Raw genomic sequence first — 55,770 nt, 5'->3', positions numbered from 1 at the left:
TCATTTCCGTTTCGCAGTGCATCAGCGCGTTTTTGACGAGCATCACAACGGAAAACGGGTGATCGGGAGCTTTCACTTCATACAGCCAGCGCAAAAATTTCACCTGCTCCCGGGCGGCCGCCAGCCGATCGCGGATGGCATCCTCCACCTGTTCTGCGTCCGCCAGATGGCCGTTCATCAGCGCCGGGTACAGGGGATGGTACATGCGGGCCTTGTTACGAAACGCCTGATGCAGCAATTTTTTCAATTGCTTGCGCCCGTCCGGGGTAATGCGATAGATCCGCTTTTCCGGACGCCGATCTTCCTGGATCACCTGCTTGACCTCGATCCAGCCTTTTTTCTCCATCTGGTCAAAAGCGTAGTACAGAGTGCCGTAATTGACCTTGATATACTCATGCACCTGACGCTGCTTCAAAATCTGCAGCACTTCATACGGATGCAGGTCCTGTTCGTACAGGAGCCCCAAAATCAACAGCCGCAGTTCCATCCGACCGCCGCCTTACAGGTTGCCCTCGGTCACCGGCTGCCGCGGCATTCCCCGCTCGCCGATTTCCAGCTTCGATTTCCCCATGAAACATGCGGTCACAAGCCCGACCACCGCCGCAGCCAAAGCAAACAGGAACACATAGGAGATCGCTTCCGCCAGTGTACCTTGTAGCACGGTCAAAATGGCAGGCGGAATCTTCGCCCGCAGTTCAGGCTGCAAGAGCGCCTGGGGATTCTGCAGGAATGTGCCGGCCATAGGCGAACGGCCGAGTTTATCGGCCAGTTGGTTGGTCATATGATGGGTCACGATCGTGCCCATCACCGCCACACCGACCGTGCCGCCGATCGAGCGGAAAAACGCGACACTCGAGGTGGCAACGCCGCGTTGCTTCATATCGACAGCTCCCTGCACAGCAGTTGTCGAAGCGGGCATCAACGGACCTACCCCCAGCCCAAGCAGAATCATGCATAGAGTCACTTGCATTTGGGTCGCGTTAACGTCAAGCCGGGACAGCAGGAACGCACCGAGCGCCATCACCGCCATCGCCGCGACCGTAATCGTCCGGTAACTGAATTTGCGCATCATAAAGCCGCCGGTCATTGAGCCGGCCACCACCGCCAACATCATCGGCGTAAGGATGTTGCCCGCGTTGGTAGCGGTTCCGCCAAGCACTCCCTGAACGAACAGCGGAATGTAAGACGCGCTTCCCATCATCGCGATCCCCTGTATAAATACGACGGCGCTCATTACCGCAATGACCCGCTTTCGGAACAGTGCAAGCGGCAGCATCGGTTCTTCGGCCCGTTTCTCGATCAGCAAAAACAGGATCAAAAACAGGGTCGACGTGCCAAACAGTCCGAGCACTTGCCAGGACGACCAGGCATACTCTTTGCCGCCAAACACCAGCGCAAGCAGCAGCGTGACGATCGAAACAGCCATGGCAGCCGCCCCGAGGAAATCGATTTTCGGCCTGGCTCCCGCCGCCTTTGTTTCCACCAGCGAGAAGAGCAGGATCACAAACGACAAAATACCAAGCGGCAAGTTGATGTAAAAAATCCAGTTCCACGATACGTATTCGGTAATATAGGCACCGATCGTCGGCCCGAAGACGGATGACAGGCCGAATACCGAGCCCAACAGCCCCTGCATTTTCCCCCGTTGTTCCGGCGGGAAAACTTCAAAAAAGATCGTGAACGCAATCGGCATCAGCGCACCGCCGCCGAGTCCCTGCAAGCCGCGGTAGATGACCAGTTGCATCATTGTGTCGGCCGTTCCGCACAGCGCCGAACCGGCCATAAAAACCGCCAGTCCGAGCAAAAAGAACCGCTTCCTGCCATACAAGTCGGAAAGCTTTCCGACAATCGGCATCACCGTAGTGGCTGTCAGCATGTACGCCGTGAAAACCCATGAGTAGATGTCCATACCCTTCAATTCGGCGACGATCGTGGGCATCGCGGTCGAAACGATCGTCTGATCGAGCGAAGCCAGCAGCAACGCTAACATGATGGCCGCCACCGTCCATTTAACACGCACTTGCTTCATACAATCCGCCTCCAAGTCTGGTTGGACAAAAAATGATCAATTACTCTAATTAGAGTACTCCAATTGGAGCTTGTTTGACAACTGCCTTTCACCAGATTATGGCCAAAAAATTTGCCAAAAAATTTGTTTGATTTTCCCGATTTTTTCTGCTAGACTCAAGGCAAGACCTTTGGAAAAGGTCCGTTTTCAAGGGTCTTAAGAAGCTTTGGGAGGTATTTTGTAACATGCAAGGAATTGTCAAATGGTTTAGCGCAGAAAAAGGGTATGGCTTCATCCAGCGCGAAGACGGTGACGACGTGTTCGTCCACTACTCCGCCATTCAGGCTGAAGGCTTCAAGACCCTTGAAGAGGGCCAACATGTGGAGTTTGATATTGTGGAGGGCGCGCGCGGGCCGCAGGCTGCAAACGTGGTGAAACTTCCCTAATAAAACAATAAGTCCCCGTCCGATACCGCGTTTTCCCGGACGGGGTTTTGTATTTTTTTTATGGTTCTTGGAAATCGCCGAGCGGGATCTCGAACAGCTTGATCACCAGCTTGTTGTTTTCCTGGGCTCCCATGGCAAACAGAAACAGCTGTCCGTCATCGCCCATCGCATGATCCAGGTATTTCACGTTGTAGCCAGATGGCAGATCCAGAAAAATCGGGTACGAGCCGCCTTTTGCCGTCTTGTCCCCTTTTGCCCTGACCGCTTTCAGGTTGACCGCCTGGTCAAGCCGCGGCTGGATTTCGAACAGATAACTGCCGTAACCGACATCCGCATACTCGTAGAACTTCTGCTTTTGAGTGCCGCTCCGCAAATATTCGTGGTTCTTCACGTCAAAAATGAACCCTTCCTGCGTGTAGATAAACCCTTCGTTCATATGTATGGCTTTCTCCTTGCCGGGCAGCTTGTAAATATCCAGCTCGCCGCGAAGCTGGTCCATCTCCGACTTGTCCACTTCCGAGTAATTGAAACTGTCTACGTTATATTTTACAGCCAGTTTGTCCTTCCCAGCAATGTAGAGAATCTTGCCGTTGAGAAGCGCCTTCTGCAGCTTGTATCCGGGGAAGACGTCCCGCTTGACCGTTCCGTCTTTCGCCTCGACCGCCAGCCGTACCGTCCCGTCCGTCTCCTGATAGACAAAAACCGGTCTCCCGTCCGTTGTCACAAACGCGTAACGCGGCAAACCGGGATCAAACGGGCCGTTCATTTCGGCCAAGACCTTGCCTTTCAGCGGATTTGCCTGCGTATGATCGATCACGTCCTGAAATGTTGCTTTCGCAGCCGGTTGCTGTGCCGCCGTCTGCTTCCAAAAATTCGGCATAGACGCGTTCAACGGTTGGCATCCGGCGGTCACGATCGCAATCGCGGCCAGCAGCAGGTAGTGCCTCGCCTTCACAGAATCACCTCAAAGTCTAGCATGCTACCTCTACTCTAGCACAAGATTCGCTGCGGAACCACCGAAAAAACCGAATTTTCGACACGGTTCGCCAGATTTTCACCCGCTGTGCCGGGGAGTCACCACGCTCCCATGTGCCTGTCTCCGGAAAAAGAACCCGGCCACCGTGAATCCGCCAAGCATCACCGCGAACGGAACCGCGACAAATACCGCCGCGCCGACCGCCGCACATGCATCATCACCTTTTACCTGCCGATCCGGTTTCCACCTTGCAGATCTCCATACGCTCTTGGCAGTGGGGGTGGAATGCACAGCCCATTACACAACCTTCAACCCCTCTTTTACCACAAACGACACACAGGGAATGCGCTCCGATTGCACGGTATCTTCCGCCCGATTCCCGGCTTCTGTGAACCATCAGAATGTCAGGCTGCCGGGTCTCCGTATCTGACAGGATCACGTCGACAGGCGTATCCATAATAATATACTCCTGTTCGCAAGAGTCCGATAGCGTACGCTCCAACCGGTGGCTGATCCGCTGATGGGTGGTGGGAGGGGAACGGTTTTAGTTCCAGTCTGCCGCCGAGAAATATCGCACATATGTTCGCGTGTGCCAACGCTTCACACATAGCCAGAAGCTTCAAACTGTCTGATTCGCGAAAACTCCCCTGCGAGCGGTTCGCAGGGGAGTGGATCGTTTACCCAAACTTGTACGTGATTCCATATCCGCCTTTCGGATACACCCATTCAATATTGTAGGTGGGACAGCCGAGCCGGCACGTCCCGCATTCGATGCAGTTTTCAAACGCGACCGATGTGTACGTTCCTTCCCATGCGTACACATCCGCCGGGCAAAAATGGGTGCATTCCTTGGTCGGGCAATTCAGGCACACTTCCTGATCCTTGATGATCAGGTGCGACTTCTCATCGACCTTGTAGCGGATGGTAAACAGCTTCTCTTCAATCGTGGCGCTCATCCGTTAATCGCCCTCCATCCCTTGTAGCCGAGTTTCAGCAGATCCCAGGTGCCGCCTGTCGCTTCCTTCAGGCGCTTGATCGCATAGCGCTGCTTTTCCGCTTTCGACACGCCGTTTACCAGCAGCATCTCGTAGGCCGCGTCGTTCACAGCACGGGGCAGGTTCTCGAACAGGACTTTCGGATCGATTTCGTTCAACAGAGCATGCAGACCCTGGTATTTCTTGAGGTCCTTGTGAATGAACGACTCTTTCACCTTCGCGTCGTACAGGCTTAGGGTTTGCCGCGAGTAGTCGCCCCGTTTTTTCGCCTCGATGATCGCTTCCCCGGCAAACCGGCCGGACGTCATCGCCAGGTTGGTGCCTTCCCGGTGCACAAAATTCACCAACTGCGCCGCGTCGCCGCAGATCACCCAGCCGTTGCCCGAGAGGGGCGGCACCGATTTCAACCCGCCTTCCGGAATCAGGTGCCCTGCGTATTCTTTTGTCTCTCCGCCCTGAATCAGCTTGCGGATCATCGGGTGCTGCTTGACGCCTTCCAGCAACTCGTACGGCTTGATCTTGTGTTTTTTCAGGTCGGACACCATCACTCCGATCCCGAGCGAAAGCGATTCCTTATTTGTATACAGGAACCCGAGGCCGGTCATGCCGCGCGATGTCTCCCCGACAAACTCGATCGTCACCCCTTCGTCCCCTTCCAGGTTGAAGCGGTCCATGATTTTCTCTTTCGGCAGGAAAATTTGCTCCTTTACTGCCAACGACACTTCGTGCGGCAACCATTCCTTGTGGATGCCAAGCGATTTTCCGAGCAGCGAATTGACACCGTCCGCAATCACCACCACATCCGCGTACAGATCGCCCTGGTCGCGGTCGGTGCGGACACCGATCACCCTGTCGCCTTCCCGGATCAAATCGGTGGCAACGGTTTCATACACCGGAATCGCACCCGCCTGTTCCGCCTTGGAGGCGAACCACTGATCGAACTTCACCCGCATGCCGGTCCAGCAGTTGTACGGCTCCTTGAACGCTTCGTTGCGATGACCGAACGTAACCACCGACTCCGGTCCGAGAATCCACAGCCGTTGTTCGACAATGTGCCGCTCGAGCGGTGCTTCCGTCCAAAACTCGGGGATGATGTCCTCCAACTGTTTCCGGTATAACACGCCGCCGAATACGTTTTTCGCTCCCGGAAATTCCCCCCGTTCCAGCAACACCACGGACAGCCCGGCTCTCGCCATCGTCAGCGCTGCCGCCGTTCCGGCCGGACCCGCTCCGACGACAACCGCGTCAAATTTGTTCGTCATACCCGCACTCCTCCTTCCTCGGCCGCTTGCGAACGGTTGGCTGCATCGGTCAGAAATGAGGCGCTCTTCCGCCGCCGGACCTCTTCGGTAATCGCCGGCACGATCTGGAACAAGTCTCCCACGATCCCATAGTGCGCCACCTTAAAAATCGGGGCGTTCGGATCACGGTTAATCGCCACGATCACGCCGGAATTCTGCATGCCGACGAGATGTTGCACCGCACCGGAGATGCCAATCGCAAAATACAATTTCGGCCGAACCGTATATCCGGTTTGTCCAACTTGGTGCTCATGCTTGATCCACCCGGCGTCAACCGCAGCGCGCGATGCGCCGACGACGCCGCCCAATTCGTCAGCCAGTTCCTTCAGCATTTTGAACGGTTCCGGTCCGCCTAAGCCCCGGCCGCCGGATACGATAATCTCCGCTTCCTCGATGTTGACTTTCGATTGATCCTGGATGAAATCGAGCACTTTAGCGGCGATTTCCTCCTCTCGAATGGAAAAATCGACGCGGATGATCTCGCCTTTGCGCGAGGGATCCCTCGGCAGCGCCTCGAACACGCCGGCCCGGGCGGTCGCCATCTGCGGCCGGTATTGCTTGCAGAGGATCGTCGCCATCATTTTTTCCGAAAAAGCGGGCCGGGAGGCGAGCAGCAATCGGCTCGGATGCGGCTCCACATCCAACTCCGTCGTGTCGGCCGTCAGACCGGTCGGCAAGTGGGTGGCAATCGCTCCCGCCAGGTCGCGGCCGGTGGCGGTCGCTCCGAACAGCACGATCTCCGGCTTCACCTCCTGGATCACTTTCATCGATGCACGCGAGTAAGGATAAGTCCGGTAATACCTCAATTCCGGCGCATCGCACAGGTACACGCGGTCGGCGCCATAGGCGATCGCCTCTTCCGCCAGATGTTGCACATCATGGCCGATCACCAACGCCATCAGATCGACTTCCAGTTTGTCTGCCAGCTTTTTGCCTTGCCCCAACAGTTGCCAGCCGACGCTCTTCGCTTTGCCGTCCCGATGCTCGATATAGACCAGTACGCCGCGGTATGCCGACCAATCGGGCATATCGTCGGCCGTCCGCTGTTTCGTTTCTTCCGCCATCGATTTCCTCCCCCTTAAACCAGGATGTTTGATCCCGTGATGCCCGCAAGGAAGCGGATGCGCTTCACGGGTGTCCCTATTCGATGATCCATTCTGCGGCGTCCAGACGGATACGGACGCTTTTAGCGGAGTTTCCCCTTAGGCTTGCTGTCCCCAGCCAAAACGCGCCGGGAGATCGGTCTGCCACAGCTTCTCAACGAAAGCGGCCGCTTTCACGCGGGCGTCGTCACCTTCGATCATCACCGTGTCGACCGTGCGCTGCTCAGGCACCCACGATTTGGCGACGATTGTCGGGGAGCCTTTCAGGCCGATTTTGCTGCGGTCGAGGTTAGGAAAATCCTGGGTCGTCCAGATGACCGGTTTGTACTGCGCCGCCCGCAGCATGCCGGGCATCGAAGCGCGCCGGACTTTATTCAGTTCTTTCAGGGCGGTCATCAGCACCGGCAGTTTGGTTTGCACCACTTCCACCCCGTCTTCCAGGTGGCGGTGCACCGTGATGCGCCGGGTGTCCAGATCGATGCCGACCACCTTTTCGACATACGTCAATTGTTCAAGATCCAGCCGGCAGGCGATGCCCGGACCGACCTGCCCCGTATCGCCGTCCAGCGTCTGTTTTCCGGTAAACACAATGTCGACAGGCCCCCAGGTGTCCGCCACTTTTTTGATCGTTTCCGCCAACACGTACGACGTGGCCAGCGTATCGGCACCCGCGAATCCTCTGTCGGTCACCAGCACCGCCTCGTCCGCACCGAGCGAAATGCACTGCTTCAAAGCTTTCTCCGCGGGCGGCGGCCCCATGCAGACAACCGTCACGCGTCCGCCGTATTTCTCCCTGAGCACCAATGCTTCCTCCAACCCGTGCAGGTCGTAAAAATTGACGATCGCAGGCACCCCGGTGCGGATCAGCGTGTTGGTTTTGGGATCGATGCGAATTTCCCGGCTGTCCGGCACCTGCTTGACGCATACCACAATGTGCAGCATCCGTTTCGACCTCCTCTTCTTCACCTGAGGCAGAAATAAACAGCTTCCTACCTCTATTGTATTGTGAAAATATGAACTATTGTCAACAGATTATTTTATCAATTTTTAATTATAAGAAGATATCATCTACTACATCGAAATGATTCCAATCTGCTTCCACCATATGCCTGGACGATGCTTTCATGACCGCGATCAATCCGCTCATGTTCCTGCAGGGATCATGGCATGATAAGAGAGTGTGGGATGAATGGCAGAAGGAGGCAGATACGGTTTGCTGCGAAATCGTTGGAAATGGGCGTTGCTTATCGGCATTCTGGCCGTCGGATCGGCCGTTCTATTGTTCAGGCCCTACCTGGCAGATTGGCTGTCGCTGCGAAAAAAGGAAACGGTGCAGCCGATCACGGTTGGCGCCCGCACTCTGATCGTCGCTCCCCATCCGGACGACGAAACGCTGGGTGGGGCGGAAGTCATCCAAAAAGCGCTCGCCGCCGGCAAGCAAGTAAAGGTGGTGATCGTGACAAGCGGCGACGGATATAAGCGGGCCGTCGAGGAAAATTACGGGATTGCGTCACCCTCTCCGGCTGACTACAGACGGTTGGGGGAAGCGCGCCATTTAGAATCGTTGAAAGCGATGAAGCATTTTGGCCTGGCGGAAAAAGACGTGATGTTTCTGGGATATCCAGACGGCGGAGTGAACGGGCTGTGGGAATCGGACTGGGACTATGACCATCTGCACAGAGGACTAAACGGCAGCACCCATTCTCCCTACGCGTTCAGCTATGAAAAAAATGCGCCCTACTGCGGCGCCAATCTGGCGAAAAACTTGTGGGACATTATCCGAGAGTTTCAGCCGACCGACATCGTCTATCCCGATCCGAACGATCAACATCACGATCATTGGGGAACCAACGCGTTTGTTAAATATGTCCTGACCCTGCACAAGTACCGCGCCAACGAATGGACCTACCTGGTGCACCGGGGAGATTTTCCGGCGCCGTGGCGGTATGAGCCGAACCTGCCTTTGCATCCGCCGCATGTGCTGAGCGGATTGGACACGAAGTGGATTTATATTCCGGTGAGCGAACAGGAAAAGCGGAAAAAGCACGAAGCGATCCGGCAATACGCGACGCAAACGAAAGTGATGGATCCGTTTCTGGAAGCGTTTGTTCGCACCAACGAACTGCTCGGGACGTACACGGACCCGACGCTTCCGGTCGCGCCGGAAACGCCTGATTTTGCCGGTTCTCCCGCCTTTCCGCATCCTTTGTTTCTCGATGCGCACGGCGATACGGTCCGCAGAGAGGTGGAGGCGGCGGCGGATATCGCGACGGTTGGCGGGGTTCTGGCAGATGGAAAATTGTACATCGGATTGGAGACCCGGGCTCCGATCAGTCCGCGCGTGGCATACAATGTGCGCATTCGCCTGTTCCGACCGAATGAAGTGAAACGGCTCGACCTGACCGTGCACGGAACGCAAGTGACAGCCGCCAGGTATGCGAGCAACAGTTTGGATTTGCCGCCCGATACGGCCGTTCAGTCAAAAGACAACCGGCTGTGGCTGACCTTGCCGGGCAACCTGCTGGATGGCACCACCAGCATCTTGCTGTCAGCCGACAGCGTTGTCGATCGGGAGCGGATCGACAAAACGGCCTGGCGATTGGTCAAAATCGCCGGCCGCTGAGCCGCAGCCCGCAGGCCTCCCGCAAAAGATTGTCCGCTGGCCGGCACAATGTCATATAATACAAACAGAGCCGTTTGCCAGAACCCTTTTGCGGAACCATTCAGGGACATGGGGAACGGGTGAAAGCGGTCGATCAGTCGGCGGAGGGGAAACCATTGAATCAGGAGTTCGTATTCCATTGGATTGCACATTACGGATATATCGGACTGTTTACCGCGCAGGTGCTCGGCATCGTGGGAATTCCCCTGCCGGATGAGCTCTTGATGACGTTCGCCGGATTTTTGGTGTCGAAGGGCGAACTTCGCTATTGGGTGACGCTACTGGTGGCGTTTCTCGGCAGCATCGTCGGCATGTCGTTCAGCTATCTGGTCGGCCACCGGTTCGGGCTGCCCCTGCTCGAAAAACACGGCCGAAAAATTTCGATCACGCCGGAAAAACTGGAAAAAGCGGAACAGTGGTTCCGGCGTTTCGGCAAGTTGACCGTTACGCTCGGCTACTTCATTCCCGGCGTCCGCCATTTCACCGCTTTGTCGGCAGGGATCAGCAAATGGCCGTACCCCGCCTTTCTGCTGTACGCGTTTCCCGGCGGTCTGCTCTGGGTGCTGACGTTCGTCACGCTCGGTGTGTTTCTGCAAGACCATTGGCTGACCTTTTCAAAAGCGCTGCACAAATACCTGTGGTTGGCGGCAATTCTCGCTGCCACAGCGGCAATTATTGGATGGCGGATCCGCCGGTTCGTTTGCAAGCAGAAGGCCCGCTAAGCAACTACCCTAAATCAGATGCACGACAATCGTTTGGCACGTCATGTTTCACTGTGGCGGATATTTATCCTCTTTCAGTCGGAAATTCGATCGTAAACACGGCCCCCCCAGCCGCACCATTATCCGCCCGGATGGTGCCGCCGCTTTTTTCGATGATCGCACGGGTGATCGCCAACCCCAGCCCGGTATCACCGCCGTCGCCCTGGAAAAACCGCTCGAAAATCTTTTCCTTGTGCTCCTCCCGCAATCCAGGGCCATCGTCTTCGACCGTAATCCGAACGGCCGCACCGACGTTTTGAATGCTGAGAGTCACACGGCTCCGGGCGTGCCGGATGCCGTTGGCCAACAGGTTGATGAACGCTTGCATCATTTTGTCCGGATCGAGCAGCAATCGGCCGATCGGCGCTGCTTGCAGGCTGACGTACACCCCTTTTTGCTGGGCCAGGCTCTCCACGCGCTCGATGCTTTCCTGTGCGATCATCTGCAAGTCGACCGGTTGCAGGTCATAGATCGCGTCGAGCGTTTCCAGCTTGGACAGGTAAATCAGCTCGTCGACCATCTTTTTCAGCCGTTTGCTTTCCGCTGAGATCACGTCCAGCCCTTTCTCCGCTTCCGTTCCCTGAAAAATGCCGTCCCGGATTCCTTCCGCATAACCCTGGATCGCCATCAGCGGCGTTTTCAGCTCATGCGAAGCGTTCTGCAAAAAGCGCCTTTGCGCCTCGTCATACTGTTTCAGCGCCAGGGTCATCTGGCGGAAAGCACGCGACAGTTCCTCCAGCTCATCGCCCGTGTGGACGATTTCAGGCGGCGAAAAATCGCGCTTTGCCAGCCGGGCGACCGCCTGCTGCAGATGTTCCAGCGGACGGGTCAGCGAGCGCATCATAAAATAGGCCATCGCCAGCATCAGGATGGCAGTGATGAGAAAGCCTTTGATCAGCACCATCACCACCTGATACGTCACCGTCCGGATCTTTTGCAGTTCGGTGAACAGGACGAGCGCATACGGCACTTGCCCGCCTTTTCCTATCGGCAATGCCACAAACACGATCTCTTTGCCTCGCAGCTCGCCCTGCCCTTCCAACGCATCCCCTTCAAACACGCGCTGCAGGGGAATCGGCGAGCGCATAAACGGCGGCACCTCCCGCGAACTGGATTCGACCACTTCCTGACTGGCTCGCGATACGATAAAATAGTTGCTTTCAATCGTGTGCAACGCAAGCCGGATGAGAATCTGTTTTCTGACGGGGCCGAGTTCTCCGGTACGGCCCGTTCCGGCCAATTCAACCAGACGGTTGGCTTCCATCCGCAGACTGTCCTTCGCTTCCGTTACCATATAATCGCGGATAAAGGCGGTAAACAAAATTCCCGATACGGTCAGCGTAATCCCGATCAAAATCAGGTACGTGAACACCAGTTTTTTGCCAATCGTGCGCTTCATCGTCACCCTTCCAGTTTGTAGCCGTAGCCCCACACGGTCTTGATCTCCACCGCCGAATCGACCGCTCTCAATTTTTTCCGCAGGCGCTTCACCAGATCATCGATCGCCCGTTCGTCGCCCAGATATTCATACCCCCACACCTGATTCAACAATTGCTCGCGGGTGAACGCCTTGTTGCGGTTCATCGCCAAAAATGACAGCAAATCGTATTCTTTCGTGGTGAACGGAATCTCCTCTTCCTCTTTCACCACGCGCCGCTCCTCCAGATAGAACGTGAGGTCCTCGATGCGGAGAATTTGCTGCTTCGCTGCGCTTCCCGCCTGCAGGGCGTCGAGGCGGCGAAACATCGTTTTTACCCGTGCCACAAGCTCCCGTGGCGAGAACGGCTTCGACAGATAGTCATCCGAACCGAGTTCAAAGCCGACGATCTTGTCCACTTCCTCGTCTTTGGCGGACACCATGATGATCGGCACCATGCTTTCGGCACGAATTTTTCGGCACAGCTCGTAGCCATCGATGCCCGGCATCATGATGTCGATGATGAACATGTCCGGCTCAGACTGTTGCCACGCTTCCACAGCCGGCTCCGCCCGGTCGAACGTCCGTACCTGATAACCTTCCGCCTGCAGGTACCGCTCGATGATCTCCCTTACTTTTTCGTCGTCATCCACAATAAAAATCGTCTTTTTCCGATCCTCAGCCATGTCGATCACCTGTTCCCAGTGTACCACAGCGTTGGCAAATTATTGAGGTGTATCGCCGACTTTCTCCGGCTGTCTCTCCTGCCCCGGTTCTCCGGATGTGCCCTTCTCCTGCTCCCGCTTGCGCTCCGGCTCCTCCGTGATTTCGCGCATGGAGTCCCTGAATTCGCGAATCCCCTTGCCAAAGGCGCGACCGATTTCCGGCAATTTGTTGGGCCCGAATATCAGCAGCGCCACGATCAGGATCATAATCAATCCTGGAATTCCGATATTCTCAAACATGTATAACGCCCCCTTGTCGAATCTGCGTGTCAAACGCCCATCCATATTAGAATGTATCAAATTTTTGTGGAATAATTGTGGAATGCAAGTGAAAGATGCTGGATTAACGGGACGAGAAGACCGGTGTATATTATTTAGATATTTACCTAAATATCTAAAAGGGGACTCCTATGAATGAAGTGTTTAAGGCGCTGGCGGATCCAACCAGGGATTGTTGCCGCTTGGACGTTTGGAATTGCTCTCGCGGTGGCAACGATTGCGCCGGTCGTCTATTCCTACGTTTTGTACCGGAAATTGTCGTCATAGGCGAAACGTAAACGGGGTGAAATGCATCACCCCTTTTTCCATGGGGGAGATACTCATAAACCCGGTGATATCTTATCGTCCTTTCAATCTCCCTCAAAAAAGAAAAACCCGGCGATGGCAAGTAACAACAGCGTCCCCAATACACTGAGCAGCAAAAATCCGATGCCGCCGACCACAAACAATTTTCCCGGGAAAAGTACGGCCACGACCAGTCCGATTAAAACCAGCCACAAAAACGTTTTAAATGTGAACTTCAGCAGTTTCCAAATGATCAGCGCAAACAGGATCCCGATGACGATATGCATGATCACCATGACGAATTCCTCCAAGCTGCCGCTTGCGGGCGGCATTATTTTTCACAATACACCAATCAAAACCGGATGTACAACAAGCGGTTGCCACCAATCAACGGTTTTCACAATTTATCCGAATTTGCCTGTTACAATAGAAACAGGAGGAGGGGTTTTCATGCGAAAACTGGTCCTTTTGGCCGCCTTGTTGGGGATCTTCTGGTTTGGACAAGACATCAAGCGATCAAATCTCTATCAAACGATGGAACGGGGAGTGACGCAAAACCTCGACCGGTTCCTCAACCAGTTGCACTTGCAGCGTCCCGATCCGAACAACATCCAGCAACAGGTCGGCCAGGTTTTGCATACGATCGACCAGTTGGATCAACAACTCGTCGATCAATTGCTCACACGTTCGCTTGGAATTCGGAATCTGCCGTCGCTGCCGGAGTTTCACAATCCGCAAACGTCAGACCACTCGGTCGGACAGATTCAGGTGTTGGCGGGAGATTCCGGCGTAACGCAAGCCGATCTGCAGGCAGCAGTAAAAACCATTCAAAACATTTCACTGCCGATTTTGCAACAAAACCTCTGGAAACCGACGGAAACCACCCGCGTGGTGCTGTTCTCGTCGCACGAGGGCTATGCCAATGCGTTGCGCAAATCGGGTATCCAAGCCTCGATGATTCCGAGCATCGTATCGAAGACGGGTGGGCTGACCGTCGGCAAAGATGTTTGGATCCCATTATACGCTTCCAAATCAAACGCCGAACTGGCCGACGTGTTGACGCATGAGCTGACCCATACGGCGCTGAACGAACAGGGGATCGGGGAAGTGATCCCCACCTGGGTGAATGAAGGGATCGCCTGGCACAACGGCATGGCAGCGATGAACCAGGTGGATCCCCGGATGGCTCAACAAATGACAAACGCCTTAAACCGCCAAATTCAGCAAGTCGCCCAACGCGGCCAGTTGTTGCCTCTGTCGGCAAGCGAACAGGACATGTTGCGGGCCCGCTACAACGTCGAATGGGAGGATTACCTGGCGGTCGAAAATTTGATCCGGCAGGGGGGCATGAACAAGTTTCGAACATTTTTGGCGGGAACCAGGAAGCTCGGTGTCAGCAACAGCTTCGCAACCCAGTACAGCGAATCGCTGCACGTATATGAAAACGAGTTCTACCAGTCCCTGTCCGGAAAATAGAAAAACGCCAATAAACTACAGCCAGCCTGCTTCTGAAATAAGCGTGCTGGCTGGTTGCTTCAGGCATCCTCCACGGTGTACCGGGAGAGATTCAAGAGCAGCCCCATTGCGATCAATTTCATGAGCAAAGAACTGCCCCCGTAGGACACAAAAGGAAGAGGGATTCCGATCACCGGCAGCACTGCGCTTACCATCCCGATATTCGCCAAGGCGGCAAAGCCGATCATCGCCGTGATGCCGACCGCTAGCAGTGCCCCAAACCGGTCCGGCAGACGGGAAGCAACCCGAATCCCCCGGATGATCAACACCGCGAACAGTGCGATCAGCAAAATCCCCCCTAGCGTTCCCCACTCCTCCGACAAGATGGCAAAAATAAAATCGGTGTGCGGTTCCGGCAGATAGAGAAATTTTTCGATGCTCCGGCCCAGTCCTCTGCCGGTCCAACCGCCGGATGCGACCGCATACAGGGAATTTGCTTGCTGATAGCCCCAATACTGGATGTTTTCCGGTGAAAAAGGATCGAGAAAAGCCAGCAACCGCGCTCGGCGGTAATCGGACAACATGACGAGCGCAACCGCCAACAGTCCGGAAGGGAGCAAAATTTTCGCCAAGTGCTTGCCAGGGGTTCCGCCCGCAAACAGAATGGCCAGCCCGCTGACCGCCAACAGGGAGGCGCCGTCCATGGCCGGCTCGATCAGCACCAGTCCCGCAAACAGCCCGATGACCACCAGAGGCGGTACAATCCCTTTTTTAAAATCGGCAAGCTGATCGTGCTTTTTCGAAACAAGATGGGACAGGTAGACAATCACCGTCAGCGTCGCCAGTTCGGATGGTTGGAACGACACGGGGCCAAGAGCAATCCAGCGATGCGCCCCTCCCACTTTTGGAAAAACGAACACCAACAGCAAACTGACGAGCGATGCGGGAATCAGCCATTTCAACAAGTCCCGCCACTTCCAATAAGGCAGGTTCATGACAGTCACCATCGCAATCAACCCCACGGCCGCCCACAAACACTGCCGGATAAAAAAATAATGCGGCGACTTGTCCAAATGCTCGGACGCCCAAATCATGCTCGCGCTGTAGATGTTCAACAAACCGCTGCTGACAAGCAGCAAAACCGTGATCAACAAAACAAAATCAGGCCGGTGCCGCGTCAATTTCATCGAATTCCTCCAAATTGAAACCAGCATGGAAACTCTGCCAAGTTATCTGTCATAGTATAGGGAGGCATCTCGCAATAAGTAAGAATAAGCGGAGGTTTCCCATGCACTGGATCACGATTGTATTGATCGGACTCGCTTCCAATCTGGACAATTTGGGCATTGGCGTTTCATTCGGGATGCGCTCCACCCGGATCCCCTTTGTTTCCAATCTGATTATCGCACTGATTTCGATGCTGGCCACCTATTCAACCCTTTCGTTGGGACAGTGGGTGTCCAGCTACGTTCCCCCGAGCGTCGCAAACCTTATGGGCGGCCTTCTGATCGTGGCCATCGGCGCCTGGACGATCGGCTCCGGTTTTTTCAACCGGTCGCCCGCTGATACGGATGATGCCTTGACCGCCGTCTTGCGCAATCCGGAACATGCGGACATTGATCAGGATCGGGTGATTTCCTGGCAGGAGTCGATTTCATTAGGGGTGGCGCTCGCCTTGAACTGCATGGCAAGCGGCTTCGGTGCCGGAATCAGCGGCGTCTCCCCGTTCTGGACGACCCTGTCAGTTGGTGCATTTTCGTTACTAACAGTGGAGCTTGGCGTTCGCGCCGGTCATCGGATTGCAAGAGCTTGGCTGGGCCGCTACTCCAATCTGATCGCCGGACTGCTCCTGATCGGAATCGGCGTTTACGAGATCCTCATCTGATCAATGACCGCCCAAACCCCCTTGCCCGGTTCAAAAAACAGTTCCATCGTCAAGCCGTGCGGATCAAACCGATGACAGTCCGCCAGATAAACGGCCACCGCACCGATCAGATCCTGTTCCGTCAGCGGGTAGCGAAACAACCCGTTGCGGGCGGTGGCCACCGCGAAAAATCCTGTTTTCTCTTCATACAGCATACAGCGGCTCCGCCTCCACCTGTTGCGGCGGCTGTCCGTACCTGGCCGCAACAAACACGCAAACAGAGTCCTGCTCGTCAAACCAGATCCTCATCGGTTACCTCCCCATAAACCGGCGAACCAACTTATAAATCAAATAAGCGAGCACAGCGTCAAACAACAATCCCCAAATCGAAAACCCGTGCCCGAAACCTCCAAAGGGATGCAGCATGTGCCCCAGCAGCGACCCGAGCACCGCGCCGGTTGCCAGCCCGCCGAAGAAATGGCCCAATCCGCCAAAAACAGACGATTTCGTCTGGGTCGACGGCTGCAAAACGGGTGTTGGATACGACGGCCTTTGTGTGACATTGGCCGAAGGGCTTTTCGGACCCGAACTGTAGGTTTGCGAACTGGAACTGGTACCGTAACTGCCGACGAAATGGGAACCCGACACGGGCGTTTGCGAGGAACGAACAGTGCCGCTGAAAGTTCCCTTGCTGCTCGAGGCTGCGAGGGCAGATCCGGCGGTTCCGAACATCAACGCCAGCGTCATCAGCAGAGTCAGCCATTTTTTCATCGATTATCCCCTCCCATCGCTGGTCCTAAAAAGCCAATTTTCTGCGCCGCAGCGCAATCGACAGAACGATACCCACTACCGAAAAATTGGTCAGCAGCGAGCTTCCTCCGTACGAAACAAACGGCAGTGTAATCCCGGCGACCGGCATGATCGTCAGATTCATCCCGATGTTTTCAAAGATTTGAAACGCAAACATGCCGAATGCCCCAGCGATAAAATAGACCGAAAAATCATCGGGCGCTGTAGACGCGACAAGAATCATTCGATAGAGAAACACGAAAAATAACAGAATCAAACAACTGGATCCGACAAACCCGAATTGTTCCGCAATCGCCGAGAAAATAAAGTCGGTCCACTGCTCCGGCACCCAAGCGCCTTCCGTCTGTGACCCGTGCAACAGTCCTTTTCCGAACAACTGGCCGGCTCCGACAGCGATTTTCGCTTGCATCACCTGGTACCCGATCCCCGTCGGATCCGCTTCCGGATCGAGGAACGTGACGATTCGTTCCTTCTGATGCTCTGCCAGCGGAAGATTGTGAATCAGCTTTAACGTCTGATCGGGAAACACGGCTGTACCGAGAATAACCGCTGTGCCCAACAGCCCGCCGGCAATCGCCAACAGGATCAGTTGCCGCCTGCTGACAAACAGAACGGTCATGCTGAACAAGATTCCGATCAGCACGAGCGCCTGCCCCAGCGCAGGCTGTTTTACTATCAAAACAAGCGGTACTCCCGCAATCAGCAAGACGGTTCCGAACTGTTTCCAGCCAAAAGCGGTTTGCTGCTGTCTGATTTTCGCCATATAATCGGCGATCGTCAGTATCACAAAGATTTTCGCAAACTCGGACGGCTGAAACTGAAAACCGGGCAGCAAAATCCAGCTGTGGGCGCCTTTGACAGCGGGAAACGCGAATACGATAACCAGCAAAAACAGACTGATCCCATATCCGATCCAGGCCACGCGGTTTCGAAACATCTCATAATCGAGTATCGCAAAAAACAGCGTGCCGATATAGGAAACGATCTGCCAGGCGACTTCTTTGACGTACCAATCTTCCATTCCGGGACGGTGGACCGTGGTCGAATAGACGGCGACCGTGCTGATCGCCGAAATCGCGAGCAACACGAGCAGCATCAGAAAATCGAAGTCTTTGATATGCCGTTTCAGCCACTCTCTGCTTACCATTTCAATGCCACCTGTCCTTCAAGTTCCGCATCTACATAATATATCAAACAAATACGGAATAATTGTGGAAAACGCAAAAACAATCGTCTGTACCGGCCGACAGCCGCTCATGGGCAATCATTCGTAACGGACTCCCTGATAAATCACAAATCCAACCGGATGATGTGTGAAATGCAACACCGGATCACCGGGATTGCCAACCGATGGATAGGCATGATTTTTGTCAATGTATTCTCCTTGCAACTCAATCACCTGACCTGCCTGAAGATCTGGAATTGGCCCATTCAACCCCCATGAATCTCCATAACGGATTGAACAAAAAATTTCGTCCTTAACGATTGACGGATCCCCGCCCCGAACGTCAAACACCGCTGTCTGATGAATTAGCAGGTGGTGATGGGCAACCCCTTGCACCCGCACATCTTCTTCGACTGTCTTAATAACTGATTTGATATGAACAATGGGACCGTGGAGGGCTAGGGGGTGTTGATGGTGGCCCAGCCGCTGGTTTGTGATGGTGTGGCCAAAGATCGGATGATGATCAGACATACGGTTCCTCCTATTCATCCATTCTATTTCTAAATATACCACTCTCTCCCCATTTTCCGCACTGACTCGGCACTTGAAACTAAAGAAAATGGATGCTTGGCAACGAAAACACATTATTTTTCGTTAGATTCGGAACAAATCGAACCAAAAATGCCGCTCCCCCCATCGACCGGCCATTGTGCATTTTTAACACTGTTTTATAATAATGCTCATTAACCGGATAATGCCGAATCTGTTTCGACAGAGCGGAGGACCCAATTCTTTTGGGGTGAATCCAATGATCATCATTGGTAAGGTGACAACTCTTCTGCCACCTGAACCCGTCAGCTAACTCCGTAGGCGAAAGCAGAGGAGGCTACAACGGCCTTTCCGGCCGTTTGTTGCATTTTCCAGGCAAATGATTGGCAAACTACTTGGTACCCGTAACATTGGGAAAGGAGAACGTTTAGATGTTCAATCCTCATTGGACTCACCCCCTGCTTGTCCTGAGTGCTGTTTTGGCCATCATTTTTGCGCTTGCCAACTTCAACAGCCTGAAACGGATCTTCATCGGCCGGCCCATGCGCACAAGTGAACTGCATGCCAAACATAACAAACTGTATTGGTTTGTGGCTTTGCTTGTACTGGCCGCCGACCTCTATTCATCCGTCGCATATGGGCCGGAAGCCGGAATGACAGAAGTGGCCATGTTAGGCCCCGCCGCCAAGTGGCTGATTCTGCCTATCACCTTCGCCACCGTGGTACTCCTGATCATACTGATTGTATCCTACATTATGGGTGTCCTGGCGTACCCAAACGGTGGCGGCGCCTATATGATCGCCAGAGACAACTTTAAAACGTCTTGGATTCCCTTGGTTGCATCAGGTTCACTGCTAGTCGATTACATCCTGACCGTAGCGGTTTCCGTATCTGCCGGAGTACAGGCCATTGCGTCCGCTTATCCGGTGGTTGCTCCCCACGCCACCACCCTGTCGGTGATCTGTGTGCTGATCATTCTTTTGGTGAATTTGCGCGGGGTCTCAGAGTCAGCCAGCATATTTGCCTGGCCCACTCTATTGTTTATGATCAGCATGGTTTTCCTGATCCTGACGGGATTCACCGATCAGCTGCAGAAAGGATTTGTGCAACCCTCGACGCCGTCGGTTGGTACTATACCAAAAGGACTCACCACACTTCTTTTATTAAAAGCGTTTAGCGCAGCCTGCTCGTCCTTGACAGGAATTGAGACGATTTCCAACTCGGTTCCCGTTTTTCGAGAACCGGCGGCAAAAAATGCGGTAAAAGCTTACGTGGCGCTGGGACTCATTACCGGCGGAACTCTGTTGGGATTTGCCTACCAGTTGTATGTCAAGGGAATTTCGGTGGATCCTCAAAATACGATGCTGTCCCAATTGGCAGGCGTTTATTTTGGCCACGGTCCCATCTATCAAATCATCATCTGGTTGACATTTATTGTTTTGATTTTGGCAGCCAACTCCACATTTACGGGATTTCCACAACTGGCAGCCCTTGTTGCCAGTGACGGTTTTTTGCCCAGATCGCTGACGATCCGTGGGGATCGCCTGGGTTACTCAAACGGAATGATCATTCTGGCGGCTCTGGCTTCTCTTTTGATATTGGCGTTTCAAGCGGAAACAAACTTGCTGATTCCGCTTTATTCGATTGGCGTATTCGTTTCGTTCACGATCGCCCAAATCGGACTTGTACGCCGCTGGCTAAGAATCAAAGGGCCGTATTGGAAGCTGAAAATGTCGGTAAATGCGGTTGGCGCGGTAACCACGGCACTCGTTTCGATCGTGGTCGCTACCACAAAGTTCACGGATGGCGCCTGGATTGTGATCGTGGTCCTGCCTGCGATCGTTCTCGGATGTCTCGCCATTCGTCGGCACTATGAGCAAGTGGCCGATGAATTGAGAATCGATTATAAGACGATGAAACCGAGATCCCACCACGTTGTGACGATCGTGCTGGTGTCAGGCGTCCACCGAGTCGTGCTGAACACCATATCATTCGCCAAAAGTTTACACACAGACGTGATCGCCTTATATGTGGGGTTTAACGATGAAGATATTGATAAAATGGAGAAAAAATGGGAGGAATGGGGAGCTCCATGTCGCCTGGTGACGCTGAAAAGTGAATACCGGTCACTTCTGAACCCAATCACACGCTTTATTCAACGTGTAGAAACACATGAGGGACGGCCGGATCATGTTCATATCCTGATCCCGCAGTTTATCCCGAGAAAATGGTGGCACTTTATATTGCACAACCAAAGCGCATTGCTGCTTCGGGCATGGTTATTGAGACACAAAGACGTAATTATCACAACCGTCCCATACCATTTGCAAAGGTGAACCCAATTGCGCGGTTCAAACTGCTCCCCGCATCGTCCTCTCTGATGCAACGGCTGGACCCCTTGCTGGCCCAGCCGTTCTATTTGAATCCTGAAAGAAATTCTTGAAAGAACAACCACTCACTCCTGCGCCATGATTTCGATGTCTCGCATTAGGTTCTCTTTGCTATGAGTGCCCTCTTCTACATCGGTGGCATTTCCTGCAAAATGGCCATTAATGACTCTCCGAACCCAATTATTCCGATCTACTTCGACGATAATCGGGTCGGTTGTGAGTATCTTATCTGAATGATTTACCCCTTTCAGAAAGAAACGAGAAGCAATTGTATACGGATTTTCTTTCGGGGAAAGGAACCACCACCCACTAAGATCCGCTTTGAAACCATACTCGCTTACTAAAGCGGGAGTTATATCTTCATTTAGCGGAACAGGAATCAATAAGGCAGCGTTTCCAAAAAGCTCTTTTTCCTTGAGTTTTTCCTGCAAATTGATCATATCTTCAATCGATGAGGGGTCGGATTTAAAGAAATACACCACCCGTACCTTACCGGATAGCTTGAAAAAATCGGTGGATTGGCCATCTTTGTTGACCACTGTAAAATGCGGAGCCACATAATTGACCGGCGGACGAGACCCCGCCCACCAAGCCCAATACCAAATACCGGCAACAACGGCTGTACCTAAGAGGCATGCGATGGCAGTCAGCCAATGCCGCTTGATGAGTGTAAACATATCATTTACACCTTCTCTCGAAAATAGTAATGAAGTTCAGTATCTATAATCACGATCCATTTCCCATCATTTGCTAGAAGATCCATTTTTGTATCTGTTCCAATAACGCTCTTCCTCCGACGTAGAAAACACTTGATCGTTCATCCCAATCGCTTGATGGACATATTGCCGCGTCGGAAGAACGTGCGGAATCAAAACATCTCCCCCATCCGGCAAATATCGTTCTACCAAATCCTCCATCCGTGGCACCTGTCCCGTCTCAATGTCAGATCCATCCGCGCTATAAAGGAGTTTTCCGATCTTCAGCATATCACTGGCAGTCATGTTCGTTTCCACATAGGGAGCCATTTCATCCAATAGTTCGGGCAATTTCAGGAATGTGACAGACGATTTGCACTTTGCGGCTAACGCCCGCAAAAAATTCCGTTGTCTTTCCGTTCTTTTGTAATCCCCTAACGCATCATGCCGAAAACGCACAAAATCCAGTGCCTGTTGCCCACCCAAATGCTGCATGCCCTTTCGCAAATGAATGTGCGTCCCGTCCGTTGGATCATCGTAATTCATATCCTCATCGACGTTGATATCCACGCCACCGAGTATATCGACAATCTTTTTGAATCCCTCAAAGTTCGTTTCTACATAATAGTGGATCGGTATGGATAGAAAATTCCCAATCGTCTCAACCTCTTTTTGTGGCCCTCCGAGCGCATTTCCTGCATTGATTTTCTCATAATCATATCCCGGGATGTGCCACCACGTATCTCGCAAAACGGAAAACACTTTCACTTGATGAGTAGCCGGATCCACACTGAGCAATATGATACTGTCCGATCGGGTATGTCCTTCTCCCGGTCGGGCATCTTCACCCAACAACAAGATATTGACTCTCCCTCCCGTCCAGGTTTCGGTCGTTGCATGAACAGTTGGAGCAGATTGGATCCTACCGGCGAACCGGTAAGCGTGATATCCGTAGTAGCCGACAATACAAAGCAGGATAAGCATCCCCAGGAAGACAGCCCGAAATATCCTTTTCTTCATCCCTGTCAGTCCCTTCTCAACCATGATTCTGTCCACAGGATCGTTCCGGTCCAGCTTCAAGCACCAAAATCTCGATATTTCTCCAGTATCGAGCCAAGTTCGGAAAAAATAAAACCTACCACAATGGAATCATCAAGATAGCCGTATGGCACCAGATAGTCAGGTATCAAATCCAGGGGAGAAATAAAATACAGCAGCCCCGTTGCGAGCCAAGCGCGATCACCTGCAGACAGCTGCCGGCCATGCATAAAACATTGATACATCAGCTTCAGCCGCTCGATCATCGTGCCAAACCCGCTTACCTCAACCAGTTTAGACACAAAGCCCTCCCGTACATGAACGGATACATCTTTGGCTAAACAATACCGGTGCAGATTCTTCAGCATCTTGTAAAGCAACGAGTAATCGATGGCAGGCTCTTCCGCGTTGTGAACGAATGTATTCCGATTTTCCACTAACAAATCGAGCACTTGATAAAACGCGAGTATGCTGACCGCATCCTTTTTTTTCAAATACTCTTGTAACAACAAATAGGCTTGATAAATTTGAGGGGCCTCGAGCACGTCCGCCATGCCTTGGGCCTCTTGCTCAGACGGCATTCTTTTTCCTGTCAGAATACGGGAAATAGCTGATTTGCTGGTGGCTACGTTTTTCTGTTTTTTAAGCGCCGCTACCAGTTCCTCCGCCTTCATTTCCTTGTACTGCAGCAAACGGCGAATGCAATCACCATAGCTTTGTAGTTCTTTCATCTGTCCCTCACCGTCTAGTACTATATCATGAAATAATTTCACCCACAACGAAATTATTTCGAACTCTATCTCATGTAAACACAAAAAAGGCGGGAATTTTGCTTCCCACCCCACATGCCAGCACAAGCTCGGCCGACAGACTTCCGGCATGGGTCTCCGCTCGGCGCAACCGCCGATTTGGCCGCCGGAATGCTTACCCTCCCTGTTTTTTCTTTATTTTAATCCCCGCACAAACACCGACCGCCAGCGCGGCGAACAACACGGCAGGCAAGAAATACTGATGCATAACCTGATGATACCGGTGCCATGCGATGTCTGCATAACGCCCTAAGATGACAAATGCGGAGCACCAAACAGCTGCACCAACAAAGTTGTAAAATGAAAACATCCAGAATGGGATCCCATTCATTCCGGCTAAATAAGGAACCAAAACACGCACCCCGGCAATAAATCTCGAAAACAACAAAAGCGGCAAACGGTACCGCAAAAATTTGTCCTCCGCCTTTTTCATCCGTTCCTCCGTCATCCCCGCATACCTGCCGTAACGAAGGATGGCGGGGCGACCCAGAAACCGACCGATAAAATACGCGATCGAAGCTCCCAGAAAGTTTCCCGAAACGGCCGTAAGAAACAACGGAACAAATGAAAAAGTGCCGGACATCCATGCAATCCCGGCCAGCGTCAAGGCGGTTTCTCCCGGTAGAGGGATGCCAATCATTTCAACGAGCAGGATCAAAAAAAGACCCGCATATCCATAATTCACGATCCATTGCTGAACGTGTATATGCATGCTGCAAAACCTCCATTCGTTCAGTGTGATACGGAAGTGTGTTGTCCATACACATTATCACAAAAAACTCTGCTTGTTTGTGAAGAATATTGGCGAAAGCCTATTTACAGATGAATTGAAACAATATACATTATGAATGAAACGAATCATACAAGCTAACAAGGCAAAATCCTCGTTAGGCGAGGCTACTGTGCAAACACAGGCCACTGCCCGGAAACGTCGAGAGACGCCAATGGGTTGAACAGGTACTGCCGGATTAAGGCTTTACTTAATGTGGCTGAGACACGATCTCTACGTTGTACAGTGCTGAAGCTCAACCAGGGGGATTGGTTCTCATTTGCGATCTGACGGGATTGCGAATCATACCCCCTGCGTTTGTGTGCAGGGGGTTTCATTTTGCCATGGATAAAGGGGGGAATGTCCTGATGAGCAACGCGTTTGGCGGGCCGGAGTGGATAAGGCGAAGAATCAAGTGCAAGCTAAAATTCAGCAGGAGTAAAGGGGAAGATAGCAATGATCATGAACCGCTTTGGGTACCTGAGAGCTAGAAAATTCGGCTGGATCGACCTGTTCGTCGTTCTGTTCCTGTTTGCGCTGCTTTACGGAATCATGCACGTCGGAGCCGGTATGCGGGTTCCGTTTTCACCGACCAACCAGCCGCATATCGATTTGAATCCTGCTTATCTGCCGTATTATGCGGGCCGTTCCTTGCTCCGCATGTTTGTGGCTTTTTTCGCCGCTTTGCTGTTTACGTTCGTGTATGGACGAATTGCTGCTTCGAGCCAGTTGGCGGAAAAAATCATGATCCCGATCATCGATATTTTACAGTCTGTCCCGGTGTTAGGGTTTCTGTCCGCGACCATCACGTTTTTTATTTCGCTGTTTCCCGGCAGTCTGCTGGGGGTGGAATGCGCCTCCATTTTTGCCATCTTTACCGGGCAAGTCTGGAACATGACATTCAGTTTTTATCATTCCTTAACCACGATTCCGCGCGAGTTGCGGGAGGCATCCGACATCTATCGTTTAAACGCATGGAATCGTTTCAAAAAGCTGGAAGTTCCGTTTGCGATGATCGGCCTGGTGTGGAACTCCATGATGTCGTTTGGCGGCGGCTGGTTTTTCTTATCAGCCAGCGAAGCGATCACAGTACTTGGAACCAATGTACGGCTCCCCGGCCTGGGTTCTTATATGGCGGCAGCCGTCGATGAAGGAAACGTGAAAGCCGTCATCTATGCGGTCATTGCGATGGTGACCACCATCATTTTGGTTGATCAATTGTTTTGGCGTCCATTGGTCGCTTGGGCGGACAAGTTTAAGATGGAACTGACGGAAGCCAAGCAGAGGCCGTCATCTGTCGTGTTGAAAATTTTGCAACAGTCGGCGGTGATCGATCTGTTGTTCCGTTATACCTTGCTGCCTGTCTGGCGGGGCGCCGATCGTTTTCTTGGCCGGCTTGCAGCGGCCGGGAAAATGCGTCCGCCCTCTGCCAGAGGCGCATCGTTCTTCCTGCAGCTTGTGCTGTGGGCGGTGATTGTCTGGTTTGTGATCCGGTATGCGTATCAAGGATTGGTCGAGGTGAAACAGCTGGGATCGGGGGAACTGCTGCATGTGGTTGGACTGGGAGCACTGACCATGCTGCGGGTGTTTGCCGCAATTGCCATCGGCGCATTGTGGACAATTCCGCTTGGTGTAGCGATCGGATTCAATCCGCGATTGGCGCAACTCGCGCAGCCCTTGGTGCAAATCGCGGCCTCTTTTCCTGCCAACATGCTGTTCCCGCTGGTAACTCTGCTTTATTTAAAGCTGCATGTGAATTTTGAAGTTGGAGCCATCCCGCTGATGATGCTCGGTACCCAGTGGTACCTGCTGTTTAACGTGATTGCCGGCGCGATGGCGATTCCGTCTGATCTGCGGGAAGCGAGCGATATTTTTGGACTGTCCGCCTGGAAAAAATGGAAAAAACTGATCCTGCCCGGCATTTTTCCCTATCTGGTAACCGGCGGAGTGACCGCCATGGGAGGAGCGTGGAACGCAAGCATCGTTTCCGAAATCGTGTCATGGAAACAGGATACGCTGACAGCCACCGGACTCGGCGCCTATATTTCCCAGGCAACCAACGAGGGGAACTGGCCGGCCATCATCTGGGGCATCTTTATCATGTCGTCGCTGGTGGTGCTGATCAACCGGTTATTGTGGCGAAGGCTGTATAAACTGGCGGAAACCAAGTATCACATCGAGTAGGAGGGACCGGAATGCAACGGAAAATTGTGGAATTGAAGGGGATTACGAAAAAATACGACTTCGGCGAAACGGTGGTGACCGTGCTCGATCACATCGATCTGCAGATTAACGAAGGCGAGTTTATCGCCATCCTGGGGCCTTCCGGTTCCGGAAAATCGACACTTCTGCGGATTATGGCCGGATTGGTACCGCCTTCCGAAGGACAAGTGTTTTACTTGGGAAGCCGTGTCAATGGCGTGAATCCCGGTGTCAGCATGGTGTTTCAATCGTTCGCTTTGTTTCCCTGGCTGACGGTGCTTGAAAACGTGGAACTCGGGTTGCAAAAAACTTCATTGTCCGATCAGGAAAAGCGGGAAAAAGCAATCCAAATGATCGACATGTTGGGATTGGACGGCTTTGAAAGTGCGTATCCGAAAGAACTGTCGGGAGGCATGCGGCAGCGCGTGGGAATTGGCAGAGCCCTTGTGTCGGAGCCGGATGTGCTGTTGATGGATGAACCATTTTCCGCGCTCGATGTGCTGACGGCCGAGAATTTGCGGCGCGACATTCTGGAACTGTGGCTGGAAAAAAAGATCCCGACGAAGTCGATTGTCATGGTGACACACGGGATCGAAGAGGCGGTGTATATGGCGGATCGGGCGATCGTCTTGTCCCGTGACCCGGCCCGCATCACCGCGGATCTGCCGATTCCGCTGCCCCATTGGCGGGAAAAGAAAGACCCGTTGTTCGAATCGTTGGTAGACGATCTGTATTCGCTCATGACCCGGTACAAAGAAGACCCGAAACCGATTGTGGATCAGGGAGGGGCCAGCAGGAAAATCAAGCCGATGCCGGATGTGCCGGCAGGGGCGATGACAGGGTTTATCGAACTGCTCGACGATCTGGAGGAAAAATCTGATCTGTATAAACTGGCCGACCAACTGGGCCTCAACCTGGAAGATTTTCTGCCGATTGTGGAAGCGGCATCCCTGTTGGAATTTGTCCGCGTTCACGAAGGGGATATTGAGTTGACCCCGCTGGGAAAAACGTTTGCAGAAGCGACCGTTGTGGAACGTAAGGATATTTTGAAACACCAGGTTTTGAAAAACGTCCCGATCATGGAACGGATCATCTGGATCCTGCAGTCGAAGCGCAACAACCGGATGTCGCGGGACTTTTTCAGCCAGATTTTCCGCAAGCATTTTGGCGACGAGGAAGCGGAAAAACAGCTCGATATTTGTATCGGTTGGGCCCGGCAAGCAGAATTGTTCGCGTACGACGAACATGCGAAAATGTTGTTTTTGGAGAAAGAAACGACCGACAGCAATGGTGCAATCGAGTAGGAGGGGGCGGCTAACCTTGTCCCCTCACCACCTAGCATGCGGGTCCGCACTAGGCGGTTCCAAAAGGCTGACGCGGTCCGCAGTCCTCCCCAGATAAGAGCGTCATCTTTCCGCCCGCGCTTGCCCAAGTCTGGCTTCCTTCCGATTCCGCCTCACGGCGGACACCCTTGCCCCTGGCTACGGTAGGCGCTCGCCAGCCCCCGTTCGGGACTCTCACCTTAGAGATGACGCCCATGCTGGGCGTAACATGAGACGAATGACCCCGAACAGCTTCTCGGGGTCATTCTCTGATTACATATCTTATTCGGCTGACATCTTAGCCGCAGGAATGTTCAACAATTGCGGCACAGTGACAAACGTGTACCCTTGCGCTTTGAGAGTGTCGATGATCTGTGGGAGGGCGCTCACCGTATTGCTCAAGTCCTCACTCCGGCCGCCGGCGCAATGCTCCAGAATGATGGCTCCTGGACGCAGTTCCGTGCGCACATAATCCATCATCTGAGGAACCGGTGTGCCTGCCCAATCGCGGGTATCCACCGACCAATCGATGATTTTGTAGCCCATGGCACCGATTTCCCGAACGATGTCCGGATTGGTCAACCCATAAGGCGGACGAAAAAGGGCCGGGTAGTACCCGACGATGGAATCCAATAGCTGGTCGGTACGTACCACTTCATCGCGGATTTGTTGCGGTGTCAGTTTGGTCAGTTTCGGATGGTCCCACGTATGATTGCCGATCGCGTGTCCCTCGGCAACGATGCGCCTGACCATTTCCGGGTGGGCTTGCGCACGGGTTCCTACGATGAAAAAGGTCGCCTTCACCCCGTTTTGTTTTAAAATATCCAAAATCTGTGGCGTAAACCGCAAATCGGGTCCATCATCAAACGTCAAGGCGACTTGTTTGGCAGTACGCGGTCCTGAAAAATACAAAATCCGTGATGGATCCGTTCCCTCTCGAGGGGTGGTCCGCGCAGTCCGATTTTGCGATTCCGGGCCACCAGTCAGGTCGGGAGTGGCTGGGCGATCCCTCTCGTATGCGGGAGTCGGTGCGGTCGGGTGCGCAGCGTTGGGGGCCGGACCCGGAACTCCGCCTGGCTGGGCGGCAGGCGGTGGCGAAGTGCCCGGTGGTGCGGCCGGTGGAACAGCCCTTTGCAAACATCCTCCAAGCAACAAACCGGTCATCAAAACGGTTGTACCAATGCAGAAACGTTTTCTCATGCTGATCCTCCCCGATATTTAGATACCGGGTAGTATACAGCGGCGTACATTTTTTATGCGCGGTCCACCAGCAAGCGGTTGCGGGCGGCCCACTTGGCCACCAGGATCGAAATCTCATACAGCAAAATCAGCGGGATCGCCACCGAAAGGTGGGAAACAAACTCCGGCGGCGAGATCATTGACGCGATCACCACCAGCACAAAATACGCGTAGCGGCGCAGGCGAATCAACTGCCGCGGGGAAATGATGCCAAGCCTCACCAAAAACAGGACGACGATCGGCATTTCAAAAAACAGCCCGAGCGGCAAAACAGTGCCGGCCACCAGGCCGAAATAGCCGGACGCCGTATACAGAATGGTGAATTGCTGGCTTCCCAGCTTGACCAAAAAGGAAAACAGCATCGGAAACACCACATACCACGCGAAAGCGACACCCAGCACAAACATCGCCAGCACCAGCGGCAGATAGCGGAGCGTGACTTTTTGCAACTCTTTGCTTAAAGCGGGGGCGACAAACAGCCACCCCTGCCACAGAGCGAACGGAATCGTCGCGATCAGCGCGCACACCCCGGCGACCATAAAATAGACGTGCATCACCTCGCCCGGCCCAAGCACCGTCAATCTTCGCCCGGGTACGGGGGCTTCCAGAAACGAAAAAATGCGGTTGATAAAGAGAAAGCAGACACACAGGGAGATCCCGTATGCCCCCAAAGTATAGAGCAAACGCCTGCGCAGCTCAGCAAAATGTTCCACCAGATGATGCTGCTTGTCCGTCACGTGCCCACCTCCTTGTTGCTCCCCCATTCGCCTAGTCGCGGAACGACAATGCAATGTCAAGCACATGCAGCCGTTCGTCAAAAGCGGCGATATCCTGTTTCCCGTTTCCGTCAAAGTCGGCCGTCAAGCCGATTTTTTTGCCGGCCGCCCACGGGCCGAACGGATTGGGAACCGGCGTCAGCCGAAAATCAGCGCCGCCCTGCCAAACATCCCACATTCCTTTCGCTGCATCATAAAGCACAAGATCGGTCTTCCCGTCCCCATTCGTATCGCCGGCCAACAGCTGCAACTTGTCGCCTGCTTGCGGCAGCGGCAGATCGATCGGCCCCGCCAGTTCTCCCTTGCCGGAGTTGGGGAAAATACGGATCCGCTTCTCCCCGGGCGAGCAATAGAATACATCCTCATACCCGTCCCCGTTCAGATCTCCGGTGAGCAAGGTCGCATCTGAGGGGAGCTGCAGCCCGGTGTCCTTCGCCGCAAACCGGTCCCCCTGATTTTCAGCTAAAATCAGGCGGTTTTCCGTTCGCCCAACCAAATCCACCCGGCCGTCGCGATGCAAATGCAGCGGACGCAGCCCCTCGATTCCCACTGGCAGCACACCAAACGGAACTGCGGAGCCGAAGTGGTTCCCGTTCGAATAAAATACACGCACATGGCCGGTCGTCCGGTTGTATGCAACCAGATCCTGCCGCTTGTCCCCGTTCACATCGGCCAGCATCAGTTGTTCATCCGCCGCAAATGCCTGTTTCAACCAGGTGCGCGCCGCGCCTTGCGGACGATTTCGCGGCCATGCGTAAACACCTTCAATTACTTGGATCTGATCTCCCTTCCGCACTACCACATCCGCGTGCCCAATCCCCCGCACATCTCCCAGCAGCACATCGGACGGCCGGGTACCGGGCGGCAGCTCAACCCGATGTGCAGGTGAAAAAGGAACCACCTGGTGCAGGGACACCCACTGATATCCGTTTTGTTTGAATCCTTCGACCAGCCGGTGCAGGTACGATGTCTCCCCCGGCTTGTAGCGGTACACCGGCAGTCCGTCCCGCATGACAGGTCGGCCGGACGCATCCGTCACAACCTGCAGAAACGGATATTCCAGAAACGGATGGTAAAACAAAGAGGCCAACCCTCTGTAAGTTGGCAACTTGCCCAGCACCTTGTCGACTCCCTGCTGTCCGCGGATGTATCCGAGCGGCGCCGGCACATACACGGAACCCAGCGACGTACGGCCGTAGACGTTCTCATTGTCGTACACGTTCAGGTCGAACAACGAACGGGGCGACCAAAAATCGGGCTGGTACAACACCCCCATAAACGAACGGAAGACCGCCTCCTGTTCGCGCGTATCGCGGTAATGGGGGGACTCCCAAAAGCCAGGTTGCAGGCCGTTTTTCTCAAATGCCGCCAAGCTCTTCCGGATGCGCTCCGCCGCATAGGAACTGGCAGCCGTTTCCGGCGCTCCCTTCACGTCAAACTCGGCTCCCGTGCCCGTATCCTGATTGTTGTTTGGCATTTTCCCGCTGCCGTACTGGTGGGTGTAGCCGTGCATGCCAAGCACCGCGCCGTGCCGCTGCGCGTCCTGCAGCAAACGGACGAACTGGCGCACCGTTTCATCCGGATTCGGATCGTCGATGCCTTTCTCATACCAGGTGCCGTCCGGACGCAGATTTTTCCAGCGTGGAATCACGGCCACATGAAACGGGATCTGTTGCTCCTCCAGATATTCAAAAACGGCCCTCAACCGTCCCAGCTCATCCGGCGTCGCGTAACTGCCGCCCGGCCCGATGTCCTCCAGGCGCAACATCGCCCGCCGCTTGCCCCAATCGGGAAACGCGTTCACGTACGCCGCCCCGATTCCGGTGAAAAGCAGTAATGCAATCAATCCAATAAGCCAAAATCTTCGTCTGCGCATATTCTCTCCACCAACTTGATCCGTTCACACAAACCGCAAAGTCTCAAACGTTCCCCCCAGAATCTCCTGCGAGGGAGCGTTCAGCCAGCGGTCGAGCAGCGTCGCGTAAACCGAGCGGAAATCGACCGTGTACTTCAAGTCTCCGTTGTCAAGCGATGCCAAACTCGGCATCTCGCCGTAAAGGCCGCCCTTCACTTTGCCTCCCAGCACAAACACAGGACCGGCCGTTCCGTGGTCGGTGCCGCCGCTCGCATTTTCCTGCACGCGCCTGCCAAACTCAGAATACACCAAAACGGCCACGCGATCCACCGCTCCGCGCTTTTCCAAATCCTGATAAAACGCGTGCAAACAACTGTCCAGTTCTTTCAGCAAAGCAGCATGCTGTTCTTTTTCGCGGGAATGGTCGTCAAATCCTCCCAACTGTGTAAAATACGTTTTGGTGCCCAATCCGGCGCCGATCAAGTCGGCGATCAACCGCAGATTTTCGGCAAACTTCGACTTCTTCGGATACGCATCCGTCGCGGACGAAGGTTTGACTGTCGCCTGTACTTTCTCAGACGCTTGCAGCGCCGTGATCCCTTTTTCCCCGACCATCCGCAACATGCCGTCGCCGCCGCTGTACATCTTGCGCAGCACATCGAGCCGCCGTTCCCGTTCCGCTGCCGCCCCTTTCACCAGAAACCGGAACTGCGCCACATTGTCAATCGCCGGTACGTCGCTTTTTTGCGCCAGAAAAATTTTCGATGGGGAACCGACCGACAATCCAAGCAACGGATTGACCGTCTGCCGTTGCGTCACATCCAGATAGCGCCCCAGCCATCCGGTGGTGACATTCGTCTTGTCGGGGACGGCCGTCTGCCAGATCTCCATTGAGCGAAAATGGGACCGGTTCGGATTCGGGTACCCGACGCCCTGAATGATCGCCAGTTTCCCCCGGCCATACAGGTCTTTCAAGCCGGTCAGACTTGGATGCAGCCCAATCTGGTTGTGTAGCGGCAGCACCTCTTTTTGAGCAATGCCCAGCGTCGGCCGTTTGTCATAATACGTTCCGATCCCGTAGGGGATTACCGTATTCAGTCCGTCGTTTCCGCCAGACAGTTGGACCACAACCAGAATATTATTGCCAGTGTCCGCCTCGCCGAACACATGCCGCCAGCCCCAGTATCCGAGCGAACCAGACATGCCCAGCACCAGTAGCGTAAGTCCGCTTTTTTTCAGAAACTCCCGTCGCGTCATGTCCATACCGCCACCCCCTCACTTCAATTGCGCTTCCGGAGAAATCAGAGACAAATGAAGCAGGCCGCGCATAAGCGCCGTCCGGTCCGACATCGTTTGCTCCGCATAGTGCTGCAGTTGTAGCCGGGTATTTTGCGATGCATCCGCCAGCCCGACGCGCTGCAGCAGATCTTCCACCATCACTCCGGGCCGCTCTCCCTGCAGGGGAAACTCATTTGGCGTCAGCGACTCGACCACCGCTTCGACAAAATTGCAGCGAGCCAGCAGCATCGACGTGTTGAGCCACGCCGGTCCATCCGGCCACCCCGCCACATTCGGCGGATTGAACAGTTCCTGGCCCATCGCGCTCATCGCCTGCAAAACGATTTTTTCACTCTTTTGCCCGGCTTGCGGCAGCAGGGCGAGGATACCGACCACATACTCAGCCGGATTTTTCACAATGCTCCGGTAGGCACGGTCCGAGTAAAACTCGCCGGAGTTAAAAATAGCCCGCAGCGCGGCGGAAATCTCAAATCCGCTGCGGGCAAAAGCGTCAGCGACCGGGGTAATGACCTCGTCCGCCGGGTTGGGGTAAGCGAAGAAGCTCCACAGTTTTCTCGCGATAAAGCGAGCGCAGGCAGGGTGTTCCATCACCAGATCGACCGTTTCCCGAAGGCCGAATTTGCCGGTTTTGCCGAGGATCGTTTTGCTGCCGTTATCATGCTGTTGACTTTGAAACGTGACTTGTCCGGTCTTTTTGTCCAGTTTCCAGCCGGTGAAGGCGCGCGCCGCTTCCTTCACGTCCGTTTCCGTATAATGGCCGATGCCTAACGTGAACAGTTCAAGGAATTCGCGGGCGTAGTTCTCGTTCGGGGATTTTTTCACGTTGCTTTGATTGTCGAGCCAGACCAGCATCGCCGGATCGATCGAAATCCGATACGCCAGTTCGCGGAAATTACCCAACGCGTATTGCCGCAGCAGTTGATTTTGCCGGGCCATCAGCCGCCCGTCTTTCACTTTGTAAATGGCGGAGGTGAAATGGCCGTGCCAGAAAAGAGTCATTTTTTCCTGCAGCGGATTGGGGGAATGCAGCATGGTGCCGAGCCACCAGCGTTGCAGTTTTTGCTTGGCTTCCGAGGGATTCTCGCCGGTCAGATCGGCGGGCGGCTGCGGATTGAGCGGCGGCGCGTTCAGCAAGCGGTCTACGATCTCTGGCAGGGACGCCGTTCGTAATTCGTCTACCTGCTCCTGGTTTGCGGTGAATCCGGTTCTCCGCAGCAGGTGGGCGATTTTCGCTTCGTGTGTTTGCAGAATCACGTTAAACTCCCCCTTTGAACGTCACCGCCTGCTTGCCCAGTTGCTCCCATGCAGTCGTGAACGAGTTGCGATCGACCGCCTTGCCGGCCGAACCGTCCAGCGGGTCGTTGACAAACACATGTTGGTCGTCATACCCCACCAAAAGCACCGCGTGTTCATCGAAGGTCGCCTTGACGGGGCCATTCGGTCCCTGCCACTTGACCCACCCGCTCGTCGGCTGAAAATCGACCGTCGTCCACACGATCACCGGTTTGCCTGCCGCGACACGGCCCAAAATCTCGTCAAACGGCCGGCCCGTCAAATCCTCCGCCCCGTTTGGCAAAATCGAATTGAGCATCTTTGCGACCGGGCCGTGATACACTCCATAACCAGGTTGTTGTCCGGTAATGTCCCCGACAAACCCGACGTTTGGATCTCCCCACGAAATGATCGCACCGTTTTCATCCACCACCTGCGGCGTCGAATCCTTCGCGATGCGGTCGGCCAGTTCCGTCTTGTCCATCGGATGGCCGGCAGCGGTCAGCAACATCGATACGCTGGTCACTTCACAGCCGTTATAATATTCCGGTTCCTGCGATTGTCCCGGCACTTGAATTTCCACCTTGGAAGCGGCTTGCGGCTTCGGCGCGGCCCCGTTTTGCTGGGGCGGGTGATCCGGGCTTTCGGTCGGCGTTTGCTTCACACTTTCCGGCTGAATCTGGCCGTTCGCATCGCTGGCCGGTTTCTTTAGCGTATCCTGCGCTGCCGGTACCTCCCGGTTCCGGCTGTCCGGCTGCTGATCCGGAGCGGCCGGCGTTTCGGCGACCGCTTGCTCGTGTATCACTTCGCGGATATGGTCCGCGTATACGACGCCCGACACGGCGGCCGACACGACCAGAAAACTGGCAAACCATCTTTTTTTCACAGCGTTCTCACTTCCTGGGAAAAAAGATATGTTGTCCTGTTAACATCCAGTCTAGTCGACAAGTATGGAATAATTATGGAAAAAGAATGGGATTTTCGGTGAAAATCAAACAGAACCCCTGCCGCAGCAGTAGTCCTGTCACAATGAAAGGCTTCCTTTACTCGTAGCGCAGCGCGTCGATCGGCTCCAGTTTGGCCGCCTTCCGCGCCGGAAACACTCCGAAAATAATGCCGATCAATCCGGAAAATCCGAATGCCGTCAGAATCGCACCGACCGACAGTTCGGTCGCCAGATTCATCGCCCGGCCAACCAGTGACGAGCCGACAGCCCCCAACAGAATCCCGATCACGCCGCCGATCAGGCTCAACACCACCGCTTCAATCAAAAACTGCATTAACAGATCCCGATACCTGGCGCCCAGCGCCTTGCGAATCCCGATCTCGCGCGTACGCTCCGTCACCGACACGAGCATGATGTTCATCACACCGATTCCGCCGACGATCAGGGAGATGGCGGCCACGCCTCCCAAAAACAGCGTCATCGTCTGGGTCACCCCCTGAAACGTAGACAGCACATCGGCCTGGCTGCTGATTACGAAATCGTCCGGCTGGTTCGGCGCAAGGTGGTGGGCCCGCCGCAAGGCGGCCTGCACTTCAAGGCTGGCCCGATCCATCAGGTCGGCCGATTTTGCCTCGATAAACATATTGCGTACGTTCTGATTGCCGATCAGCCGCGATTGGGCGGTCGAGATCGGGATCAAGATCATATCATCAGTGTTGACGAAGCCGCTCGACCCTTTGCTTTCCACCACGCCGACAATCCGAAACGGAATGCCGTTGATGCGGATCATCTCCCCAACCGGATCCACATCGGCAAATCCGAACAAATTCTGGACGACAGTCGGACCCAACACGCACACTTTGGCACCGCCCGCCAGTTCGCTTTCGTTAAAAAACCGGCCCTTTTGCGTATTGACAGCCCGCACCTGCGAGTAATCAGGGGTCGTTCCCAGCACTTGCGTGTTGGTATTGCGCTGTTGATAGACGATCTGCGCGTTCCGTGACACCGTTGGCGCGACCGCCTTGACGGACGGAGAGGATTTTTGGATCGCCTCCACATCCGACAACTTGAGCGTCGTGGAACTGCCGATGCCGAGCGACACACCGCCGGAGATAGCCTGTCCGGGCGAGACGGTCAACAGGTTGGATCCCAGACTTTGAATCTGGTTCGTCACGGACGCGGTTGCCCCCTGGCCAATCGACACCATGACGATCACCGCACTCACCCCGATAATGATCCCGAGCATCGTGAGCAACGAGCGCAGTTTGTTAGCCACCAGACTCTGCAGGGACACACGGATCGATTCGTACAGGTTCATACGATCGCCTCCTCACTGTCTGCGGCGATCAATCCCGGTGAAGCTGGATTCCCAGCTGCCACAGCCACTCCTTCGGCCGCGGCCGGCTTTCCGACCGGGGCGGCGATATACGGCTGCTCGACGATCGTATCGCTCTCAATATTGCCGTCCCGAAACCAGACGATCCGCTTCGTGTGCCGGGCCACATGTTCCTCGTGCGTCACGATCACAATCGTATGTCCCATTTGATTGAGCTGTTGAAAAATCGCCAAAATTTCCTCGGTCGACCGGCTGTCCAGGTTGCCGGTCGGTTCGTCCGCCAGCAAAATGGCCGGGTTGTTCACCAGCGAACGGGCGATCGCCACCCGCTGCTGCTGCCCGCCTGACAATTCATTCGGCCGATGATGCATGCGGTTCGCCAGGCCGACCATCTCGAGCGCCCGCATCGCCCGTTCCCGCCGTTCCCGAGCGGGAACCCGAGCGTACAGCATCGGCAGTTCCACATTTTCCAAAGCCGTATTGCGCCGTAGCAGATTGAACGACTGGAAAATAAAGCCGATTTTCCGGTTGCGGATCGCCGCCAGTTCGTCGTTCGAGGCGTCGGCGATGCGGATGCCGTCAAGAATGTACTCGCCGGAAGTCGGTTTGTCCAGACAGCCCAACACGTTCATCATCGTCGACTTACCTGAACCGGAAGGACCCATGATCGACACGAACTCGCCTTTTTCGATCTGCAGGTTGACACCGCGCAGGGCATGCACCTCCACATGCTCCGTCCGGTACAGTTTGTGAAGATCACGCAGCGTAATCATCCCGTTCCTCCTCACCGGTTGCCGCGGTTGCCGCCACCGCCGAAGTTGCCGCCGCCTCCCAGGCCACCGCCCACGCGGGGGCCGCCAAACGGGTTTGTGTTGTTTGACTGCCGCTGCTGATTGGACGAGGAGCGAATGCCGAGTACCACTTTTTGCCCTACCTGCAAACCGTTCAGGATCTCAGCGTTCGTTCCGTCGTCAAGCCCGACTTCCACCGTTGTGGAAACCGGATCTTGCCCCTCGCCGTTGTAGACCATCACCGACTTCCGATTGCCCAGGCCGCGGATCGCTTCGCTGGGGACGGTCAGCACGTTCGTCCGCTTGTCAATCTCAATGTTGGCGGTCATGCTCTGGCCCACTTTCAAGTGTGACGTGTCACCGGTAAGGGTCAGCGTCACCGGGAACGTGGTCACATTGTTCTGCGTCACCCCGGCCGGCGCGATTTGGTCGACCGTCGCCTCGAATTTTTCACCTGGCAGCGAATCGGCCGTCACCGTTGCCTTTTGGCCCAGTTTGATGACGGCAATGTCTGCCTCATCTACCGGAACAACCACCTGCAATGCGGAGCCGGTCGCCTGCAGCGACAATACCGTTGTGTTGCCGCCAACTTGCTCCCCTTCGTGCAGGTTGACGGCAGTGACGATTCCATCAAACGGCGCTGTCAGCGTCGCCTGTGCCAGATTGTTTTCCGCCGTTGCCAACGCCGCCCGCGCCTGCTCCACGGCCGCTTGCGCCTGTGCCAGATCGGCTTGCGTGGCCGGTTGTTTTTTCGAATTTAGTTGCGCTACTGCCGAATCGTACGCCGCTTGCGCCGAACGCACCGCGTTTTGCGCCGAAGCCAATTGAGTTTGCGCCTGGCTGATATTGGATTGGGCAGCGATCGCTGCGGCATAATCTTTGTTCGCCTGGTCCAGCTGCGCCTTCGCCATGGCGGTTTGTGCCGCATTCCCCGTCTTGTTCGCCGCATCATAATTGTTCTGCGCCGCTGTCAGCCGGGTGGCCGCATCCTGTACCTGCTTCTGCAAATAGGTGCTGTCCGCGTTTTGTTGGGCGATCTCCAGATTCCGCTTGGCAGTGTCCAAATCGGCCTGGGCCCGCGTCACCTGCGATTCCAGCTGCGCCAAATCGGCGCTCGTCGCCCCTTGCTGCAACGACGCAAGTTTCGCTTCCGCGCTTTTCAGGTTGGCGCTCGCGGAAGTCACTTGCACTTGCAATTGGTTTTTGTCCAATTCAGCCAGTACCTCGCCTTTTTGCACTGGATCGCCAACCTTCACTTTCAGGCTGGCCAAACGGCCCGCGGCGCCGAAAGTCAGGTTGGCCGTGCTGCTGCTTTGGACCGTGCCGGTCGCTGTCACCACCTTGGTGACATCCCCCATTTTCGCCTCCCCGATTAGATATTGGGTGGCGGCTTGTGCAGCCGAACGCTTTGCATATGCGTAATACCCGCCGCCCGCCAACACCAAAGCGGTTGCGGCCGCAATCAGAATGGTCCGTTTTTTGCGATCCACTTTACGATTCCCCCATTGCCGTCCGATTATTTTTGACGATTTTGTCATTTGGCGGGGCGGTTCCCGCCTGCCAGCCTGTCATCATTGTACTGAATGATTATGGAATATTTGTGGAAGAACCGGCCGACATTCACACAACTCATCCGCAACGCAATGGAGGAAGCTGGGAAACCTGTTCGAATACACGAGAATGAAAAAAGCGCCATATCTGGGTTGGCTCTGGGGCATAGCCCCGGCCCCCTACTGGCGCAAGCGCTTCAAAATTTCCACATCCTCGATCGTCTTCCCTAACTGATCGCGCTGGACATCCAGACGAACCTCAATCCTATCCAAACGTGTTTCAATCCTGTCCAAACGCTTTTCAATCCTATCCAAACGCTCGGAAACCTCAGAACGCAAAGTCCCGAACATCTGAATCAATTGTGTCAAGTGATCTTCGATAGACATGCAACCCCCACCCTCATTAGCGGTTTGATTTCATTATAAACTTTTTTCGAGTCCTCCAACAGACAAAAAACCTGCGACCGGGCGGACGCAGGTTCAAACCGTTTTCTTGCCGTATTCGGCGGTGACCGTCGTGTAAATGCCGCCGCGCACGTTGAATTTTCCGATCACTTGCATGTAACGCGGCTGCATGGCTTTCACCAGATCGTTCAGGATGATGTTCGTCACATCTTCGTGAAAATGCCCCTCGTCGCGGAAGCTCCACAGGTACAGTTTGAGCGACTTGAGCTCGACGATTGACGGACCCGGAATATATTTGATCGTAATCGTGGCAAAATCGGGCTGTCCCGTTTTCGGACACAGCGTTGTAAACTCCGGACTTTCGATTTCCACCAGATAATCCCGGTCCGGATGCGGATTCGGGACCACCTCAAGTTCCTTCGACGGACGTGTCGGCATCGATTTTTCCCTCCTTTTTTCCCTTCCTCAGGATAGCGAAGGTTGGTTGTCCGGTCAAGACTTACGTGGTGTGCTGCATCGGATCGTTCAAGTTATCCGCAGACATATCGCCGCCCCTGTCCGGTCCGGGCGTGTTGTTCGCCCCCAGAACAGAGGACGACCGGTCGATCTGCTGTTTCAGTTGGCTGCCGATTTGTCTCATCTGCTCCAGTTGTTGCAGCGTCTGCTGCTCGGCCGGCATCAGATTCCCGAAACCCCAAAAATATCTTCCAAATTGATCTCCAAATCCTCGAATATGCCAACTTTCACCCTTTCATGTTCCCCGTACGTTTCGGGTTCAGCAAACACATTCCGCTCAAACTGATATACTTCGACTGTTTTGTGAAACGGATCAACAATCCAGTATTCTTTCACTCCCGCTTTTCTGTACAGCTTGAGTTTTTGGTTCCGGTCTTTTCTTGCGGTGGCGGGAGAAAGGACTTCTACAACCAGATCAGGCGTTCCGTTGCATCCTCTGTCATCCAGTTTGGTCGGATCGCAAACAATCACAAGGTCCGGTTGAACGACATTTTCAATTTCATGATCGGTTTTCCCGTCGCCAAACAATCGAACATCAAACGGTGCAACGAAAGACTCGCACTTCTTTCCTCTGAGATACACGCTAAATTCTGTATGCAGCCGTCCAACGATCCTCTGATGTTCCGTGGAAGGTGCAGGGGTCATATTGTACGGAACGCCGCCGATAATCTCCCATCGTTCTCCTTCTCCGGTTTGCAAATATTCTGCATAATTGGTTGGCGGTGCGGAGCTTTTCTTCGAAGCTTCCATGTGTTCCAACCTCCCTTGTTCCATTATAACCTTTCCTGAAACCCAATCGCGAATGATAGCTTTTGTCCAATTTTTATTGTACCAGTTTGTTGAACCGGCAGACTACGCAACAGGATGGAAGCATGCATATTTTGTCAGAACGGATTGAAAAATAAGGTGCGAAAAGGAGGATCGCCATGCAAAACAGGAACCAGCACACAACCGAAGCCGAACTTCAGTCCTTGCAAAACGAATTCCAGCCAACAGCAACAAGTCGCGGCCCGACCCGCAGTATGTGAACGATCCGTTTGACCGGTCGATTACCTAAAGACAGCCTTGGGCCATTTTTCACTTGTTGACGGCAATCAAAAATTCAGTATCCTATTTACTGTAGTCCCACAGGATCCGCCAGTTGCCGTTTTCGTTCGCTCCATACACGTCTTGCCGCACCCAGAAGTTGCCGAACGCACTTTTGAAACTTTACGCCGCCGCTCGGGGAATTCCCGCCATCCAAAACAAGAAGCCGACCCGAAGGCCGGCCTCTGTATATCATCACACCGGGGGAACCGGTATGTATCTCTATCCTATTCGGTTGCCTCACAAACGGTTCATGAAAAAACGCACTTATACATTGGCAACTGTCCGGCTGGAATGGTAGAATGAAAATCATATTTTCGAACGGCTGAAGAAAGAGGGTTAACCATGAAGTTCAACATCGATGAAATGGGCATCAAAGAAATCCAGAATCTCGCCAAGCAGCTTCGCATCCCCCCTTCCTACAAAGAAGGCGGCGTACGGTTTCGTAAAAATAAAGCGCAGCTGGTCAGAGACATCAAACGGGCAATGCGAAAACAGGGTGAATTGGCGCAGTAAAAAAGAGTGTCGGTGACAAAACCGGCACTCTTTTGCCTACTCCGGTAATGTAATTGCCCGCTACCGGTTGATCACTTTCCCGATCAATTCCGCCTTCTTCTGCTGCAGCGACGCCTTGTATTCCGCTTCCACCCGCCTTGCCGGATCCAAGGGAAGCCCCGCCTGCCGCAAATCGTGTTCCATCCGGGCAAGCAATTGGTAGAAGGTATTGTTGATGGAAGCTTCCAATTTTTTCGCCGCGCCTGAATATTTATTGACCAGTTCTTGCACGGAAGGACTACCGGTCGCCTGGCTGTACCGGTATTCGTCCAAACCTTTGGCGACGATTTGATCGAGCCGCGAGCTGGCTTCCCGCTGCAATTGATCGAATGCGGGATCGTATTTTGCTTTGATCGCGGCCTCGTATATTGGGAGCCGCGAACTGGCTACAGGACTGGAAGGCTCTTCAACCGCGGCACTTCCGGATTGGGGAGCGCCGGCTAAGTTTTTACTTCCGAATGGTGCTGCGGAGCCGTTTTGCGGACTGGTGACCGTGCGGGGTTCGCAGCCGGCCGGCACCGCACTGCCGTTCTGCGGGGCGACAGCCTCCGTCATATGTAAAACCGGGGAAAAATCAAAAAAACTGTCGGGAAACACGCTGTCGGCCTTGACCTGTTCCACGTTCGGGCCAGGAGCAGGCGCCGTGCGCCAAGTGTGAGTGTACGCCCAATAGCCAACTCCGCTCACTGCGACCGCCCCTGTGACGATCCATCCAAGCCATTTCACGCTGCATCTCCCTCCATTAAAAAGCGCAATCGTTCACGCGCAAAAACCTCCTGCCTTTTCCTTCAGCAGGATTTCCATTTTTGCCAGGGTCTATCCAACAATTTCCCTCCGAACAAAAAACAGACCCTTCCAGCGGCGCAAACCGATCAACCGCGTTCGGAAGGGTCTACAAGTTCATGTAGCGACATCAAGGGAAACGCTTCCTGTTCAGCATCATCAGCGAGTTTCGAGCAGCAGGGACAGGGCTGTTCCGCCAAGCGACGTTTTCCCATCCGACAGCCATCTTTCTCATCGGCAGCGTATCGGGCATTCCATTGTCGGTCGTTATTTGCCCGCAGGCGGCGTGAAATAGAACGAACCGCTTGACCCTTGTGGGGATCCCTGCCCACTGAAGCCAGCAGACAGGGTACCGACGCCCGGCAGTGTCACGGACAGCGCCCCGCTACCCGATGCGGATGCGTTGCCGCCGCCCGGCGGGGTCGGGAGCGGCAAGCCCGGTCTCTGGACGCTGCCGCCCTGCAATTTTTGCTGCAACTCGCTCACCAGTTGCTGCACCTGTTGCTGCCCCTGCTGGAACGACTGCTGCAATTGCTGCACGCCTTCCTGCAGCTGCCGGGCCCCTTTTTGCAGCGATTCGGTCGGGTCACCGCCCGGCAACGGATTGTCAAACGGCAACGCATTGCCAGACGGCGGGTGCAGCTGTGGCAACGCCGATTTCAATCGATGCTTTCCTTGCTCCAGTTGTTGCTTGCCTTGTTCCAGGCCGTTCATCAACTGCTGTTGGCCTTGCTCCAACTGCTGTTTGCCTTGTTCCAGCGGGCTGGACAACTGCTGCAACGGATCGCCTCCGCTGCTGCCGCCGCTCCCATTCGCTTCTGCCTTGCCTTGAAAAGACGTTCCTGCCGCATAGGCCGCGAGGGGAACTGCCAGCACACCTGCGGCACCCAAGCTGATCCATGCCGATTTTTGCATGTGAAGTTCACTCATTTTTCAAAAATTTCAGTTTTCATTTACCATTTTTGAGTCAGATCCGGTCGGTAGCGAATCAGCTTTTCCTCAAGGCCGCTTCGAATCGACTCATGCGCTTCGACCGCCGTTTCCTCCACCCAGGCAAACGACCAATCATCCCGCTTCACATCGGGGAAATGCTGTTTCACCTGCGCATCCCCGTCTTTCAGCGGCCCGCGTTGGAATGCCACGCAGAACATCATGGCCGCCACCTGACGTTCGGTCGCATCGTCCGGCTTAAACTGATTGTTGCCCACGCCGCTGACCATCCCCAACGAGCGGGCAGTGGCAATCAAATCGCCAGCCCAGTGCTGGCTCGTATCCGAGAACCCTTCCAGGCCCGGGATCGGCTGAATCATCCGAATGGCCATGACCAGTGCCACCATCTCAGCGCGAGTAATCGGTTCATCCGGGTGGAACGTGCCATCCCCGTACCCGCGCATATACCCCGCTTTGGTCACGCTTGTAATGTACTTGTAAGCCCAATGCGTTTTCGGTACATCCGTGTACGGTTTCTCCAGATCGGAGTCAAACTTCAGATTTTTTACCTTCGTCACCACAGTGGCCGCTTCCGCCCGCGTAAAAGGTCGAGTCGGGTAAAATTTGCCGTCCGGATACCCGACGAAAAACGGCTGGTGCACTTCCGGCTGCGGCAGCAAAGACGGAAGCGTGCCGCTTGGCAGCCCGAGATCCAGACCGCCTCCCACTTCGACCGATCCGCCTCCTCCGACCGAGCCCCCCGTCTCCTGCTGCGTGCTGCTGCCGCCCAATCCCAGATTGGCCAACCCTAGGCTGGGCAAGCCAGTACTTTCCGCTCCTGCGATCCCGGCAGGCAGCCACCCGGCCAGCAGGAGCGATGCGGAAAACACGGCGCCACATAACGCTTTTCCTCGCATGACCCATCCCTCCAAATGGAATTGTTGTATCCCCACTGTTATAGTTTTCAGAATGACCAGTCAGTTTTGTGGGGGTAAAAGAAGTGGAGATGGAAAAATATTTTTCTTCAAAATTCGACCAATTCAGACGAATCTCCATAATAAAAAGGGCTTCCGTTAACCGGAAAGCGTGTTGAGACTTCATAAGCGTGACAACGCCAGTCGCATCTACAAGATGCTGTAACTCTTTGAATTCCACGTGCAAAAAAACCGCTGACCGCTTGCAAGGAAGCCTAGTTACTCCGTAGTTTCCGACCTACTATTCCACCAGAATATGGACATGGTTGAATTTTAAGATTCCACTCCACCGATTCGCTCCAATAAATTTCTTCTCGCATCATACGGCATGACCTAGCTCAACGCTTCTTTATGTTTTACATAATGGAGAGCAATGAGGTTCGTAATACCGTCGTCACGCGATAAGAATTCCATAAAAAGCAGTTGAAAAAACCTTACTAACAAAAAAGGGAGGCTTTTCCTCCCAAGTCCGGTCATGTTGTACGGTTCAAGCGCGGGCAGCACCTGACACCCAAACCAAGTTGTGCATTTCCAATTGGCGGCGGTTGATCTCTTCCTGCAGCAACTGTATGAAATGGTGGTCCAACTGTAATTCAACCGCTTGTTGATAAGCGTGCAACAATTCATCGTCAGTTAACATCCACATACTCCCTTCCCCCGCACCAAAGCTTGTTCGTATCCCAGGGTAGCATCGACAAACTTCGCGGGACAAGCGTCCCGGTTATCCATAGAAGCAGTGGATAACCTGTGAGCAAATTGTGGATTTTTCACCGGATCGCTGTTTAAAGTGTGTGTTTTGAACGGTATTGGCTGTGTATAATGTGGGTAACTTTATCCACAGGTCGGATGGATGTCGATTTTTGCTGAAGTGGCCGGCGCGCATCACAGCCGATGCATCGGAACCGTAGTAGGGGTAGATGTCCAGTTTGTAGGGAATTCCTTCTTTTTCCGCCAGATCCACCAACTTCTTGCGCAGGCCGTAGTGATACGTATACTTGCCCCAGAGTCAACCCAGACAGAAGGGATGAGTTAAAATAAAGACGAGGTGTTCATGATGCCGGGACGTAAGTGGACTGTGGACGAAAAGATGAACATCGTACTCGAGGGAATGGTGCCGGGCGCTAACATCAGCGAAGTATGTCGGCGGCATGGCGTGGCCCAGAGTCTGTATTACAGGTGGCGTGAAGCGTTTCTGGCCGGTGGACGAGCCGGACTGCAGTCCGGACCCTCCACGAGGGAGCAGGAGTTGGAGAAGGAACTGCAGGAGGCACGGGCCAAGATCGGGGAACTTACCATTCAGGTGGACGTGTTGCGAAAAAAATCGAATTGGGGCCGGAAGTAAACAGCCGTTCCTTGGTCCGTCAGCTCGCCAAAGAAGGGTTTCCGGCCCCAGTGATTGCAAAAGCGTTAGGGCTGAATCGGACGTACTGTTACAGCTTGCTGAAGCCGCCTGTGTCAAAACCCAAGCGGCCTTCTGTAGACAAGGACGCCTTGGTCAAGCAGCGGATCCGGAACCTGTGCGAAGAGTTCCCCACGTACGGATACCGGCGAATTCAGGTCATGCTGCGTCGCCGATACAACCTGCTGGTGAACCATAAACGGGTGTACCGGCTGATGAAGGAAATGGAGCTGCTGGTGAAATCGCCGAGGCGGGGCGCTTCTCGAACGAAACGGCGGGGGAAGATACCGGTCGCCAGGTCCAATGAGCATTTCCAGTGCGACATGACGAAGGTGTGGTGCGGGAAAGACGGCTGGGGATATCTGTTTGCCGTGATTGACGCCTATGACCGGGAGATTGTGGGGTACTCGTTTTCCCGGTTCTGCCGTACGGAGGAACTGTTGAAGGCTGTGGATATGGCGTTGAATTACCGCTTCCCGAACGGCGTTCAAGGTGCCGGTTTGACGTTGCGAACGGACAATGGCTGCCAGATGACAAGTCGGCGGTTCGTCCAAGCAATGAAGGCCTGCCAAATCAACCACGAGCGGACGGGGTACAACAACCCCGATGCGGACGGATACATCGAGCGATTCTTCCGGTCATTGAAGGAAGAGGAGGTCTGGCTGCAGGAGTATAGCAGCTTTGCCGAGGCGAAGGCAGCGATTGAGTCTTACATTCACTTTTACAACACGGAGCGGCCACATTCCGCTCTGGGCTATCGCTCGCCGTTGGAATTCAGGGAATGGAAAATGCAAAAGAACACAGCGTAACCAATGGTTGTCTGAATTATAAGTCTTACAAACTCTCTCTTAAAAGCCATCCCATCTGTCTTGACAATCTTGGGGTCAATACGCGTTGGCGCCCCCCTCTCCGTTACTGTGAACCGAGGCCGATAACTCCTACATCTGCCGCTCGATCCATCCGATCACCTCTTCCGTGAAGCCCGACGGGCTGGGGATGTTCGCCAGCTCCACCAAAGTATGTACAATTCGATCGACCCGATTTTCTGCCATCCTGCATCTCCTTTCCGGTTCATGAGCAATGTTCGCGGTTCAAGTGGAATTCTCGCAGTCGCTTGCCCCTATTTTACCACTCTCGATCGGTTTCGTAAGGCGGATCCGTTGGCCATCAGGAATCGTCGGGCAACACCTTTCGGCCGGCCGCAAAACGTGGTATGCTGGGGAAGGGGGCTGCCAATGAACCGTTTTATTCAGATCAAATCGCTTGCCGGCGAACTCAAGCGGACGGAAATCCGCAGAGGGATCAGTTACAAGCTGACCACGAAAGAGTTTATCCTGCAGCGGGAAGACCAGACGTACCACATTCTGTTTGAAGATATTCTGGGACTGATTCAGCGCGATACGGCAGACGGCCGTCCGGATGACAAAGGGACGCATAAAATCATCACCAACAAGATTCGGGTCTACAACCGCAGCGGAGTGTTTGAAAAAGGGGCCGCCACGCTGTATGCGAGCCTCTCGGAAAGTTTTTGCAGACTGTTTCTCGATTACCTGGAACGGTCGCATCTCCCAACTTCCGGATCGCAGTAAAAAAAAGAGTCGGCTGGGCCGGCTCACTTCACTTTGATGGGATTGGTTTTTTCGGATTTTTTTGGGAGGTGTTTCCATGCACTCACCGAAACAACCTGACAAGAAAGAGAGTCCTTTCCGGGCAATCGGGTTGGTGTCTGCGATCGGGACTGATCTGGCCCTGTCCGTGCTTGGCGGCGTCTATCTGGGAAAATGGGCCGACAACCATTTCGGCACGTCGCCCGCATTTTTGATCACCGGTTTGTTCGTCGGGCTGGCCGCCGGAATTTACGGAATGCTGCTGATGATCAGACGATTTCAATAGCTAGGACCGGTTCTGCGACTTCAGCACCTCGTCCACTTTCGCCAGTTCCTGCACAAACCCCTGCAGCACTTTCCTGTACTCCTCTTCCTTCAACCTATCGCCGCTCGTGCGGGCTTCCATATATTTGTCAATCATCAGATAGATATGACCCATCAACGCTTCCCTTGTCAGCCGGAGGTCGAAATCGGACGGCAGTTTGCGTTCGATAAACGGTCCTTCGTCCATGATCAATCCGTTGACATACAGGGTTCGCCACAGCTCGTTGCGGCTCGTGCCGAATTTTTCTCCGCGCAATCGCGCCGTTTCAATCAGCCATTCGATCGCTTGTACCAGGCGGCCATCGCCTTTTTTGATTCGCATGTAGTCGATGTGCAGTTGGTAGTATGTCGCCTGCTCGTATACATAAAATGTGACCGTTTCCTCATTTTGTAAAAGCGACACCGCCATCATTTTGCCCCGCATTTTTTCCTCGACCATCAGGCCCAACTTGTGGATCATCCGTTTCCACCTGACAAAATCGTCGCGCGACACATCCCCCGCCACATTCCGAAAAATCACGATTTCATCCGGCACAGCCTCCCCCTCCTTCTGCTGCCAGAGGCTGATTTTGTATATCATATGAGCCGCGGACAAAAAAGTGAAAGACGGGTTTGACAAGCAATTTTAACAGATTTTCCGCCTGCGTTGTGTTACGATAAAAACGAACGTTGACAGAATGGAGGATCACACGATGCACCCGTTTCGTATCAGTCGATATACCAGGCAAAGGATTCTGTTGGCACTGGCTGCGTTGGTGCTCGGAACCGGGCTTGCCGCTTGCGGAGAAAGCGCTTCCGGCGACCATCACCATGCGGGAACTGCTTCCGGAACGCCTGCTGGACAAGCGACCGGCGAGCTGCCGGCACAGGGGCAAATCGCCAATTTTACACTGGAGAACTCGGCCGACAAACGACCGGTGTCACTTGATTCCGACCTGAAAGCCAAGGCGAAGCTGGTGTACTTTTTCTATACGAACTGCCCGGATGTGTGCCCGATCACAACCAAGCGGATGGCGGACATTCTCGGCAAACTGAAACAGCAGGGACTCGACGCTGAAGTGAAACTGATCTCGATCACGGTCGATCCGAAGCGCGATACGCCGGAAGCCATCCAACAATTTGCGAAAAAATTCGATGCGGACCCGAAAACCTGGGTGTTCCTGCGCGGCACGAAAGAACAAACGGACGCGGTCATGCAGCAGTTCCACGTATCGGCGGAAGAAACGATGAGCCACGAGATCATGCACAACGACCGCCTGTTTTTGCTCGATGAGAAAAATCAAATGCGCGCTTCATATGTGATGAGCACAGGTGTGAAGGACGAGGAAGTCATCCGCGACATCAAACAGCTGCTTGGAAAATAAAAACGGCCCCGGCAAGCAGGCCGGGGTTCTCTTGCAGGTTGCATGCAGATAGGAGGGGAAACCGGGATGAAACGGGTGAAAACAGCCTTTTTGAATCACTCCAGCGCATCCAGCAACCGTTGATTCTCTGCCCGCGTACGGACCGCGATGCGAAAATAGGTCCCATCCAGCCCCGCAAACGACCTGCAATCGCGTACAAACAACCCCTTCGCGGCCAGTTTCGGCCACCACTTGCCGATTTCCACGTCGTCCCGTTGCACGAGCAGAAAATTCGCATCGGAGGGCACCACCCGATAGCCCTTGTCCCGCAGCCGTTGTGCCAGATACTCCCTCTCGATCTGCAGCCACTCGATCGTGGACCGCTGAAAATCCGCATCCGCCAGCCCCGCGGCGGCAGCCGCCTGCGCCAGTGTATTGACCGACCACGGGATTTGCAACTCGCGCATTTTTGGAATGGCTTGTTCAGCCGCAGCCACATACCCGATGCGAATGCCGGGAATCGCAAAGAACTTGGTCAGAGAGCGAATGACCACCAGCTTGTCCGCGACGGGCACCTGGCTGATCAAACTGCGTGTCTCGTCATCCGGCAGAAAATCGAGAAACGCCTCGTCGACCAGCAACCACTTGTCCATCTCTTTGGCTGCCGCCAGCAATCTGTCCAAAATGGCCGGCTCGACGCACCGTCCCGTGGGATTGTTCGGATTGGCGAGAACCAGCATATCGACCTCGTGCAGCACCCGCATCAGTGGTTCCGGCTCGACTGCAAAACCGGTTTCAGCCGTTAGCGGAACCCGCACAATCTCCGCCCCCTCCACCCGGGCGGCCTGTTCGTATTCGCGGAATGCGGGCGCGACAGTCGCAACGCGCCGCGGGCGAATCAGCCGCATCGCCAGAAAAATAAGCTCCGCGGCCCCATTCCCGAGCAAAAAGTGGCTTTCCGGCAGCGCCCATTTTTTTGCCAATGCGGACAGCACATCCTGCCCAAGCGGATCAGGATAGTCGACGATGCGAGGGAGCGCCTGCTGAATCGCCTGCATAACCGATACGGGCGGCCCAAGCGGATTCAGATTCGCACTGAAGTCGACCATTTCCTCGCGGCTCCATCCCCATTCCCGCTGGTAGCGGGTGATATTGCCTCCATGCTGCACGGTATCACTTCCCCTTCATCGTGCCAGAATCGCGGTCGCTGCCAATAAAAAAACCGCCTCCGTCAGTTCGCAGAGCGCCCCGTATGTATCGCCCGTCAGACCGCCCAGCGAGCGAACCATGCTCCGGGTGAACCACCAGAACACCAGCCAGCAGACGCAGAGCACGACAAATCCTTTCACTTGCCACAAAATCAGCGGCAAACTCAACACCATCCCCGTCCCCAGTAGCTGGGCAACCGGCACCCGGCCGGCCAGCGCAACCCCCATTCCCTCTTGCCGGGCGGGCGGGTAATGAGCGATCGCCCACACCATCGCAAACCGGCCGACCGCCGGCATCAGGAGAAGAACTCCTGGAAAATGGGGGCCGGCAGTTGTGAACAACGCCCATTTTAACGCAAACAGGCAGACAAACGAGATGACGCCCATCGCGCCGACCCGGCTGTCTTTCATGATCGCCAGCTTCCGTTCGCGGTCGCGGCCGCTCAACAGCCCGTCCGCCGTGTCCATCAGGCCGTCGAGATGCAGGCCGCCGGTCACTGCAATCTCCGCGATCACCAGCAGGACACCGGCAACCACGGCAGGCAGGAAGGCGAAAAACAAATGAGACAATCCAACCAGAATGCCGCCGATCAGCAGCCCTACATACGGGTACCAGCGGACGCTCCGAACAAACGCCGTTTCATCGAATGGGGCCGGTTCGGCCGCCGGCTTCTCCGGCCACGGAAGGCGTGTCAGAAACTGAACGGCCATTTTCCATTCCTGTACGATACGCAAAACGGGGTCACCTCCCGACTGGATACGCTGCTCCTGCCGCCGCCAACATCCACCATACGATACCGCCGGCGGCCAACATCAAGCCTGCACTGACATACAAAATACGGATCGTCTGCCGGATGTGGATCGGGGCCAGTTCGTGCAGAGGTTCTCCCATGTAGGCGCGAAACGACTCCCGTCCGTGATAGATGTTGCGCCCGCCGAGCCGGATGCCGAGCGCCCCGGCCACCCCCGATTCCGGGATGCCGCTGTTCGGGCTTGGGTGTTTGGCCGCATCCCGCCGGATCGTCCGCCAGGCACCGGCGGCCGAATGGCGCAGAATCCAGGCGGCTGCCACGACCAACAAACCGGTAATCCGGGCGGGAATCCAGTTTAACAGATCATCGAGTCGGGCCGATGCCCATCCAAAATGCAGGTAACGATCATTCTTGTAGCCGACCATTGAATCAAGCGTGTTGGCCGCCCGGTATACCATCGCCAGCGGAGCGCCGCCGAGCATCGCATAAAAAAGCGGCGCCACCACAGCGTCCACAATATTTTCCGCGACGCTTTCCACGGCGGCCCGCACCACCTCCGGTTCCGGCAGTTGCCGCGTATCCCGGCTGACAATCCATCCGGCCAACTGCCTCGCCCGTTCCAGCTCGCCTGCCGCCAGCGCCCGCCGAATCCCGTTGCCCGCTTCCGCCAGGCCGCGAACGGCGATCGTCGTCGAGATGAGCCAGATGTTGGCGAACACGGCCAGCCACGGGTGAATGTGGCCGGCCAGCCAGAGCAAGCCGAGCACCGCTCCACCGCTCGCCCCCACGACCAATGCCGCAAGCAGCACACCGGCCCATTTTTCCCGTTTGGCTAACACCGTCGCATCCGCTTTCGCCGCTTCCCGCGCAGGCGCCCGGAACAACCGCCGCAAAACTGTCTCCAGCCAGCCGGACAGCTTGCCGATCCACACCACCGGGTGGGGCAGCCAGCGCGGGTCGCCGATCAAAAGGTCGAGCACAAATGCCACGTACACATCGATCATAACCGCACCTGCAGCTCCTTCAAATTCACCGGGATCCCCGCCATTACAGCGTAGACCGCATCCGCTTCGCGGGCGGCCAACTGGTTCATCAAGCCGAGTTGATCGCGATAGGCCCGCAGCGATTTGGATTCCGGCACGATACCCGCTCCGACCTCGCTCGTCACGATCACCACCGGGTGCGGATACTGTTTGCACGCCTGCAGCAGCTCTTCCGTCAGTTCGGCCACTTGTTCGTCGGATAAACAGACTGCTTCTCCATCGCCCGGTCTATCTGTTTCACCGTCTGCCGATCGCTGTACCGCTTCACCCAAACACCCGCCTGCTTTGCCTCGCTGTTCCGCCTCCCAGCGCCAGTTGTTCAGGAGCAGTGACAGGCAATCGAGCAGGAGGATTCCTGCGGAACCGTCCAATTCCCGTATCCGCTGGGCGACGCGGGTCGCCTCCTCAATACAGCCCCACTCAGCAGGCCGCCGGGCGACATGCGCGGCGATCCTCGCTTCCAGTTCCGCGTCGATCCGCGGGCAGGTGGCAATATAGGTGACAGGCAGGCCCGCCTGTTTTTGCAAGTTCGCACAATACGCTTCCGCAAACCGGCTTTTCCCGCTGCGAGAACCGCCGATTACCAGCACCAACTTTGCACTTTTGCCCACACGATCACCCGTCTCTCTCAAACGTCCCGATTCAACTCACCCGTCTCGCCGGCAGCCTGCGTTTGTACCGGGTGGGGCTATGCGGACCGCCTGATAGCGTTGCCGTTTCGTCAGGGGCCCGCCCCGGTCCGTTGCAACCATCGCAGTGTTCACCTGTTCTGCTCCCTGCTGTCGAGCGCCACGTTCAACGCCCGGCTGACGGCCCGCGCCATCAACGCTCCGACGACAGTCCCCGGCCCCGCGTATGGCAGTTCTTCGCCGCGGCCTGTCATTGCAACCACGACCGCATCCGTCGTGGTGCCGGTCGCCATCCGCCCGCTCGCCGGACAGCGAATGTCCCGTTCATAAAAAATCGCCGTTTTCGCCTCTGTTACTGTCATCACCGCATTCACCAACGCGGCATCGGACAGTTGTCCCTCGACCAGCACGATTATGTTGATCGTGCCCGGCCGGTAGGGGGCCGGTGTCCGGGTGATCTTCCCCGTTCGGTGCGCATCAGCCACCGCAGGAGCCGTTTCCTGCAAATAAGAAGGCCAAACGCCCGCCCGCCATGCGTTGCTGATACCGGCGGTGACAACGGCTGCGACGCGCAGCGGGTGGCGAGTCTCGGCCGGAGCGGTGGTGCCATCCGCCTGTTCCCGACTGGCAACAGGCCCTGCGCTGGATAAGCCGACCAGACTGAACGGCGCATCGTCCGCATCGTCGTGCGGCTCGATCGCCACCGCCGCGTTTTTCACATCCACCGCCGTCATGAGGCCGATCGTCCGCTCCGGCAGTCCCAGACGGCTTGCCTCGCGGCGCAAATCCTCGATCGGATCACTGGAACAGTAGCCTTTATTCACGGTGAAATTGAAGATGCAACGTATGCCCTCCTGCCGCCCGCCGTTATAAATCGCCGAACTGACGGCGGAGAGCGGAATCCCGCTTTTTACCAGCAGCCGTTTGTCATAGTGTTCCAGGGTTACATCCGGTACCAGCACTTGTCGTTTAAGCGGTTGCATCGGAGACGCCCGCTTCGTCAAACGTGGCCATTTCGGCGAGAACCCGTGCTGCCGCCTGCAGCATGGGCAGCGCCAGCGCGGCGCCCGATCCTTCCCCCAACCGCATTGAAAAATCGAACAGCGGCTCCAGATCCAACGCCTCCAAAACAACGCGGTGACCCGGCTCCACCGAGCGGTGGGAAGCAAACAGGTAGGGCCGCACGTCCGGTTCGATCTTGGCTGCGACCAGCGCCGCGGCGCTGGTGATAAACCCGTCCACCACAACAGCCATCCGGTGGGCGGCGCAGGCCAAGGTCAGTCCGGCCAGTCCCGCGATTTCCAGGCCGCCGATTTTGGCCAACACATCGACCGGATCGGACGGATCGGGGGAATGCAGCACGATCGCTTGCCGGATCACCTCGATTTTGCGGTTGACTCCTTCCGCACCAAGGCCGGTTCCGGCCCCTGCCACTTCCTGCACCGGTCTGCCTGTCAGAACGGACGCCACCGCAGCGCTCGCCGTCGTATTGCCGATTCCCATTTCGCCAAGCGCTACGATTTTATACCCTTGTTCATGCAGCCTGCGGCCCATCTCCCAGCCGACCGACAGCGCCCGCTCCGCTTCTTCCCGCGTCATCGCCGGCTCTTTCGCCAGATTTGCGGTACCATACCGCACTTTTTCGACCCATAGACGGCTGGCGGAGCGTCCGGCTGAATCGGCTTCTTTTTCTTGCACACCCGTGGTCGCTGCTTCCGTCACCTGACCTGCGGGAATATCCGCCTTCACACCGACATCCACCACATGCACATCCGCGTTGGCATTTCGCGCCAGGGCGTTGATGGCAGCCCCGCCCGCCAGAAAATTAAGCACCATCTGCACGGTGACTTCGGCAGGGTACGCCGAAACCCCCTCTTCCGTCACACCGTGATCGCCCGCCATCACGACGACTGCCGCCGGTGCCGCCGCCGGAATCGGCTGCCCTTGAATTCCCGCCAAGCGAATGGCGATCTCCTCCAACCGTCCGAGACTGCCCGGCGGTTTGGTCAACCGGTTGTGCCGTTCGCTTGCAAGGCGCATCGCCTCCCGGTCCAGTTCCCTGATCGTCGCCAATAATTTCCACATCCGGAACACCTCTGCCATCTCAATTGTCATCGATCCCGTATATAATAGGCCTAGTAGACGATGTACATTTCCATGATGCACCAAGGTGGGTTCCATGACAAGATTGATTTTGATCCGGCATGGCATGACGGATGACAACTTGCAATACCGCCTTTCCGGCTGGACGGATACACCGCTGAATGAGGCGGGCATCCGGCAGGCGGAATGCGTTGCCGACTGTTTGCAGCACCGGGTCCGGCAAGGCAAGCCGATTCACGCGATCTACGCGAGCCCGCTGCTGCGGGCCGCCCAAACGGCGGAGATCATTGCCGAACGGCTGGGATTGTCAGTCCTTTATCGAGATGGGTTAAAAGAGATGAATTTTGGAAAATTTGACGGGCAGCCGATCCTCTCCCTGTACGAGCGGCACAAGGAGATGGTGGATCGCGCGCTGAATCCGGGGGACGACGAATTTGCCTGGGAAGACGGCGAATCGCGTCCGCAGTTGTACCGCCGGATCGAAACGGCGATTCGGGGAATCGCCGAAGCTCATCCCGAGCAGACGGTGGCGATCGTCACCCATGCGGGGGCGATTGCCTATTTTGTTGCAGGGATTCTCGGCAAACGGTTGTCCGAATGGAACCGGTACCACGTCGGCAACTGCAGCCTGACAACCGTTCTCTTTAAAAATGGAATGTTTCAACTGGCCGAACACAACCGGACCGATCACGTTCCGGCCGACAAGTTGGCCGAATTCGTGCTGGCAGCGAAACGGCGGCTCGGCATTCCGATCGAGTAGGAGGGGGCGGCTAACCCCCGTCCTCTCACACCACCTAGCATGCGGGTCCGCACTAGGCGGTTCCAAAAGGTTGACGAAGTTCCAGATAACGTACAAGCAAACTTTTCAGCCCTTGTGCTTCCCAATAGGAAGTATCAAGGGCATTGTTTAGGTTGCGGGCCATTTCCCATGCCCCGCAACGGGAGTTGGCCATGATGTGAACCGCAAATTCCGGCACACCCAGTGCCCGTAGTTCCCGATAGCGTGTTCGCACTCGCTTCCAT

The 55,770-nt window shown here is 55.0% G+C and carries 59 protein-coding genes, 3 pseudogenes and 2 riboswitches (1 of these 64 only partly in view); of the genes and pseudogenes, 16 read left to right on the top strand and 46 right to left on the bottom strand.

The window, feature by feature from the left end; genetic code table 11:
- Positions 1–487: the 5' portion of a PadR family transcriptional regulator gene (locus C230_RS0111875; protein ID WP_018132262.1), read on the bottom strand. It extends 47 nt beyond the left edge of the window; only the first 487 of its 534 coding nucleotides appear in the window; it begins with the start codon at positions 485–487; its stop codon lies off the left edge, out of view.
- Between the two features lie 12 nt (positions 488–499).
- Complete coding sequence (locus tag C230_RS0111870; protein ID WP_018132261.1) at positions 500–2,029, bottom strand: MDR family MFS transporter; 1,530 nt, start codon at positions 2,027–2,029, stop codon at positions 500–502.
- A gap of 224 nt (positions 2,030–2,253) precedes the next feature.
- Between C230_RS0111870 and C230_RS0111865 the strand changes: the two genes are divergently transcribed.
- On the top strand, positions 2,254–2,454 hold the full coding sequence (locus C230_RS0111865; RefSeq protein ID WP_018132260.1) for a cold shock domain-containing protein: 201 nt from the start codon (positions 2,254–2,256) through the stop codon (positions 2,452–2,454).
- 58 nt (positions 2,455–2,512) lie between these two features.
- Here the strand turns inward: C230_RS0111865 and C230_RS0111860 are convergent, their stop codons facing one another.
- The 5 genes from C230_RS0111860 to C230_RS20275 all read right to left on the bottom strand — a co-directional run bounded on the left by C230_RS0111860 (position 2,513) and on the right by C230_RS20275 (position 7,771).
- On the bottom strand, positions 2,513–3,409 hold the full coding sequence (locus C230_RS0111860; RefSeq protein ID WP_018132259.1) for a hypothetical protein: 897 nt from the start codon (positions 3,407–3,409) through the stop codon (positions 2,513–2,515).
- Positions 3,410–4,107: 698 nt separating this feature from the next.
- Positions 4,108–4,386, bottom strand: coding sequence for a ferredoxin family protein (locus tag C230_RS0111855; protein ID WP_018132258.1), 279 nt, complete (start codon positions 4,384–4,386; stop codon positions 4,108–4,110).
- Complete coding sequence (locus C230_RS0111850) at positions 4,383–5,687, bottom strand: FAD-dependent oxidoreductase (protein WP_018132257.1); 1,305 nt, start codon at positions 5,685–5,687, stop codon at positions 4,383–4,385. Before C230_RS0111850 ends, C230_RS0111855 begins: the two co-directional genes overlap by 4 nt.
- Positions 5,684–6,790: an electron transfer flavoprotein subunit alpha/FixB family protein gene (locus C230_RS0111845; RefSeq protein WP_018132256.1), complete on the bottom strand. Its 1,107-nt coding sequence runs from the start codon at positions 6,788–6,790 to the stop codon at positions 5,684–5,686. The genes C230_RS0111850 and C230_RS0111845 overlap by 4 nt, the downstream gene beginning before the upstream one ends.
- Before the next feature lie 138 nt (positions 6,791–6,928).
- A complete protein-coding gene (locus C230_RS20275) occupies positions 6,929–7,771 on the bottom strand; it encodes an electron transfer flavoprotein subunit beta/FixA family protein (RefSeq protein ID WP_018132255.1) in 843 nt (280 codons plus the stop codon).
- A 271-nt stretch (positions 7,772–8,042) separates the two neighbouring features.
- Between C230_RS20275 and C230_RS0111835 the strand changes: the two genes are divergently transcribed.
- Positions 8,043–9,452, top strand: a complete 1,410-nt coding sequence (locus C230_RS0111835; protein ID WP_018132254.1) for a PIG-L deacetylase family protein — start codon at positions 8,043–8,045, stop codon at positions 9,450–9,452.
- 155 nt (positions 9,453–9,607) lie between these two features.
- Positions 9,608–10,213, top strand: coding sequence for a DedA family protein (locus C230_RS0111830; protein WP_040393496.1), 606 nt, complete (start codon positions 9,608–9,610; stop codon positions 10,211–10,213).
- Between the two features lie 64 nt (positions 10,214–10,277).
- Here C230_RS0111830 and C230_RS20270 read toward each other — a convergent pair whose 3' ends face one another.
- From C230_RS20270 to C230_RS0111815, 3 genes are read right to left on the bottom strand one after another with little or no spacing between them, the layout of a single operon-like run.
- The gene (locus C230_RS20270) at positions 10,278–11,651 is read right to left on the bottom strand and encodes a sensor histidine kinase (RefSeq protein WP_018132252.1); all 1,374 of its coding nucleotides are present in this window, start codon (positions 11,649–11,651) and stop codon (positions 10,278–10,280) included.
- Between the two features lie 2 nt (positions 11,652–11,653).
- Positions 11,654–12,355: a response regulator transcription factor gene (locus tag C230_RS0111820; RefSeq protein ID WP_018132251.1), complete on the bottom strand. Its 702-nt coding sequence runs from the start codon at positions 12,353–12,355 to the stop codon at positions 11,654–11,656.
- Positions 12,356–12,394: 39 nt separating this feature from the next.
- Positions 12,395–12,634, bottom strand: a complete 240-nt coding sequence (locus tag C230_RS0111815) for a twin-arginine translocase TatA/TatE family subunit (protein WP_018132250.1) — start codon at positions 12,632–12,634, stop codon at positions 12,395–12,397.
- Positions 12,635–12,808: 174 nt separating this feature from the next.
- Between C230_RS0111815 and C230_RS23615 the strand changes: the two genes are divergently transcribed.
- A complete protein-coding gene (locus C230_RS23615) occupies positions 12,809–12,940 on the top strand; it encodes a hypothetical protein (RefSeq protein ID WP_281168945.1) in 132 nt (43 codons plus the stop codon).
- 83 nt (positions 12,941–13,023) lie between these two features.
- Here the strand turns inward: C230_RS23615 and C230_RS0111810 are convergent, their stop codons facing one another.
- Positions 13,024–13,254, bottom strand: a complete 231-nt coding sequence (locus C230_RS0111810) for a hypothetical protein (RefSeq protein ID WP_018132249.1) — start codon at positions 13,252–13,254, stop codon at positions 13,024–13,026.
- A gap of 154 nt (positions 13,255–13,408) precedes the next feature.
- On the opposite strand from C230_RS0111810, the gene C230_RS0111805 reads away from it, so the two are divergent.
- Entirely contained in the window at positions 13,409–14,434 is a 1,026-nt protein-coding gene (locus C230_RS0111805; protein WP_018132248.1) for a hypothetical protein, read from the top strand.
- A 59-nt stretch (positions 14,435–14,493) separates the two neighbouring features.
- Here C230_RS0111805 and ftsW read toward each other — a convergent pair whose 3' ends face one another.
- Positions 14,494–15,600, bottom strand: coding sequence for a putative lipid II flippase FtsW (gene ftsW, locus C230_RS0111800; RefSeq protein ID WP_018132247.1), 1,107 nt, complete (start codon positions 15,598–15,600; stop codon positions 14,494–14,496).
- A gap of 14 nt (positions 15,601–15,614) precedes the next feature.
- Between ftsW and ytaF the strand changes: the two genes are divergently transcribed.
- On the top strand, positions 15,615–16,298 hold the full coding sequence (ytaF, locus tag C230_RS0111795) for a sporulation membrane protein YtaF (RefSeq protein ID WP_281168944.1): 684 nt from the start codon (positions 15,615–15,617) through the stop codon (positions 16,296–16,298).
- Here ytaF and C230_RS0111790 read toward each other — a convergent pair.
- The 4 genes from C230_RS0111790 to C230_RS0111770 all read right to left on the bottom strand — a co-directional run bounded on the left by C230_RS0111790 (position 16,280) and on the right by C230_RS0111770 (position 18,783).
- On the bottom strand, positions 16,280–16,492 hold the full coding sequence (locus C230_RS0111790) for a hypothetical protein (RefSeq protein ID WP_018132245.1): 213 nt from the start codon (positions 16,490–16,492) through the stop codon (positions 16,280–16,282). The two genes, ytaF and C230_RS0111790, sit on opposite strands and share 19 nt — an antisense overlap.
- A 97-nt stretch (positions 16,493–16,589) precedes the next feature.
- Complete coding sequence (locus C230_RS0111780) at positions 16,590–17,048, bottom strand: hypothetical protein (protein WP_018132243.1); 459 nt, start codon at positions 17,046–17,048, stop codon at positions 16,590–16,592.
- A 25-nt stretch (positions 17,049–17,073) separates the two neighbouring features.
- Positions 17,074–18,234 carry a rod shape-determining protein RodA gene (rodA, locus tag C230_RS0111775; RefSeq protein WP_018132242.1) on the bottom strand — a complete coding sequence of 387 codons (1,161 nt, stop codon included), beginning with the start codon at positions 18,232–18,234 and terminating at the stop codon, positions 17,074–17,076.
- Between the two features lie 117 nt (positions 18,235–18,351).
- On the bottom strand, positions 18,352–18,783 hold the full coding sequence (locus C230_RS0111770) for a hypothetical protein (protein ID WP_018132241.1): 432 nt from the start codon (positions 18,781–18,783) through the stop codon (positions 18,352–18,354).
- A gap of 214 nt (positions 18,784–18,997) precedes the next feature.
- Positions 18,998–19,139, top strand: a riboswitch (cyclic di-AMP (ydaO/yuaA leader).
- Between the two features lie 93 nt (positions 19,140–19,232).
- Here C230_RS0111770 and C230_RS0111765 point away from each other — a divergent pair.
- Positions 19,233–21,137, top strand: a complete 1,905-nt coding sequence (locus C230_RS0111765) for an APC family permease (RefSeq protein WP_018132240.1) — start codon at positions 19,233–19,235, stop codon at positions 21,135–21,137.
- Positions 21,138–21,256: 119 nt separating this feature from the next.
- On the opposite strand, the gene C230_RS21420 is transcribed toward C230_RS0111765, so the two are convergent.
- The 4 genes from C230_RS21420 to C230_RS20255 form a co-directional block, all read right to left on the bottom strand.
- Positions 21,257–21,868: a hypothetical protein gene (locus C230_RS21420; protein WP_018132239.1), complete on the bottom strand. Its 612-nt coding sequence runs from the start codon at positions 21,866–21,868 to the stop codon at positions 21,257–21,259.
- Between the two features lie 66 nt (positions 21,869–21,934).
- The gene (locus C230_RS20260) at positions 21,935–22,966 is read right to left on the bottom strand and encodes an LCP family protein (RefSeq protein ID WP_018132238.1); all 1,032 of its coding nucleotides are present in this window, start codon (positions 22,964–22,966) and stop codon (positions 21,935–21,937) included.
- Positions 22,963–23,655 (bottom strand): DUF1232 domain-containing protein, encoded by a 693-nt coding sequence (locus tag C230_RS0111750; protein WP_018132237.1) that lies wholly within the window; start codon positions 23,653–23,655, stop codon positions 22,963–22,965. The genes C230_RS20260 and C230_RS0111750 overlap by 4 nt, the downstream gene beginning before the upstream one ends.
- Before the next feature lie 193 nt (positions 23,656–23,848).
- The gene (locus tag C230_RS20255; RefSeq protein WP_281168946.1) at positions 23,849–24,373 is read right to left on the bottom strand and encodes a DedA family protein; all 525 of its coding nucleotides are present in this window, start codon (positions 24,371–24,373) and stop codon (positions 23,849–23,851) included.
- A gap of 236 nt (positions 24,374–24,609) precedes the next feature.
- Positions 24,610–24,776, top strand: a riboswitch (M-box (ykoK) riboswitch).
- Between the two features lie 182 nt (positions 24,777–24,958).
- Between C230_RS20255 and C230_RS0111740 the strand changes: the two genes are divergently transcribed.
- Complete coding sequence (locus tag C230_RS0111740) at positions 24,959–26,686, top strand: ABC transporter permease (protein ID WP_018132235.1); 1,728 nt, start codon at positions 24,959–24,961, stop codon at positions 26,684–26,686.
- 11 nt (positions 26,687–26,697) lie between these two features.
- On the top strand, positions 26,698–28,008 hold the full coding sequence (locus tag C230_RS0111735; protein ID WP_018132234.1) for an ABC transporter ATP-binding protein: 1,311 nt from the start codon (positions 26,698–26,700) through the stop codon (positions 28,006–28,008).
- 300 nt (positions 28,009–28,308) lie between these two features.
- Here the strand turns inward: C230_RS0111735 and C230_RS20250 are convergent, their stop codons facing one another.
- The 13 genes and pseudogenes from C230_RS20250 to C230_RS0111670 form a co-directional block, all read right to left on the bottom strand.
- Positions 28,309–29,226: a polysaccharide deacetylase family protein gene (locus C230_RS20250; protein ID WP_156807442.1), complete on the bottom strand. Its 918-nt coding sequence runs from the start codon at positions 29,224–29,226 to the stop codon at positions 28,309–28,311.
- A gap of 53 nt (positions 29,227–29,279) precedes the next feature.
- The gene (gene tatC / locus C230_RS0111725) at positions 29,280–30,002 is read right to left on the bottom strand and encodes a twin-arginine translocase subunit TatC (RefSeq protein ID WP_018132232.1); all 723 of its coding nucleotides are present in this window, start codon (positions 30,000–30,002) and stop codon (positions 29,280–29,282) included.
- Positions 30,003–30,033: 31 nt separating this feature from the next.
- The gene (locus C230_RS0111720; RefSeq protein WP_018132231.1) at positions 30,034–31,917 is read right to left on the bottom strand and encodes a DUF2334 domain-containing protein; all 1,884 of its coding nucleotides are present in this window, start codon (positions 31,915–31,917) and stop codon (positions 30,034–30,036) included.
- 24 nt (positions 31,918–31,941) lie between these two features.
- A complete protein-coding gene (locus tag C230_RS0111715; RefSeq protein WP_018132230.1) occupies positions 31,942–33,159 on the bottom strand; it encodes a DUF1501 domain-containing protein in 1,218 nt (405 codons plus the stop codon).
- A 12-nt stretch (positions 33,160–33,171) separates the two neighbouring features.
- The gene (locus C230_RS20245) at positions 33,172–34,449 is read right to left on the bottom strand and encodes a DUF1800 domain-containing protein (protein ID WP_018132229.1); all 1,278 of its coding nucleotides are present in this window, start codon (positions 34,447–34,449) and stop codon (positions 33,172–33,174) included.
- Between the two features lies 1 nt (position 34,450).
- Positions 34,451–35,353, bottom strand: coding sequence for a C39 family peptidase (locus C230_RS20240; protein ID WP_018132228.1), 903 nt, complete (start codon positions 35,351–35,353; stop codon positions 34,451–34,453).
- A gap of 157 nt (positions 35,354–35,510) precedes the next feature.
- Positions 35,511–36,731 carry an ABC transporter permease gene (locus C230_RS0111700; RefSeq protein WP_018132227.1) on the bottom strand — a complete coding sequence of 407 codons (1,221 nt, stop codon included), beginning with the start codon at positions 36,729–36,731 and terminating at the stop codon, positions 35,511–35,513.
- Positions 36,728–37,522 carry an ABC transporter ATP-binding protein gene (locus C230_RS20235; RefSeq protein ID WP_018132226.1) on the bottom strand — a complete coding sequence of 265 codons (795 nt, stop codon included), beginning with the start codon at positions 37,520–37,522 and terminating at the stop codon, positions 36,728–36,730. The genes C230_RS0111700 and C230_RS20235 overlap by 4 nt, the downstream gene beginning before the upstream one ends.
- An 11-nt stretch (positions 37,523–37,533) precedes the next feature.
- Positions 37,534–39,030 (bottom strand): efflux RND transporter periplasmic adaptor subunit, encoded by a 1,497-nt coding sequence (locus tag C230_RS0111690; protein ID WP_018132225.1) that lies wholly within the window; start codon positions 39,028–39,030, stop codon positions 37,534–37,536.
- Positions 39,031–39,270: 240 nt separating this feature from the next.
- Positions 39,271–39,477 (bottom strand): hypothetical protein, encoded by a 207-nt coding sequence (locus tag C230_RS0111685; RefSeq protein WP_018132224.1) that lies wholly within the window; start codon positions 39,475–39,477, stop codon positions 39,271–39,273.
- A 105-nt stretch (positions 39,478–39,582) separates the two neighbouring features.
- Positions 39,583–39,909: pseudogene (gene queF / locus C230_RS0111680) on the bottom strand (preQ(1) synthase); the annotation flags it as partial.
- A gap of 85 nt (positions 39,910–39,994) precedes the next feature.
- Positions 39,995–40,174 carry a hypothetical protein gene (locus C230_RS0111675; protein ID WP_018132222.1) on the bottom strand — a complete coding sequence of 60 codons (180 nt, stop codon included), beginning with the start codon at positions 40,172–40,174 and terminating at the stop codon, positions 39,995–39,997.
- Positions 40,174–40,761 (bottom strand): Uma2 family endonuclease, encoded by a 588-nt coding sequence (locus C230_RS0111670; protein ID WP_018132221.1) that lies wholly within the window; start codon positions 40,759–40,761, stop codon positions 40,174–40,176. Before C230_RS0111670 ends, C230_RS0111675 begins: the two co-directional genes overlap by 1 nt.
- Positions 40,762–41,442: 681 nt before the next feature.
- On the opposite strand from C230_RS0111670, the gene C230_RS22590 reads away from it, so the two are divergent.
- Entirely contained in the window at positions 41,443–41,613 is a 171-nt protein-coding gene (locus C230_RS22590; protein WP_018132219.1) for a hypothetical protein, read from the top strand.
- 60 nt (positions 41,614–41,673) lie between these two features.
- Here C230_RS22590 and C230_RS0111655 read toward each other — a convergent pair whose 3' ends face one another.
- From C230_RS0111655 to C230_RS23385, 5 genes and pseudogenes are all read right to left on the bottom strand, one after another.
- Positions 41,674–42,378 (bottom strand): hypothetical protein, encoded by a 705-nt coding sequence (locus C230_RS0111655; RefSeq protein WP_018132218.1) that lies wholly within the window; start codon positions 42,376–42,378, stop codon positions 41,674–41,676.
- A gap of 324 nt (positions 42,379–42,702) precedes the next feature.
- Positions 42,703–43,350, bottom strand: a complete 648-nt coding sequence (locus C230_RS0111650) for a hypothetical protein (protein ID WP_018132217.1) — start codon at positions 43,348–43,350, stop codon at positions 42,703–42,705.
- A 38-nt stretch (positions 43,351–43,388) separates the two neighbouring features.
- Positions 43,389–44,282: an S-layer homology domain-containing protein gene (locus C230_RS0111645; protein WP_018132216.1), complete on the bottom strand. Its 894-nt coding sequence runs from the start codon at positions 44,280–44,282 to the stop codon at positions 43,389–43,391.
- 544 nt (positions 44,283–44,826) lie between these two features.
- Positions 44,827–44,985 carry a sporulation histidine kinase inhibitor Sda gene (sda, locus tag C230_RS22035; RefSeq protein WP_018132215.1) on the bottom strand — a complete coding sequence of 53 codons (159 nt, stop codon included), beginning with the start codon at positions 44,983–44,985 and terminating at the stop codon, positions 44,827–44,829.
- 222 nt (positions 44,986–45,207) lie between these two features.
- Positions 45,208–45,327 (bottom strand): annotated as a pseudogene (locus tag C230_RS23385) (peptidase M42); the annotation flags it as partial.
- A 66-nt stretch (positions 45,328–45,393) separates the two neighbouring features.
- Between C230_RS23385 and C230_RS0111635 the strand changes: the two are divergent.
- From C230_RS0111635 to C230_RS0111615, 4 genes are all read left to right on the top strand, one after another.
- The gene (locus C230_RS0111635) at positions 45,394–45,681 is read left to right on the top strand and encodes a transposase (protein ID WP_018132214.1); all 288 of its coding nucleotides are present in this window, start codon (positions 45,394–45,396) and stop codon (positions 45,679–45,681) included.
- A complete protein-coding gene (locus tag C230_RS0111630) occupies positions 45,666–46,547 on the top strand; it encodes an IS3 family transposase (RefSeq protein ID WP_018132213.1) in 882 nt (293 codons plus the stop codon). The genes C230_RS0111635 and C230_RS0111630 overlap by 16 nt, the downstream gene beginning before the upstream one ends.
- A 426-nt stretch (positions 46,548–46,973) precedes the next feature.
- Entirely contained in the window at positions 46,974–47,327 is a 354-nt protein-coding gene (locus C230_RS20230; protein WP_018132211.1) for a hypothetical protein, read from the top strand.
- 76 nt (positions 47,328–47,403) lie between these two features.
- Positions 47,404–47,631 carry an AtpZ/AtpI family protein gene (locus tag C230_RS0111615; RefSeq protein ID WP_018132210.1) on the top strand — a complete coding sequence of 76 codons (228 nt, stop codon included), beginning with the start codon at positions 47,404–47,406 and terminating at the stop codon, positions 47,629–47,631.
- Here the strand turns inward: C230_RS0111615 and C230_RS0111610 are convergent, their stop codons facing one another.
- On the bottom strand, positions 47,632–48,204 hold the full coding sequence (locus tag C230_RS0111610; RefSeq protein ID WP_018132209.1) for a hypothetical protein: 573 nt from the start codon (positions 48,202–48,204) through the stop codon (positions 47,632–47,634).
- Positions 48,205–48,361: 157 nt separating this feature from the next.
- Here C230_RS0111610 and C230_RS20225 point away from each other — a divergent pair, with 157 nt between their 5' ends.
- Positions 48,362–49,033, top strand: coding sequence for an SCO family protein (locus C230_RS20225; RefSeq protein WP_018132208.1), 672 nt, complete (start codon positions 48,362–48,364; stop codon positions 49,031–49,033).
- A 95-nt stretch (positions 49,034–49,128) separates the two neighbouring features.
- Here C230_RS20225 and cobD read toward each other — a convergent pair whose 3' ends face one another.
- From cobD to cobT, 6 genes are all read right to left on the bottom strand, one after another.
- Positions 49,129–50,181, bottom strand: coding sequence for a threonine-phosphate decarboxylase CobD (gene cobD, locus C230_RS0111600; protein ID WP_018132207.1), 1,053 nt, complete (start codon positions 50,179–50,181; stop codon positions 49,129–49,131).
- Between the two features lie 15 nt (positions 50,182–50,196).
- Entirely contained in the window at positions 50,197–50,955 is a 759-nt protein-coding gene (gene cobS / locus C230_RS0111595; RefSeq protein ID WP_018132206.1) for an adenosylcobinamide-GDP ribazoletransferase, read from the bottom strand.
- A gap of 7 nt (positions 50,956–50,962) precedes the next feature.
- Positions 50,963–51,976 (bottom strand): adenosylcobinamide-phosphate synthase CbiB, encoded by a 1,014-nt coding sequence (cbiB, locus tag C230_RS0111590; protein ID WP_018132205.1) that lies wholly within the window; start codon positions 51,974–51,976, stop codon positions 50,963–50,965.
- Entirely contained in the window at positions 51,973–52,626 is a 654-nt protein-coding gene (gene cobU / locus C230_RS0111585; RefSeq protein ID WP_018132204.1) for a bifunctional adenosylcobinamide kinase/adenosylcobinamide-phosphate guanylyltransferase, read from the bottom strand. The genes cbiB and cobU overlap by 4 nt, the downstream gene beginning before the upstream one ends.
- Before the next feature lie 149 nt (positions 52,627–52,775).
- The gene (locus tag C230_RS21415; RefSeq protein ID WP_018132203.1) at positions 52,776–53,627 is read right to left on the bottom strand and encodes an adenosylcobinamide amidohydrolase; all 852 of its coding nucleotides are present in this window, start codon (positions 53,625–53,627) and stop codon (positions 52,776–52,778) included.
- A complete protein-coding gene (gene cobT, locus C230_RS0111575) occupies positions 53,614–54,729 on the bottom strand; it encodes a nicotinate-nucleotide--dimethylbenzimidazole phosphoribosyltransferase (protein ID WP_018132202.1) in 1,116 nt (371 codons plus the stop codon). The genes C230_RS21415 and cobT overlap by 14 nt, the downstream gene beginning before the upstream one ends.
- Positions 54,730–54,823: 94 nt before the next feature.
- On the opposite strand from cobT, the gene C230_RS20215 reads away from it, so the two are divergent.
- Positions 54,824–55,507, top strand: a complete 684-nt coding sequence (locus C230_RS20215) for a histidine phosphatase family protein (protein WP_018132201.1) — start codon at positions 54,824–54,826, stop codon at positions 55,505–55,507.
- A 52-nt stretch (positions 55,508–55,559) separates the two neighbouring features.
- Here C230_RS20215 and C230_RS20210 read toward each other — a convergent pair.
- Positions 55,560–55,770: pseudogene (locus C230_RS20210) on the bottom strand (group II intron reverse transcriptase/maturase); the annotation flags it as partial.

It is taken from the genome of Effusibacillus pohliae DSM 22757 (assembly GCF_000376225.1).
Lineage (GTDB): Bacteria > Bacillota > Bacilli > Tumebacillales > Effusibacillaceae > Effusibacillus > Effusibacillus pohliae.
This window is presented reverse-complemented; position numbering and strand designations above follow the sequence as displayed.

Excerpts from the sequence above, each read along its gene's own strand:
- C230_RS21420 (WP_018132239.1), bottom strand. The coding sequence starts at position 21,868 with ATGTTTACACTCATCAAGCGGCATTGGCTGACTGCCATCGCATGCCTC.
- C230_RS0111740 (WP_018132235.1), top strand. The coding sequence starts at position 24,959 with ATGATCATGAACCGCTTTGGGTACCTGAGAGCTAGAAAATTCGGCTGG.
- C230_RS0111715 (WP_018132230.1), bottom strand. The coding sequence starts at position 33,159 with ATGGACATGACGCGACGGGAGTTTCTGAAAAAAAGCGGACTTACGCTA.
- cbiB (WP_018132205.1), bottom strand. The coding sequence starts at position 51,976 with ATGATCGATGTGTACGTGGCATTTGTGCTCGACCTTTTGATCGGCGAC.
- C230_RS0111720 (WP_018132231.1), bottom strand. The coding sequence starts at position 31,917 with ATGCGCAGACGAAGATTTTGGCTTATTGGATTGATTGCATTACTGCTT.
- ftsW (WP_018132247.1), bottom strand. The coding sequence starts at position 15,600 with ATGAAATTGACGCGGCACCGGCCTGATTTTGTTTTGTTGATCACGGTT.
- C230_RS22590 (WP_018132219.1), top strand. The coding sequence starts at position 41,443 with ATGAAGTTCAACATCGATGAAATGGGCATCAAAGAAATCCAGAATCTC.
- C230_RS0111615 (WP_018132210.1), top strand. The coding sequence starts at position 47,404 with ATGCACTCACCGAAACAACCTGACAAGAAAGAGAGTCCTTTCCGGGCA.
- C230_RS0111650 (WP_018132217.1), bottom strand. The coding sequence starts at position 43,350 with ATGCAAAAATCGGCATGGATCAGCTTGGGTGCCGCAGGTGTGCTGGCA.
- C230_RS20255 (WP_281168946.1), bottom strand. The coding sequence starts at position 24,373 with ATGATTGGCATCCCTCTACCGGGAGAAACCGCCTTGACGCTGGCCGGG.
- C230_RS0111865 (WP_018132260.1), top strand. The coding sequence starts at position 2,254 with ATGCAAGGAATTGTCAAATGGTTTAGCGCAGAAAAAGGGTATGGCTTC.
- C230_RS0111765 (WP_018132240.1), top strand. The coding sequence starts at position 19,233 with ATGTTCAATCCTCATTGGACTCACCCCCTGCTTGTCCTGAGTGCTGTT.
- C230_RS20275 (WP_018132255.1), bottom strand. The coding sequence starts at position 7,771 with ATGCTGCACATTGTGGTATGCGTCAAGCAGGTGCCGGACAGCCGGGAA.
- C230_RS0111845 (WP_018132256.1), bottom strand. The coding sequence starts at position 6,790 with ATGGCGGAAGAAACGAAACAGCGGACGGCCGACGATATGCCCGATTGG.
- C230_RS0111815 (WP_018132250.1), bottom strand. The coding sequence starts at position 12,634 with ATGTTTGAGAATATCGGAATTCCAGGATTGATTATGATCCTGATCGTG.
- C230_RS20250 (WP_156807442.1), bottom strand. The coding sequence starts at position 29,226 with ATGAGAAAACGTTTCTGCATTGGTACAACCGTTTTGATGACCGGTTTG.
- C230_RS0111635 (WP_018132214.1), top strand. The coding sequence starts at position 45,394 with ATGCCGGGACGTAAGTGGACTGTGGACGAAAAGATGAACATCGTACTC.
- C230_RS0111670 (WP_018132221.1), bottom strand. The coding sequence starts at position 40,761 with ATGGAAGCTTCGAAGAAAAGCTCCGCACCGCCAACCAATTATGCAGAA.
- C230_RS0111850 (WP_018132257.1), bottom strand. The coding sequence starts at position 5,687 with ATGACGAACAAATTTGACGCGGTTGTCGTCGGAGCGGGTCCGGCCGGA.
- sda (WP_018132215.1), bottom strand. The coding sequence starts at position 44,985 with ATGTGGATGTTAACTGACGATGAATTGTTGCACGCTTATCAACAAGCG.
- C230_RS0111805 (WP_018132248.1), top strand. The coding sequence starts at position 13,409 with ATGCGAAAACTGGTCCTTTTGGCCGCCTTGTTGGGGATCTTCTGGTTT.
- C230_RS0111855 (WP_018132258.1), bottom strand. The coding sequence starts at position 4,386 with ATGAGCGCCACGATTGAAGAGAAGCTGTTTACCATCCGCTACAAGGTC.
- C230_RS0111645 (WP_018132216.1), bottom strand. The coding sequence starts at position 44,282 with ATGCGAGGAAAAGCGTTATGTGGCGCCGTGTTTTCCGCATCGCTCCTG.
- C230_RS0111700 (WP_018132227.1), bottom strand. The coding sequence starts at position 36,731 with ATGAACCTGTACGAATCGATCCGTGTGTCCCTGCAGAGTCTGGTGGCT.
- C230_RS20230 (WP_018132211.1), top strand. The coding sequence starts at position 46,974 with ATGAACCGTTTTATTCAGATCAAATCGCTTGCCGGCGAACTCAAGCGG.
- rodA (WP_018132242.1), bottom strand. The coding sequence starts at position 18,234 with ATGGTAAGCAGAGAGTGGCTGAAACGGCATATCAAAGACTTCGATTTT.
- C230_RS0111790 (WP_018132245.1), bottom strand. The coding sequence starts at position 16,492 with ATGCTGTATGAAGAGAAAACAGGATTTTTCGCGGTGGCCACCGCCCGC.
- C230_RS0111750 (WP_018132237.1), bottom strand. The coding sequence starts at position 23,655 with ATGAAAGAACTACAAAGCTATGGTGATTGCATTCGCCGTTTGCTGCAG.
- C230_RS0111780 (WP_018132243.1), bottom strand. The coding sequence starts at position 17,048 with ATGAAAAAATGGCTGACTCTGCTGATGACGCTGGCGTTGATGTTCGGA.
- C230_RS20270 (WP_018132252.1), bottom strand. The coding sequence starts at position 11,651 with ATGAAGCGCACGATTGGCAAAAAACTGGTGTTCACGTACCTGATTTTG.
- C230_RS0111870 (WP_018132261.1), bottom strand. The coding sequence starts at position 2,029 with ATGAAGCAAGTGCGTGTTAAATGGACGGTGGCGGCCATCATGTTAGCG.
- cobT (WP_018132202.1), bottom strand. The coding sequence starts at position 54,729 with ATGTGGAAATTATTGGCGACGATCAGGGAACTGGACCGGGAGGCGATG.
- C230_RS20215 (WP_018132201.1), top strand. The coding sequence starts at position 54,824 with ATGACAAGATTGATTTTGATCCGGCATGGCATGACGGATGACAACTTG.
- C230_RS23615 (WP_281168945.1), top strand. The coding sequence starts at position 12,809 with ATGAAGTGTTTAAGGCGCTGGCGGATCCAACCAGGGATTGTTGCCGCT.
- C230_RS20235 (WP_018132226.1), bottom strand. The coding sequence starts at position 37,522 with ATGATTACGCTGCGTGATCTTCACAAACTGTACCGGACGGAGCATGTG.
- C230_RS0111685 (WP_018132224.1), bottom strand. The coding sequence starts at position 39,477 with ATGTCTATCGAAGATCACTTGACACAATTGATTCAGATGTTCGGGACT.
- C230_RS0111735 (WP_018132234.1), top strand. The coding sequence starts at position 26,698 with ATGCAACGGAAAATTGTGGAATTGAAGGGGATTACGAAAAAATACGAC.
- C230_RS0111770 (WP_018132241.1), bottom strand. The coding sequence starts at position 18,783 with ATGTCTGATCATCATCCGATCTTTGGCCACACCATCACAAACCAGCGG.
- C230_RS0111810 (WP_018132249.1), bottom strand. The coding sequence starts at position 13,254 with ATGGTGATCATGCATATCGTCATCGGGATCCTGTTTGCGCTGATCATT.
- C230_RS0111820 (WP_018132251.1), bottom strand. The coding sequence starts at position 12,355 with ATGGCTGAGGATCGGAAAAAGACGATTTTTATTGTGGATGACGACGAA.
- C230_RS21415 (WP_018132203.1), bottom strand. The coding sequence starts at position 53,627 with ATGCAACCGCTTAAACGACAAGTGCTGGTACCGGATGTAACCCTGGAA.
- C230_RS20225 (WP_018132208.1), top strand. The coding sequence starts at position 48,362 with ATGCACCCGTTTCGTATCAGTCGATATACCAGGCAAAGGATTCTGTTG.
- C230_RS0111675 (WP_018132222.1), bottom strand. The coding sequence starts at position 40,174 with ATGCCGGCCGAGCAGCAGACGCTGCAACAACTGGAGCAGATGAGACAA.